The 57671-nt window shown below is 67.1% G+C and carries 25 protein-coding genes (1 of these 25 running past the window's edge); 9 read left to right on the forward strand and 16 right to left on the reverse strand.

Translation table 11 applies throughout. The features are described from left to right. Nucleotides 1-30719: LEPR-XLL domain-containing protein (locus C7C56_RS10605; RefSeq protein WP_181373114.1), on the reverse strand; the 30719-nt coding region annotated here is incomplete at its 3' end. Between C7C56_RS10605 and C7C56_RS28750 the strand changes: the two genes are divergently transcribed. Together C7C56_RS28750 and C7C56_RS10615 are read left to right on the forward strand one after the other, a co-directional pair. Continuing rightward, nucleotides 30606-30863, forward strand: coding sequence for a hypothetical protein (locus C7C56_RS28750; RefSeq protein ID WP_181373117.1), 258 nt, complete (start codon nucleotides 30606-30608; stop codon nucleotides 30861-30863). The genes C7C56_RS10605 and C7C56_RS28750 overlap by 114 nt on opposite strands. Before the next feature lie 262 nt (nucleotides 30864-31125). Then, on the forward strand, nucleotides 31126-31659 hold the full coding sequence (locus tag C7C56_RS10615; protein ID WP_146204411.1) for a hypothetical protein: 534 nt from the start codon (nucleotides 31126-31128) through the stop codon (nucleotides 31657-31659). A 6-nt stretch (nucleotides 31660-31665) separates the two neighbouring features. Here C7C56_RS10615 and C7C56_RS10620 read toward each other — a convergent pair whose 3' ends face one another. After that, a complete protein-coding gene (locus C7C56_RS10620) occupies nucleotides 31666-33186 on the reverse strand; it encodes a carbamoyltransferase C-terminal domain-containing protein (RefSeq protein WP_181373115.1) in 1521 nt (506 codons plus the stop codon). A gap of 132 nt (nucleotides 33187-33318) precedes the next feature. Between C7C56_RS10620 and C7C56_RS28755 the strand changes: the two genes are divergently transcribed. The 3 genes from C7C56_RS28755 to C7C56_RS10630 all read left to right on the forward strand — a co-directional run bounded on the left by C7C56_RS28755 (nucleotide 33319) and on the right by C7C56_RS10630 (nucleotide 39350). Next, nucleotides 33319-33615 carry a hypothetical protein gene (locus C7C56_RS28755; RefSeq protein WP_181373116.1) on the forward strand — a complete coding sequence of 99 codons (297 nt, stop codon included), beginning with the start codon at nucleotides 33319-33321 and terminating at the stop codon, nucleotides 33613-33615. Nucleotides 33616-33711: 96 nt separating this feature from the next. Beyond that, entirely contained in the window at nucleotides 33712-38886 is a 5175-nt protein-coding gene (locus tag C7C56_RS10625; RefSeq protein WP_106757391.1) for a response regulator, read from the forward strand. 209 nt (nucleotides 38887-39095) lie between these two features. Further along, nucleotides 39096-39350, forward strand: a complete 255-nt coding sequence (locus C7C56_RS10630) for an NHLP-related RiPP peptide (RefSeq protein WP_106757392.1) — start codon at nucleotides 39096-39098, stop codon at nucleotides 39348-39350. A 46-nt stretch (nucleotides 39351-39396) separates the two neighbouring features. On the opposite strand, the gene C7C56_RS10635 is transcribed toward C7C56_RS10630, so the two are convergent. The 3 genes from C7C56_RS10635 to guaB form a co-directional block, all read right to left on the reverse strand. Further along, nucleotides 39397-40593 carry a putative peptide maturation dehydrogenase gene (locus tag C7C56_RS10635; protein ID WP_106757393.1) on the reverse strand — a complete coding sequence of 399 codons (1197 nt, stop codon included), beginning with the start codon at nucleotides 40591-40593 and terminating at the stop codon, nucleotides 39397-39399. A gap of 191 nt (nucleotides 40594-40784) precedes the next feature. Then, complete coding sequence (gene guaA / locus C7C56_RS10640) at nucleotides 40785-42395, reverse strand: glutamine-hydrolyzing GMP synthase (RefSeq protein WP_106757394.1); 1611 nt, start codon at nucleotides 42393-42395, stop codon at nucleotides 40785-40787. A 116-nt stretch (nucleotides 42396-42511) separates the two neighbouring features. Beyond that, complete coding sequence (gene guaB, locus C7C56_RS10645; protein WP_106757395.1) at nucleotides 42512-43972, reverse strand: IMP dehydrogenase; 1461 nt, start codon at nucleotides 43970-43972, stop codon at nucleotides 42512-42514. 12 nt (nucleotides 43973-43984) lie between these two features. Here guaB and C7C56_RS10650 point away from each other — a divergent pair, with 12 nt between their 5' ends. After that, entirely contained in the window at nucleotides 43985-44677 is a 693-nt protein-coding gene (locus C7C56_RS10650) for a DUF4124 domain-containing protein (RefSeq protein ID WP_229458620.1), read from the forward strand. Here the strand turns inward: C7C56_RS10650 and C7C56_RS10655 are convergent. From C7C56_RS10655 to C7C56_RS10665, 3 genes are all read right to left on the reverse strand, one after another. Further along, the gene (locus tag C7C56_RS10655) at nucleotides 44658-45686 is read right to left on the reverse strand and encodes an acyltransferase family protein (protein WP_106757397.1); all 1029 of its coding nucleotides are present in this window, start codon (nucleotides 45684-45686) and stop codon (nucleotides 44658-44660) included. The two genes, C7C56_RS10650 and C7C56_RS10655, sit on opposite strands and share 20 nt — an antisense overlap. 78 nt (nucleotides 45687-45764) lie before the next feature. After that, nucleotides 45765-46055: an RnfH family protein gene (locus C7C56_RS10660; RefSeq protein WP_106757398.1), complete on the reverse strand. Its 291-nt coding sequence runs from the start codon at nucleotides 46053-46055 to the stop codon at nucleotides 45765-45767. Continuing rightward, nucleotides 46048-46479 carry a type II toxin-antitoxin system RatA family toxin gene (locus C7C56_RS10665; protein ID WP_106757399.1) on the reverse strand — a complete coding sequence of 144 codons (432 nt, stop codon included), beginning with the start codon at nucleotides 46477-46479 and terminating at the stop codon, nucleotides 46048-46050. The genes C7C56_RS10660 and C7C56_RS10665 overlap by 8 nt, the downstream gene beginning before the upstream one ends. Nucleotides 46480-46586: 107 nt before the next feature. On the opposite strand from C7C56_RS10665, the gene smpB reads away from it, so the two are divergent. Next, a complete protein-coding gene (smpB, locus tag C7C56_RS10670; RefSeq protein WP_106757400.1) occupies nucleotides 46587-47036 on the forward strand; it encodes an SsrA-binding protein SmpB in 450 nt (149 codons plus the stop codon). Between the two features lie 58 nt (nucleotides 47037-47094). Here smpB and C7C56_RS10675 read toward each other — a convergent pair whose 3' ends face one another. Together C7C56_RS10675 and C7C56_RS10680 are read right to left on the reverse strand one after the other, a co-directional pair. Next, nucleotides 47095-48297, reverse strand: a complete 1203-nt coding sequence (locus C7C56_RS10675; protein WP_106757401.1) for a multidrug effflux MFS transporter — start codon at nucleotides 48295-48297, stop codon at nucleotides 47095-47097. A gap of 142 nt (nucleotides 48298-48439) precedes the next feature. Beyond that, a complete protein-coding gene (locus C7C56_RS10680; protein WP_106757402.1) occupies nucleotides 48440-48940 on the reverse strand; it encodes an acyl-CoA thioesterase in 501 nt (166 codons plus the stop codon). Between the two features lie 215 nt (nucleotides 48941-49155). Between C7C56_RS10680 and C7C56_RS10685 the strand changes: the two genes are divergently transcribed. Beyond that, nucleotides 49156-50577, forward strand: a complete 1422-nt coding sequence (locus C7C56_RS10685; RefSeq protein ID WP_106757403.1) for a sensor histidine kinase — start codon at nucleotides 49156-49158, stop codon at nucleotides 50575-50577. 4 nt (nucleotides 50578-50581) lie between these two features. Here the strand turns inward: C7C56_RS10685 and lepB are convergent, their stop codons facing one another. The 5 genes from lepB to C7C56_RS10710 form a co-directional block, all read right to left on the reverse strand. Next, entirely contained in the window at nucleotides 50582-51253 is a 672-nt protein-coding gene (lepB, locus tag C7C56_RS10690) for a signal peptidase I (protein ID WP_106757404.1), read from the reverse strand. Between the two features lie 97 nt (nucleotides 51254-51350). Then, nucleotides 51351-53099 (reverse strand): phage tail sheath family protein, encoded by a 1749-nt coding sequence (locus C7C56_RS10695; protein WP_229458709.1) that lies wholly within the window; start codon nucleotides 53097-53099, stop codon nucleotides 51351-51353. Then, complete coding sequence (locus tag C7C56_RS10700; RefSeq protein WP_106757406.1) at nucleotides 53023-53391, reverse strand: hypothetical protein; 369 nt, start codon at nucleotides 53389-53391, stop codon at nucleotides 53023-53025. Before C7C56_RS10700 ends, C7C56_RS10695 begins: the two co-directional genes overlap by 77 nt. A 19-nt stretch (nucleotides 53392-53410) precedes the next feature. After that, the gene (locus C7C56_RS10705; RefSeq protein WP_106757407.1) at nucleotides 53411-54325 is read right to left on the reverse strand and encodes an SPFH domain-containing protein; all 915 of its coding nucleotides are present in this window, start codon (nucleotides 54323-54325) and stop codon (nucleotides 53411-53413) included. A gap of 30 nt (nucleotides 54326-54355) precedes the next feature. Then, nucleotides 54356-54778, reverse strand: a complete 423-nt coding sequence (locus C7C56_RS10710) for an NfeD family protein (RefSeq protein ID WP_106757408.1) — start codon at nucleotides 54776-54778, stop codon at nucleotides 54356-54358. Between the two features lie 865 nt (nucleotides 54779-55643). Between C7C56_RS10710 and C7C56_RS10720 the strand changes: the two genes are divergently transcribed. After that, nucleotides 55644-55988: a chemotaxis protein CheW gene (locus tag C7C56_RS10720; RefSeq protein WP_106757409.1), complete on the forward strand. Its 345-nt coding sequence runs from the start codon at nucleotides 55644-55646 to the stop codon at nucleotides 55986-55988. Nucleotides 55989-56034: 46 nt separating this feature from the next. On the opposite strand, the gene C7C56_RS10725 is transcribed toward C7C56_RS10720, so the two are convergent. Continuing rightward, a protein-coding gene (locus tag C7C56_RS10725; RefSeq protein WP_106757410.1) for a T6SS phospholipase effector Tle1-like catalytic domain-containing protein crosses the window boundary here: on the reverse strand, nucleotides 56035-57671 show its 3' portion. It continues 523 nt past the right edge of the window; only the last 1637 of its 2160 coding nucleotides appear in the window; the start codon falls outside the window, past its right edge; the stop codon is at nucleotides 56035-56037.

Consider the following 57671-nt stretch of genomic DNA (forward strand, 5'->3'; position numbering starts at 1 on the left):
TCGTTGACCGCGTCGAACTTGATGCCGCCGGTCACCAGCAGGGTCGCGGCCGCGCCGCCGAGGCCGTAGTCGACCACGGTGATGCTGCCGCCATAGACTTCGAGGTCGTCGCGCAGGGTCGGCACCTGCAAGCCGCTGGCCGCGCCGATGCGCACCGCGCCGGCGCCGGCGGCGGCATGGCCGTCCGGGCCCTGGTGGCCGATGACGATCTTGCTGAAGCCGTCGGCGAAGCGGGTGATGTCGGCGTTGTCGATATTGAGGGTGTCGAGCGTGACGCTGCCGGCCGGGGAGCCGATCTCGACCGCCATGCCGAGCGTGGCCGGGCGCAGCGTCATGACGCCGGTGCCGACCACCGACTCGCCACCGCCGAGGAAGGTGATCTCGTCGGCCTCGATGAAGATGTTGCCGCCGCCGACGTTGACGCCGGCGCCGAAGGTGACGCTGGTCGCGCCCAGGATCGTCAGGTTGCCGCCGCCCAGGTTGAGGTCGCTGCTGAACACCACCGCGCCCGAGGCGTGGATGATCAGGTCGCCGGCCAGCGTGACCGCGCCCTTGAACTTGACGTCGTTCGGGGTGTTGATGGTGCCGTTGACGTCGACGCCCTCGATGGTCAGGTTCGCCATCGCGCCGTTGGCCGCGGTGGTGTTGCCGATGTCGCCCGAGAACACGATATCGTCGGGTCCGCGCAGGGTGACGCTGTCGAGCACGCCGCCGGCGGCGCCGCGGAAGTACATGCCGCTGTCGTCGCCGAACGACATCGCGCCGCTGCCGTCGCTGCCGGCAGTGATGGTGACGGCCTTGGCGCCGCTGTTGATCTCGACCGCGTCGTGGATCACGATGTCGCCGGCGGCCGACACGGAGTCGGCGTAGGTCATGGTGTGGCCCGAGCCGTACACGATGAACGAGGCGTTGTCGGTCAGGGTCAGCGCGCTGTTGATGAAGATCTCGCCGCCGAGCACCGGATTGCGCAGCACCAGGGTGTCGCTCAGGGTGATCGGCGCGCTCGAACCGGCGCTGCCGATGTTGATCGTGTGGCTGCCGAGGTTGCTGCCGATGACGATCTGGCTGAAGCCGTCCTGCAGCTTGGCCAGTTCGGTGATGTTGATGTTCATGGCGCCGGCGAGGTCGCCGCCGCTGCCGCCGAACACGATCGCGCTGCCCGTCTCGAGCGGCACGAACGAGAGCACCGCGCCGGCGCTGCGCACGGTGCCGTCGATCTGCACGTCGCTGCCGCGGATGGTGATGTCCTTGCCGCTGGCGTCGATCGGGGCCGACACCACCTGGCTGCCGTTCATGCTGACGACGTCGGTGGTGCCGCCCTTGGAGCCGCTGTCGAGCACGTCCTTGGCGACATCGACCGTGCTAACCGCGAGGATCGAGACGGCCATGCGCGTGCTGCTCGAGGCCGTCAACTTGACGGCGTCGACCACGATCGCCAGCGGGCTGACCAGGAAGCCTGCGACCTGCTCGCCGATCTCGTCGCGGGCGGCGATGGTGATGTCGCCACCGCTCGTTTGCAGCATCGCGCCGTTGGCGTTGCGCAGCAAGGTGCCGTTGGCCAGGTGTCCGGGCTGGAGATGGGCCGGCACATTGGCCACCGTGATCGCGCCGTTGACCGCGTCGACCGCGAACAGGCCCTGGCGCATGGCCCAGTGGATATCGCTGTGGAAATCGCGTTCGGCGCCGGCGTCGGCGCCGTCGGCCTGCGTCAGCCAGCCGGCGACGCGGGTGTCGGCGCCAAGGGTGGCTTCCGCATGCGAATTGAGCAGGCCGCCCCTTGGCAGTTTGATCACGATGTCGCCGCCGCCGGCCACGTGCACGCCGGCCGCGAGCACGATGTCGCCGCCTTCGGCCGTCAGGGCCACGCTGATGCTGTCGGCCGCGCTGCCGCTGGTGGCGATGTCGGCATTGAGCGCGATGGCGCCCTTGGGGCCGCCCGCGTACAGGGTCACCTTGCCGGCGCCGGCCGTCAGGCCGCTGCCGGCCACCTCGATGGCGCCGTTGACGGTCGCGATCGAGACCGCGCCCGCGCCGCCCTGGATCACCCGGATCAGCACCAGCGCGTCGAGGTCCTCGACCGCGATCTCGCCGCTGCCGTTGTTGGTCAGGTCGAGCGAGGCGACCTCGGTGCGCAGCGCCTGGCCGGCGCCGATGCCGCCGTCGGCCAGGGTGGCGCTGGCGATGCCGCCGGTGGCATTGACAACCAGCCTGGCGCCGGCGGCGACGATGTCGGTGCCGCCGTCGGTGACGAACAGCTTGCCGCCAGCGCTGATGGTCAGGTCGCCGCTGTTGTTGGTGCGAAGCTTGCCCAGCGTGATGTCGCCGGACGCGCTAAGGTGGATCAGGCCGCCGCCCGCGTTGAGGTCGGATTCGGCCGTCATGGTGATGGCGCCGCCCAGCGCCGTCAGGCCCAGGGTGCCGCTGGCCGAGCCCAGGTCGGCCAGTTCGGTCAGCGTGATGGCGCCGGCCGCGGCCAGTGTCAGGTCGCCGCCGGCGGTGCGCAGCGCGGCGTTGACGGTGATCGCGCCGGCCGTGGTGCGCAGGCTGATGGTTTCGCCGACCAGCGCCGTGACGGCGCCGTCGAGCACCAGATTGCCGCCGGCGGTGACGCTGACCGTCTTGTTGCCGGTGCTTTCGAGGCGGCCGATTTGCACCGCGTCGCTTTCGTAGACGACGATTTCGTCCTTGGCCACGATGTCGAGCGTGTCGGCCTCGATCGTGGCGGCGGTGCTGCCCAGCGTGACCTTGCCGTTCTTGGCCGACAGCACCACGTTGGCCGCGTTGGCCATGCTGCCGATGGTGATGTCGCCGGTGAGCGAGGTGATCGTCACATTGCCGACCAGGCCGGTGATGTCGCCGATCGTGATGTTGCCGTACACGACCAGATTGATGTCGCCGCCGCCGTTGGCATCCATCGTGATGGTGCGCATGGTCAGGTCGAGCACCGCGCCCGCGTCGGTCTGCAGCACGGTCAGGTCGCTGCCCACCCCTTTGACCACGGCGTCGATGAACCTGGCCTGCGAGGTCAGGGTCAGGTCGTCGCCGGCCGTCACGTTGAGTTCGTACGCGGTGACCTTGCCGCCCAGCGTGATGCCGTCGGTCGCGCTCAGGTTGACGATGCCGCTGGTGGTGCCGACGTCGAGCGCCGAGACCACCACCAGCGCTTCGCTGGACACGAGCGTGATGACTTCGCCGGCCGCCGGTGTCGTGGGCAGGTTGACCACGGTCAGCGAGCCGGTCACGTTCATGCCGAAATTGCCCTGCTCGCGGGTGGCCATCACGACCACCGTGTCGCCCGTCACATTGAGCACCGCGCCGAGGTCGACGCCGCCGCCGCTGGCGTCGAAGCCATCGTTCTTGGCCTTGGCAGTAAGCACCAGTTGGCCGGCGTCGGCCGGGTCGAGCGCGACCGTGGCCGCGGCGGCGGGGTCGAGCGAGGCCATGTGCGCCAGCGCGCCCAGGATCGAGGCCCAGTCGGCGCCCACGGTGCCGTAGACGGGGATCACGTCGCCGGCCTTGACGCTGTAGGTGGCCAGGTCGAGGTCGAGCGAATAGGTCGCGGTGGCGACCGGCGCGACCGGATAAGTGGTCCCGGCCAGCGGCGCGTCGGCGAACCTGAGCACGGTTTTTTGGGTGGCGTCGGCGCCCTTGTTGGCGAGCGTCTGCTTGGCGGCCGGGTTGGCCAGCGGCGTCTCGAGCACGTAGGTGACGGTCGCGCTATCGACCGTGAAGCTGGTGTTGACGCTGTCGGCCGTCAGGGTCAGCTTGTGCTCCTGGGCGCTGACGGTGGCGCCGACGGCGGTGACCGCGCTGGCGTCGATCTTGGCCTTGAGGCCGGCGTAGATCGAGGTCCAGTCGGCGCTCACGCCGCCCTGGCCGGTCTCGACCTTGTAGTGGGTGCCGTTGACGGAGATGTCGAAGGTCTGGCCGTTGGCCAGCGCGACGTCGCCGAAGGTGACGACATTGACCTGGTGGCGCGACTGCCCGGCCGCCACCAGCGTCGAGCCGCTGTCGAGGACGGCGCTCTTGCGGTTGACCAGGGTGTAGTCGAGCGTGACCGCGGTGGAGCCGGCCGGGGTCAGCACGAGGGTGCCGTCGACCGCGTTGACGGCCACGCTCACCACGGCCGTGCGCGGCCCGCCCTCGGTCGCCGGCGGCAGCGAGGTTTCGGCCTCGATCGCGGTTTTCATCTCGGCCAGCAGCGCGGTCCAGGTCTTGAGCGTGACAACCTTGTCGGACCCGACCTTGTCGGTGGTGGCGAAGGTGAGCGCCTTGCCGTTGACCGAAACGATGATGCTCTCGCCGCTCGTGAGGGTGGCGCCGGCGAAGTCGATGGTGTGTTTCTGGGCGCCGGGGTTGCGCTCGGTGCCGTCGCTCTGGATCTTGTCCTGGGGGTTCACGCCGACCGCGTCGACCGAGAACGCCTTGTCGAAGGCATCGGCGACAATGGTGAGCCGCCCTTCGGCCAACTCGGCCGGCACAACACTGGCCGTGACCGCCTCGCCGGCCGCGATGCGGGTGGCGAGCGTGCCCAGTACGCTGCCCCAGGTGGCGTCGACGTTGACGCCGCTGTACACGGCGGCGAGATTGCCCGGGCTGAGCAGGTTGCCCAGCGCGGTGCCGATTTCGGCCGCGGTGGCGGTCGCGTCCGCGACCACGCGGTACTTGGTGGCGCCGACGGTGAGTGTGTAGGCGCCGCCGTTGAGCAAGGCCACGCTGCTCAGGTTGAGCATGCGGCCCGCCTCGGTGGTCGTGCCCACGGTGATGTTGTCGTCGCCGGTGTAGGGCGTGAAGCCCGACACCGCGACGGCGGCGAGGCCGGCGCCGGCGCTGATGGTGACCACGTTGGTGGCCGCGGTGGCCGCCAGGTCGGTCGCGAGGTCGATTTTTGCGGCCAGGCCGGTCGCGATCTTGGGCAGGTCGTCGCCGGTCACGGCCACATAGGTGTAGCGGACGCCGGCCACGTCGATGTGGTAGCTGCCGCCGACCACGACGGCGGTGCCGGTCAGGGTCACGGTGCGCGCGGCGGCCGCGTTGGCGCCGACGGCGCTGACGGCCGAGGCGGTGGCGCCCGCGATGGCGCTCTCGAGCTCGACGCTGACGACGCCGCTGCCGGCGCCGATGGCGAGGTTGACGTTGAAACCGGTCTGCACGGTGTACGCGTGGTCGTTGACGACCACCGTGTAGTCGGTGGCGGCGGCCGGCGGAGCGAGGGCGTTGAAGCGCACCTGCGAGCTTTGCTGGGCGGTGTTGCCGTGCGTGGTCGTGGCGACGGTGCCCGCGTTGGTCACGCCGTTCAACACCGTGCCCTGCTCGTGGCGCACCGCGGTGGTGGCGCCGAGCACGAAGGCGGTGTTGTCGGCGACCGCGGTCAGGGTCAGCGTGCGGTATTCGGCGTCGACCGCGACCTTGACCTTGCCGCCGGCCTCGAGTTTGAATTCGAGCGCCTCGAGCACCGAGGTCCAGTCGGCGGTGACGGTCTTGAGGTTGACCACCGCGCCGACATCGACGGTGTAGTCAACGTTGTCGAGCACGATCTTGTAGCTGACGCCGGCGCCGATGGCGGTGGCGGCGAAGGTGAGCCGCTCGACCTGGGCCACGCTGGTGCCGGGCGCGACGTACAGGGTCCTTTCGGCCGGGGTGGTGCCGCCGCCGAGGGCGGTCGCGTTTTCCTGGGTGACCTGAGAGTCGCCGACGGTGAAACTGCCGGGTCCGCCGAGGTAGCGCACTTCGAGCTCGTCGCCGACGCCGCGTTTTGCGGCGTCGAGCATCTCGACGGTGGTGCCGGCGGTCACGCCGAGCAGCGTCACGCGCAAGCCGTAGACATCGGCCTTGTCGTTGTCGAAGCCGGTCGAGCCGGCGAGCCATTCAAACATCTTGCCGCGCGCGTCGAGCAGCACGTTGCCCGACGTTTTCTCGGCGCCGGCCAGCACGTTGGCCTCGACGTAGTCGACGTACATGTTGCCGGCCGCGCGGACCGCGATGTCGTGCCCGGCGGCGAGGTTGCGCACATCGACGAGGTAGGCGTCGCCGCCGCTCTGGATGTCGATCGCGCCGTTGTGCGCGAGCGCCTTGTCGACCACCAGCGCGTCGGCCTCGTTGACCTTGATTTCGCCGGCGACGCTCGAGACGGCGCGCAGGTGGCTGACCAGGGTGTTGAGCTGGATCGCGTTGGTGGCCTTGACGTCGAGCGTGTGGGCGATGAAGACGGAGGCGCCGTCGGTGCTGATGGCGGTCGCGGTCAGGTCGAGTTCGCCGCTGGCGGTGTTGGCCGCGACGATGCCGCCGAGCACCGTGAGGGTGCCGTTGATGTCGAGCGAGACAGCGCCCGTGTAGTCGTAGCCGGTCAGGCCGCCGACGAAGCCGGTCAGCTCGAGGCTCGAGTCGAGGTCGACCATGACCTGGTTCCTGGCGCGCAGCTCGAAGTTGGCGGCGGGCAGGGCCAGGGTGCGGATGTTGATGATGCCGGTCGCGCGCGCCGGCGCGTTTTCGTCGATGGTGTCGTTGAGGTCGCCGTCGCGGTTGTGGTCGAAGCCGGCGACCGACTCCAAAATGCTGTCGGTGCGGTCGCCGTCGTGGTTGAAGTCGAACGACTGGTCGACCGTGCGCACGCCCTTGGCCACGATGGTCAGCTGCTCGATCTTGGCGCCGGCGCCGCTCGCGTCGTAGCGCGCGGCCTTGAGCGCGATGGTGCCCGAGACGTTGATGTCCTCGCCGGCGATCAGCTCGAGCCGGGTGTTGGCGCTTAGCGTGCCGGCGATGCTCAGCGTTTCACCGGTCTCGAGGATCAGGGTGTCGGCGCTGATCAGGGTCGGCAGCAGCTTGCTGTGGGTCGCGCCGAACACGAAGTAGTCGCCGGCGCGGTATTCGATCAGCTCGGGCGCGTCGCCGTCGGCGCCGATGAATTTGTACAGGTCGATCACGCGGGCCGCGTTGAAGGCGATTCCGCGGGTGAATGTGATGGTCTCGCCCGAGGCGCGCGCGCCGACCTGCACATTGCCGGTGCTGCTGGCCAGGCGCACGGTGTCGGCGCTGATCTTGGCGTCGACGCCCTGGCCGTCGATGACGCCGGCGCGCAAGGTGCCCTCGGCCGTGATGCTGACCAGGCTATGCCCGGTGGCGCTGGTGGCGGTGGTGGCGTTGACGATGATCAGGCCCGGCGTGAACTCGAGGGCGCCGTCGATGTCGCTCAGCTCGATGTCGCCGCCGTTGGTGCTGCGCGCGTCGAGCGTGTTGGCGGCGATCTCGAGGCCGGTGATGCCGCCCTTGGCGCTCAGGGTCAGCAGCGCGGCGACGAGGTCGGCCGCGGCGTCGCTGTGGGTTTCGGCGATCTTGCCGGTGCTCGAGCTCAGCGTGATGTTGCCGGCCGAGCTCACGGTCGAGCCGGCCAGCGCGGCCGGCAGGTCGGCCGCGTTCCCGAGGTGGATGCCGGCCGAGGCGTGGCGCACCAGGATGTCGCCGACGGCGGTGACGGCGATGTCGTTGCCGGCCTTGTTCGAGGCCAGGCGCACGTCGGCCAGGTCGGCGGCGCCGCCCGCAGTGAGGCTGAAGCCGCCATTGGCGACGGTGACCTTGTCGAGCACGATGTCGCGCGCGCCCTGCGCCAGGCTGACGCTGCCCTCGCCCGTGCTGTTGAGGTTGAGGCGGTTGACGTTGGTGACCAACTGCATGGCGCCGGCGCCGGTGAGCACGAGCTCGTCGGCGCTGATGAGGGCGCCGGCCAACTGGATTACCCTGCCCTGCACCGCCAGCGCGACGTCGCCGCGCCCGCCGGTCGAGACCAGCGCGCCGGCGGCCAGCGTCAGGTCGGAGGCGCTCAAGCCCAGGTCGGCGCCGGTCGCGCCGGCGTTGAATGTTGAGATATTGATATCATTTCGGTCGCTCGTACCCAAGGTCTTGAGCGACACGGCCGTGACGTCGCCCAGGGCGGTGACCGCGATCGCGCCGTCGAAGGCGGTGATGTCCTGCAAGGTGACGTCGCGCTGGCTGGTCAGGGCGATGTTGCCCGAACCGGAGGTCGCGAGCGTGACGCTGGCCGCGTTGGCGTTGAGGACGATGCTGTTCTCGGCGTGCGCCGTCAGCACCGCCGCCGTGATGGCTTTGCCGGGCACGGCCACGTCGAGCGTGTGCCAGCCGGCGAGGTTGGTGAGCGGGTCGATCGGGCGCGGCACCGGCTGGTGCGTGAGCGGATCGATCGGGCTGACCACCATGGCCACCGTTTGCGAGATCTGTTCGATCGAACCGGCGCCCGCGCTCAAGGCGACCGTGCCGCTGGCCGCGAGCAAGGCGCCGTCGAGCACGATGCTGCCGCCGAAGCCGCCGCTGCTGATGGTCAGGTTGCCCGCGCCCGCCACAAGGCTGGTGTCGGCGTCGGCGGTGACGCCACCGTCGCCGCTGGCGCCGTTGCCGGCCGCGATGGTGATGGCGCTCGCGCCGATCTTGCCACTGAGGGCGATGTTGCGTTCGGCCCCGAGCGAGACCAGCGCCAGGTCGACCCCGGCCGCGGCGGCGATTTCGCCACCGAGCGCGATGTCGAGCGCGGCGTCCAGCTTGACGGTGCTCGTGAGCGCGGCGCCGCTGCCGGTGGCGCGCAGGATGGCCGAGTCGTCGAGCGTGAGCGTGTCTTGGCTGTTGAGCTCGATGTTGCCGCCCATCAGCACGGCGCCGACCTGCTGCCCGGCCTTGACGTTGCCGACCAGCTCGAGCTGGGTGTTGGCGTCGATCCTGAGCAGCTCGGACGCGCCGAGCTTGCCGCTGATGTGGACCGCGGCGCCGGCGTCGATCGCGATGTTGCCCGCCTTGATCGTCTCGCCGGCGAAGTCGCCGTACGCGCGCAGCGTCACCTCGGTGGTGGTGGCGACCGTGGTCAGCACCGATTGCGACACGATGATCGGGACGGTCTGCCAGACGTTGACTTTTTCCATCGTCACCACCGGCACCAGCACGGTGCTGGTGCTGTAGACCGGCTGCAGGCCGTTGATGGCCGTCGCGTTGGTCTTGACGACGTAGGTGATGGTGTCGCGCTTGTCCGTGATGTTGTGCTGGTCCGAGGTCCAGGCGTATTTGTAGTCGGTGAACAGCTCGCTGACGTTGCCGGTGAGCGCGTTGCGCCCGCGCACCTCGATGCGCAGGTCGTCGCCGCCGCCGCCGTTGGTGGCGCTGCCGGACAGGTACTCGTTTTTGCCCTGGATCTGCTGGTACTGGGTTTTCCAGGTGTCGAAGTTGGTGCCGTTGAAATTGTTCGGGGCCCAATAGTCGTAGGCGTCGTGGCCGCTGCCGACGACGTTGAGGGTGCCGACCTGGCTCGAGCCGACCACGATTCCGCCTTTCCACAGATCGGTGAAGCCGAAGTGCGGGGTCTCGTCCTCGTCATCCCACGGTCCCCAGCTGCTGCCGTCGTCGTTGTCGACCCAATGGCCGACCAGCGTGGTCCAGTTGTTCCAGTAGCTGTATTGGAAGGCGTTGCCGACCGTGCGCGTCGCGGTCGAGTTCGCGACGAGCTCCATGGTCAGGGTGTCGCCCGAGAGCGCGGAGACGAATTGCGAGCTCGCGTACAGCACGTCGGTGTAGCGGCCGGTGAACTCGGAGAGCGCGTTCGACTGGCGCTGGCCGGCCTCGGTGCTGTCGCTGTGGGTGGCGTAGTACTGGGCGAAATTGGTGTTGCCCGCCACTTGGGCGCCCTGCTGCACGAACCACTCGGGGTCGCGGTCGAGCACGTTGTCGTTCTTGGCCGCGTCGCGGTCGGTGATGTTGAACACGCGGGTGCCGTTGCTGCCGTCGTAGCCGACGTTCCAGCGCGCGCGCCCGTCCTCGACGGCGTTGAACGGCTCGTTGTGGCCGGCCACGACCGGGAAGCCGTTGACCGGGTAGTAGTAGTTCGACTGGTCCTGGACGTAGCTCAGCGTGGCCTTGTCGGTGTAGCTGCCGACCACCTCCGAGCCCACCGTGGTGGTGCCGGGGGTGGCGCTGAGCAGGTCCTCCTGGGCGCCGGTCGGCGCGAGGATGTATTTGTCCTTCCAGTTGTCGAGCGCGATGTGGTAGATGACCAGGGGCTTGCCCTCCCAGGTCGGCACCCATTTCACGTCCGGCTGCGCGGCGCCGTCCTTGAACGAGATGGTCTTGGCCGTGTCCTTGTTGTAGCTGAACGCGAACAGCGGCATGTAGCCGGTCGCGTTGAGCACGGCCTGGCGCTGGGCGTCGGTGAGGCTGTCGAAATCGGCTTTGGCGTTGTAGAAGTCGAGCTGGGCGGCGGTGCCGACCTGGCTGATGCTCAAACCGGGCGAGTTCGCCGTCACGCCGGGCAAGGCGGCCGTGCCGGCGTTGCCGGTCACGCCCCAGAACGCGGTCTTGTTGATCAGGTTGCCGTTGCCGTCCCTGAGCGTGTTGTCGTTCGAGTAATCGATGCCCTCGATCAGGTATTCGCGGTATTTCTGGCCCTCGGGCGCGTTCGGGTTGTAGTAACCCGTCTGCGTGAGCGTGACGTCCATCGTGTGGTGCAAACTGCCGATCTGGACCAGCGCGTCGCTGGTGTGCTCGTTGATGGTGGTCGGGACGTAGGTGGTCTTCGGGACCTCGACGGTGTCGACCACGACCTCCTTGTAGCCGGTGACCACGTCGGTGAGCTGGGACCTGGTCTCGTAGCTCTGGACCGAGACCGTGCGGGTGCCCGAGACGGCCGTGTCGGCGTCGATCGTGACGTTGCCGCCGGCCTTGATCAGGACCGCCGCGTCGGCCAGCAGCACGCCCTGGCCGTGGATCGTGATGTCGCCGCCGAGCAGCTGGGAGCGGCCGATGGCCTGCTCCATGCGGGCCCGGCTCCAGCCCATGTCGACGCCGGCGTTGAGTTCGATGTTGCCGTCCGACTGCAGGAAGGCCGTCAGGTTCAGTTCGCTGCCGGCGTTGACCAGCAGGCGCCCGTTGGCGGCGCCGAGGTGGCTCACGGCGCCGTTGGCGTCGGTGCTCGTGATGCCGGCCTGGACGATGCCGTTGAGCACGATCTTCGGCGCGCTCAGGTGGACCAGGGCGTCGGCCCGGATCAGGGCCTCGTCGGCCTCGGCGCCCGGGGTGGCGTCCTTGCCCGAGACCAGCAACTGGGTGCGGGCCTGGATGAACACGTCCGAATTCTCGCCCGTGGCGTACACCACGGCGCCCGACAGCACGCTGATCTTGCCGCCGGCGAGCACCACATGGTCGCGCACGTTGATGTTGCGCTGGACCACGACGTCGCCGCCCGTCGAGCTGATCGAAAGCAGGCCGACCTTGGCCTGGCCGAGGTTGGCGAAGCCGGTCGCGTTGGGGTCGTTCTGGCCGACCACGCCCTGCACCATGACGCTGTCGGTGGCGCTGACGGTGATGGTGCCGCCGGCGGCCGTGTCGAGCGTGCCGCCCGAGACGTACTTGTTGTTGGCGTCGAGCACCAGGATGTCGACCAGCACGCCGAGGCGGCTGGCGTCGGTGCCGCCGGTGATGGCGAGGCTGTCGTCGGCCGTGACCAGGCCGTCGACCCAGACCTGGGCGCGCGAGAGCACGTCGATGTCGGCGCCCTTGTCGCTGGCGGCCACGGTGCCCTTGATCTGGACCGCGCCGTCGCCCTGCATGCCGATGCGCGCGTCGGCCCCGCCGTCGGCCTCGCTCCAGGCGCCGAAGCCGGTGGCGTCGGCCAGCAGCGCGCTGGCGCGCGTCATGCTGAAACTGAGGCCGAGCGCGTTCGCGCCGGCCTGCACCTGCAGCGCCCCGGTGCTGACCAGGTTGCCGCCGAAGCTCGCGTTGCCGAGCGTGGTTTCGGCGCTGGTGCGGATGTCGATCGCCGCGGACTTGCCGGTGCCGACGTACTTGTTGTTGGGCGCGTCGTAGAAGGCGCCCGCGAGCACGCTGCCGTCGAGCGCGGCGCTGGCGGCGCGCAGCACGATCTGGCTGGCGTCGCCGGTGGTGCGCAGGATGGCGTCCTGGCCGAGGCCGAGCTTGGCGCCGGCCTTGATGTTGAGCATGCCGCTGACGACCAGCGTGGCGCCGTTGCCGGCCACGCCGGTGCCGCCGATGGCGAGCGCGCCGCCGGCGGTGATGTCGAGGCGCTGGGCGGCGCCCGAGAGCAGCAGGTCGGTGCCGAAGATGTCGATGCGCCCGGCCGCGGCCAGCGCCATCGAGCCGGCCACGTCGACCGTGGCGTGCAGGCGCAGGTTGCCGGCCGCGTTCACGCTGACCTCGCGGTCGTAGGTCTGGGGCGTGGCGCCGCTGGTGCGGATGGTGCCGCTGACATCGACATTTTTGCCGCTCAGCACGAGCGACTCGGCGCTCGCGAGCGCGCCGTCGCGCCCGACCGTCAGGTCGCCGTGCAGCGAGACGATCTTGAGCAGGCCCAGTTGGGCGCTGTGGACCCCGGCGCCGCTGTCGATGACGACGTTGTTCATGCCGCTCAGGACGATGCGCCCGCGCAGGTCGACCGACTCGAAGCTGGCCGTGTTGAAGCTGCGGATGCTGGTGTCGCCGGCCAGCTCGGTGCGCCCGGCGTTGATCACGATGTCGCGCTGGGCCTTCAGGGCGCCGTGCAGTTCGATGCCGTCGACGGCGTTGATGATGATGTCGGCGTTGGCGCCGAGGGCGATCAGGTCGCCGCGCAGCACGGCCTTGCCGGCCGGGTTGAGCAGCATGCTGCCGCTGAGCGTTTCGAGCACGCTGCCGGGGTTCAGCGTCACGCCGGCGTTGCCGGCGGCCGAACTGCCCGCGTACATGTTGATGCCGCTGTGGGCGCGGATCCAGCCCGACACCACGATCTGGCCGGACGGGGCGTCGGCGCTGCCCAGGTTGACCACCGAGCCGTAGCCGCTGGCGTCGAGCGTGGCCATGCGCGCCGAGGACGTGGCGCCGGCCGATGGACTGGTGGCGGCGAGCTGCGTCAGGCCGAGCAGCTCGGCCTGGCCGCCGGCGACGGCGGCCACGCTGAAAGCGTGCATGCCGGTGAGCAGCAGGCGACTGCCGTCGAGACGGATTTTGAGTGTCGATTCGTCGACCACGACGGTCGCGCCGACGGCCGGCGCGCCGGCGACGCCGCCGCTGGCCGTGACGGTGAACACGGCCGCCTTGATCGCAGCCTGCAGGTCGGCGGCCAGGTCGACCGGTCCGGCGTTGTCCATCGTGGCGGCCTGGTCGAGCGAGACTACGCCGCCGATGGTGTGGGTGCCGAGGTTGATCGTGAGCGCGAACTTGACGCTCGCGTTGCCGCCCGCGTCGGGCACGGGCGCGAGGTCGCCGCGGGCGAACTGGGCGAAGCCGTCGGCCAGCAGCTGCTGGGTCCAGGCCGGGGTCATGACCTCGAGGTCGGCGGCCGAGGACAGGTTGATGACGCTGTTCTCCTGCAGCGTGGTCAGGCGCACATTGCCGAACATGACGATGCCCTCGGCGCTGCCGGTCGGGCTGGCGCTGCCGGCGCCGGCGCGCACGTCGATCAGCTGGCCGGCCACCAGTTCGCGCCCGAGGCGCACCTGGTTGTCGGCCGCGATGCGGATGCTCGAATTGCCGTCGAACATGCGCGTGGTGCTGCCGAGCATCTCGCCGCGCGTGTCGTAGTGGTTGACGATCTCGCCGCCGGCCACGACCAGGCCGAGGATCTCGGCGTCCTGGGCGGCGTCGATGATGATCGCGCCGTCCGGGTTGTTGGTGGCGATGCGCGCCCCGCCCGGCATCTTGACGCCGATGCCGTCGCCGATGCCGGCGCCGCCATGCAGCGAGATCAGGGCGCTGGCGCGCACCGTGCCGCCGATCTCGACCTGGGTGGCCGAGCCGACCACATCGGTCAGCGCGCCGAGGAACAGCTGGCCGCCCGCGTTCAGGTGGACGCTCGAGTTTTCGCCCGACCAGGCCACCGTGGCGCCGTCCTGCTTGCCGTTGGCGTCGAAATGCTGGACCGTGGTGCCGCCCGACAGGATGCTGCCGCCGACGCTGATGGCGCCGAGGCCGTCGACCCTCACCAGGCCGCCGCTGTTGTCGAGCGTGAGGCCGGCGGCGGTCATGCCGCCGACGGTGGTGACCAGCACCGAGTAGCCCTGGTCGTCCGCGCCGAGCACGCCGGTGCTCGATAGGGTGATCGATTTCGACGCCGACAGCGCCGTGTTGACCAGGATCTGCTGGCCCGCCTCGACCACGATGCGGCCGTCGGCGCGGTCCAGGTGCAGGCCGCCGGCGTCGAGCCGGCCGCCGGCCAGCAAGGTGCCGTGCAGCTCGACGTCCTGGCCGCCCTGAACGGTGATGGTGCTGCCGGCCGCGCCGGTGGCCAGGCGCGCGGTCGCCTGCACGTAGACGCTGGTGCCATCGGCGTTGGCGCCGCCGGCCAAAATGGTGCCGTCGCGCGCGACCCCGCCCTGCAGCGTGATGTCGCCGCCGACGTTGGCGGTGCCCTCCCAGTAGGTGTAGCGGTCGGACTGGATCACGAGGTCGGCGTTGGCCCCGGCCAGCGTGATGTTGCCGCGCACGATGGCGTCGCCGTGGCCGGCGACGACGAAGTCGGCGTCGTCCTGCAGCGTCGTGATCGAACCGGTCAGCAGGAAGCCGAAGCCGCGCTGGCCCAGGAGCGGATGCGGGTCGAGGATCTGGATCTCGTCGACGCTGCCGTTGCCGTCGCCGTCGTAGGCGTACACGACGTAGCTGCGCCCGGCGCTGTCGGTGACGAGCCAGCGGTCGTCGTCGGCGGCGCCGGTGCTGCCCCAATCCATGTCGGCGTTGCGGTAGTCGATGCCCTCGACGAAGCCGAGCTTGACGGTGTCGACGCCCTGGCCGGCCAGGTGGTAGACCGGGCTGCCGGCCGCGTATTCGGTGAAGCCGGTCTGCGCGAGCACGCGCGATTTCTGCTCGACGTTAAGTTTGTCGAACGTGGTGCCGGCGTCCGGGATCGCCACGTCGCTCCAATGGATGGCGCTGTTGTCGTAATCGCCGTTGGCGCCCTGCGTGAAGCTGAGCTTGTACTGCTCGCCCGGCGCGGCGTCCGCGTCGTGGTAGACCAGGCCGTTGAAGCGCTGGTAGCCGAGCTGATCGAGCACCCGGTTTTGCTGGGCCAGCGTGAGCAGGTCGAAACCGGCGTTCGCGGCCGGCGCGCCAGCCGCGCCCCAGGTGATCGCGGCGTTCTGGTAATCGCCGCCGGCGCCCTGCACCAGGGCGGCCAGCACTTGCTTGCCGGCCGCGGCGGCCGGGTTGAAATAGACCTGCTGTTCGACCTGCGCGTAGCCGAGCGAGGCGGCCACGATGGCGCGCTGCGCCACGCTGAGCTGCTCGAACGTGGCGCCGGCGTCGGGCGCGCGCACGCCGCCCCAGTCGATGGTGTCGATGTTGTAGTCGGCGGCCACGGCGGCGAAACCGGTGACCAGGCGCAGGTGCTCGGGCGCGGCCGGGTTGTACCAGGTGCCGCCGGCGACGCTGTCGTAGCCGAGCGAGGCCGCCACCACATGCTTTTGTTCGGGCGAGAGGTCTGCGAACGCGACGTTGGCGCCGGGCTGGCCCGCCGCGCCCCAATGGATGTTGGCGTTGCTGTAGTCGGTGACCTGGCCCTCGGTGAAGGTGGTCACGATCTTCTTGCCGGTGTCGGCGTTGTAGTTGAAGTAGTTCTTGGCGCCGCTTCCGTTCTCGATGTATTCGATGACGATCGCTTTTTGCACCGCGCTCAGCTCGCCGAAGGTGGCGTCGGCGCCGGGACGGGCGATGTCGTCGGTGCTGGTGGCCGGATCGCCGCCCCAGAGCGCGCCAGGCATCGCGTAGTAGTCGAACACATAGCCCATGGCGTTGGCGGCGACCAGCTTTTGCGCGCCCGTCAGCTGCGCGAAGCTGGCGCTGTCGAGCGGTTTGACGACGCCCGCGCCGACCCAGTCGACCAGCGCGTTGCTGTAGTCGGCGCTCTGGCCCTGCACGAAGCCTGTGACCAGGCGCGCGTCCGGCGCGGCGCCGGCGTTGTGGTAGACCGTGCCGGCGTTGTACGTGTAGCCGGCCTGCGAGGTCGCCTGGACGCCCTCGGTCAGGGTTTCGGTGAAGCGGCCGCTGGCGGCGTTGTAGAACGCGCCGTCGAGGTAGGTAGCGTAGCCCTCCTTGGCCGCGACGATGGCCTTGGCCTCGGGGCTCAGGTCGTTGAACGGGGTGTAGTTGGCCAGTCCGCTGGCGGCCGCGCCCGCGGCCAGCTCGAGCTTGTTGGCGGCGAACAGCGCGCGCAATTCGGGCGTGATGGTGCCGCCGCCGAGCGCGCCGAGGATCGCGCCGAACTGGGTGCTGTCGGCAAGCCGGCCCAGGGTGCTGCCCGGCAGGTTGTCGAAATACGGGGCGTAGTCGGACTCGGCGTCGGACGAGGACATGCTCAGTCCGGCGGCCGCGACGACCGTGCCGCCGAGCACCAACTCGCCGCCGGCGACCAGGTTCATCGTGGCGTCGGCGCCGGTCAGGACCGGCGGCGCGAAGGCCTGGCCCGGCAGCGTGCTGAAGGCGGCGCCGGCGATGATGGCGCCGCCGCCGTTGAGGCGCAGGTGGCCGCCCGCTTGCAGGGTGATCGCGCTGCGCGCGCCCTCGGCCGTGATGGTGCCGCCCTCGAGGATGGTCAGGCCGCCCTCGGCCAGGTTGGGGTTGACCACGGTGCCGGCGCGCACGCTGAGCACGGCGTCGGCGCCGCCGGCCTGGATCAGGCCGGCCAGGTGGACCGCCTGCGAGGCGGTCACCGTCAGCCGGCTGCCCGCGTTCAGGGTCACGATGCTGCTGCCCTTGTTGGTGGTCAGGCTGTCGATCGCGCCGACATAGCTGACCATCGCGGCGCTGCCGGTCAGGCTGCTGGCGGTGATCTCGATCGCGACCAGGTCGGCCCCGCTCAGGTAGCCCTGCAGGTTCATCTCCTCGGTCACGTTGAGCAGCAGCGCGCGCGCGCCGATGCCGGTGTCGCGCACGGTCGGCGCGCTGTTGGCGCCGATGTCGAGGAGGTCGGTGTTGAGCGTGAGCGTGCTTGACGACTGGACGTCGCCGATGACCACGATGCGCCCCGCGTTGAGGGTGGCGATGTCGTTGAATTTGGCCGAGAACGTGAAAATGCCGACGGATTTATCCTGCACGTCGCCGATGACCATGTCGACGCCGGCCCTCTGCTGGCCGATCGTGACGCTGGAAAACCCGGTTTTGAGGGCGGACAGGTCGCGCATGCCGAACTCGAACCTGCCGCTCGCGCCGAGGATCGAATAATCGGCGCCGTCGCTGGCCTGGCCGGCGCCGCCGAGGGCGTAGTCCTGCCCGGCCGAGGCCGCGCGCAGCACCAGCGCGCCGGCGCCGCTGACGCGATCCAAGCCAGAGAGGAAGTCGACGTCGTCGGCCACGAGCGTGATCGCGCCCGCGGCCGCGAGGCTGCCCGCGTCGAGCGAGAACAGCGCCTCGGCGCCGGCCAGCCTGACGTCGATCGAACCCTGCACCGCGACCAGGCCGCCGAGGGTGGCGCCGCGCCCGCCGTCGGAAACGCGCAGGCCGTCGACCTCGAGCACCACGATGTCGCGGTGGTCGGCGCCGGCGTTGCCGAGGTTGAGCACGCTCAACTCGGCCAGATGGGTTTTCAGGGGCCCGCTCAGGCCGGCCGCCTTGATGCTCAGCAGCGCGTCGGGCGCGATGAAGGTGGCGCCGGTCACGTCGACCAGGCCGCTCGCCTCGAGCACCATGTCGGTCGCGCCCCAGCTCGCGCCATTGGTGCTGGTGATCGTGGTCAGGGCGGCCGTGTCGGTGATCTCGATGCGGTCGAGCCCGTTGTTGAAGTCGAGCACGCGCGCGTCGATGCGCAGCTGGTGCTCGTTGCGCGCGATCGCGGTCGTCGAACTGATCGGCGCGAGGATCAGGCGGTCGTAGCCGCCGCCGGCGCTCACCTTGGTCACGCCCGCGCCCTCCAGGTAGATCAGGTTGCTGCCGTCGCCGGTGTCGATCGTGTCGCTGCCGCTCGAGTAAATGATGTCGCCGCCGCCGCCGGTGAACAGCACGTTGGCGCCGGCGCCAAGGTCGACGATGTCGTCGGCCGCGTTGCCGACGAAGCGGTCGTCGCCGGCCCCGCCGAAGTAATGGACGCCGTCGGTGATGCCGCCGATGAACTCGTCGTTGCCCTCGCCGCCCCTGATGATGCTGTTGGCGCCGCCGCCGATGATGGTGAAGCGGTCCTTGCCGGCGCCGCCGTCGAACAGCAGGTCGGCCGTGACGGCCGCGCCCACGTAGATCGCGTCGTTGCCGCCGCCGCCATTGGCGACGATTTTTTTGACGCCCGTGAAGGTCGAGGTCACGCCGAGCGAATTGACGCTCAGCTTGCCGGCGGCGTCCTGGTCGATCTGGTAGGTCTCGTTGGTGGTGCCGTCGTACAGGTCGCCGCCGCCGTAGCGGCCCGAGGTGTCGCCCATGCTCAGGTACAGGGTGTCGCCGACCTGGGTCGCGATCACGGGGTCGGCGCCCCAGCTCCAGAAGTAGTCGCCCGAGACGCTCATGCCGGCGATCGTGACGCTGGCGGCCAGGTGGGCGCTGGCGGCGGTCAGCTCGATCTCGCCCGAGAAGCCGGCCAAGGTCTCGTGGATGCTGAACAGGCCGAGGTCGATGTCGAGCACGAGCGAGCCGTAGACGCTCGCGGCAAAGCGCGTGTTGCTCAGCGTAAGCGAGAAGCCGGCGTTGAGCTCGAGCGGGCCCATCGGGATGTGGATGTCGGTGCTGCCGGTGATCTCGAAGTCGCCGTCGGATTCGATGAAGCCGCCGACGTCGACCTTGACGAAGCCGAAGAAGTCGAGCTCGGCGTTGAGCTCGAGCCGGAACACGTCGCCGATGAGGCTCATTTCGCCGTCGAAGCCGATGTCGAAGGCGAGGATGTGCAGGTTGCCGTCGAGCGCGAGCTTGAAGTCGGTACCCGCGGCGACCCCGGCGTAGACGCCGTCGTCGCTGGTGTTGATCTCGAGAACCGCGTTGGCCTTGATGCCGACGTCGCCCGTGCCCAGCTCGACCTTGGTGGCGAGCTTGAGCGCGAACACGGCGTCGCCGTCGGCCTCGGTGTCGAACACGATCGCGCCGGCCACGCCGATGCTGCCGAGGTCGCCCAGCTCGAGCGCGAGGTCGGCCGCGGCCGTGAAGCCGCCGTTGTCGATCGTCAGGTCGAGCGCGCCCTTGAGGCTGACCGCGCCGTCGGCCAGGCTGATGCCGGCCTCGCCGGCCAGGTGCAGCGACTGCGGCTTGAGCACGGCGTCGGTGAAGCCGCCGGCCGCGTTCACGGCGCGCACGGTTTGGTCGCTGTTGGTGGTGTTCAGTTGCAGCAGGAAACGGCCGGCGACCTCGAAGCCGGGGCCGTCGATGAGGACGGAGTTGGGGCCGGTGCCGGCCACCTCGAACGCGCCGTACAGGCCGCCGGCGACGATGCCGAGGGTGCCGGTGACGTTGAGCGGCTCGAGCACGGGCAGGTTCAGCGTCGCCTCGGCCGACAATTCCATGCCGCTTTGCGAGACGATCACGGCGAACTTGCCCTCGAGCGAGAGGGCGTCGTCGAGCAGGGCCAGCTCGCCCTCGCCGAACAGGGCCACGTACATGCCGGTCCAGGCCGGTTTGCCGGGCGGCGTGCTCGGGATCGTGTATTGGTTGTCCGGGAACACGACGACGTCGCGGAACTCCTCGGGCACGGTGTAGACGATCTCCTTGCCGGTGGTGTTGAGCATGAGCTCGAGGCTCGCGTCGAGCCGGGCGGCCGGGCCGAGGTCGATCCCGCGCGCCATCTGCAAGCGCATGGCGACGCCGTCGGCGTCGATCGAGAGCAGGCCGGTCGCGTGCGAACTGAGCGCCACGTCGCCCGTGCCGATCTCGGCCTCGACGTCGGCGAACACGGTCAGGCCTTCGGCGCTGGCCTTGATCTCGAAGGCGCCGTCCATCTTGACCAGGCCGAACAGGTCGGCCCTGGCCTTGCCGGCCACGCGCAGGTACTGGGTGCTGAAGTCGAGCACGGCCGGCTCGAACGGGTTGCCGGTCTCGATCGCGTAGCCGGCGTGCGCCACCCCGTCCGGGTCGGTCCAGCTGCTCTTGGAGAAATCGATGGTGGCCAGCGCGAAGCTGATCCCGGCGCTGTTGTACGAGACGGCGCCGGTGCCGGGGTCGCTGGTGTAGTCGCCGATCTGGGCGCGCAGGCCCGTGTTCAGTTCGAGCGAGAGTCCGACCGCCTCCATGGTGGCGCCGGACACGCCGGTGAGCCTGATGGCGTCGATATCGGCGTCGGCGGCGATGTACACGCCGACGGTGACGCCGGCGCTGCCGATGACGAGCTCCTTGGCCACCACCAGGCCCAGGTCGAGGTCCTCGATGGCGAGCCCGACCGCGGTTTCGTCGGGGGTGTCGGCCTCGTCGATGCGCCCATCGTTGTTGCTGTCGCGCCAGTAGGCGCCGCTGCCGATGAAGCCGTAGCCGTCGTTGATGCCGACCGCCAGCGTGGTCACGGTGGTGCTCACGCCGTTCGACAGCGTCACGCTCTCGGCGCCGCGCTTGGTGAAGGCCATCGAGGCCGACAGCTGGACGAAGCCGGCCAGGTTGATCTCGGCGTAGCCGACCTTGGCCTGCACGATCTCCTCGCTGAAGTCGAGGATCACGGCGTTATTGCCGCCGGCCGGCAGCGCGAAGCCGTTGGCGGCGAGCTTGCCGTCGCCGTCGCGGTCCTCGCCGGCGCCGAGCGCGCCGTCGCCGTCGAGGTCCTCGGGCGAGGCGGCGAAGCTGGTGGCGAAATTGACCGACGGCGGCCCGAACAGCTGCAGCACGGCGTTGCCGACCCCGCCGAGGCCGGGCACGTAGGAGGTGTTGATGTTGACCGAGATGTCCTCGGCCTTGACGCGCATCAGGGACGGATCGACGCCGACCAGCTCGGCGTTGGCGATGTGCGCCTTGGCGGCGATGAACTTGGGCACCAGCGAGGCCGCGCCCGGGATCAGGCCGGCCACGGTCGGAGTCAGCATGGCCAGGCCGAAGTCGACGTCGTCGACCACCAGCCCGACCGCGCCCTCGTTGATGCTGTCGAGCAGGCCGTCGCCGTCGGCGTCGACGCCGTAGCGGTACGGCCCGCCGACGCCGGCGAAACCGGTCAGGTTGGCGCCGCCCAGGGTCATCAGTTCGACCTGGACCGGCAGCGGGGCGCCGGGCACGTGGCCGGGGCCGCCGATCTCGGTGCCGAGCTCGTCGGCGAGCTGCTGCAGACCGCCGAGGTTGACGTCGACCACGGCGCGCTCGCCCTTGCGGAACGCGAGCGAGCCGCGCAGGTTGAGGAATTCGGAGACCGTGATCTCGGCCATGCCGATGTCGAGTCCGAGCAGGTCCTCGCCGGTGTGCTGCAGGTAGACCGGGGTGCCGCCCGTGTTGACCTCGAAGCCGGCCGGGCGGCCGGTGGCCGGGTCGGCCGCGAAGCTGCCCGCGAAGTCGGCCGTCGAGCGCATCAGGCCGCCGAACAGCTTGCCGCCCGAGTTGACCTCGATCGTGATGTCGGCCGCCTTGAGATCGAGCATGTCGCCGAAGCCGACCGTGCGCAGGGCGTCGGCGTGGGCGTACAGCGAGAAGAAATTCTGGGCCTCGAAGAAGTCCGGCAGCACCGCCTTGAACACCGACAGGCCGACGTCGAGCCCCTCCATCGCGAAGCCGAGCAGCTCGTCCTCGTTGGCGATGACCTTGTTGCCGCCGCCGGCCGGGTCGAGCACGTAGTCGGGGGTGCCGAAGCCGACGAAAGCGTACACGTTCGAGGCGCCGAACGAGAGCCCCTTGAAGCCGACGTTGTCGATGCGCGAATAGTCGTCCGAGACGTCGCCGACGAACTTGAGCATGTCGAGCACGGAGCCGTACGGGGCCGGCACCACGGCCTTGAGCAGGTCCTCGACCAGGCCGACCTCGGCCGGCAGGCCGGTGAACATGGTGCCGGTGAAGGCGTCGCCGATGTTGAGCCGGAAGTCGCCGTGCAGGTGCACGAAGTCGCCCAGGTTCAGGCTCAGATTGGGGAACTCGATGCTGCCGAACAGGGTCAGGCCGAAGTCGGGGTCGAAGCCGATCGACAGGTCGAAGTTCTTCACAAAATCGAGCGCGCCCGAGAGGAAGTCCAGGTTGGGCGAGAATTCGGGCAGCAGGTCGCCCAGGCCGGTCAGGCTGATGGTCGGAAAGCCGATGTTTGGCACCGGCGGCAGGTCGAATTCGAAGTCGAACGAGGCGTCGAAGTCGAACAGGTCGAACAGGCCCAGGTGGGCGTCGAGGGCGATGCCGATGGTGTTGCTGTCGTACGCGAGCCGCATGCCCTGCCCGGCGGTCCCGGTCGGCACGGTGTAGCCGCCGCCGGCCATCTCGGTCCAGTCCAGGAAGACGCTCGGGGCCGGCTTGCCGTCGATGCTGGCCGCGTTGATGTGGAAGGCGATGTCGGAGGCCGACAGCGTCAGGTAGGGCTCGGTGCCGACCAGGCCGGCCGAGGCGGCGGTCGCGGTGATGCTGTAGAACTCAAAGTCCTTGAGCGAGACGCCCGGCGCGAGCTCGGGCTTGACCATCGCCAGCACGAAGTCGAGGTCCTCGATCGCCAGGCCGATCGCGTCCTCGTTGAGCGGGTCGAGCTCGTCGATGGCGCCGTCGCCGTTGGTGTCGCTGTGGTACGGGCCGTTGATGCCGGCGAACGCGTGGACCTTGGTGCCGGCCACGATCAGGGCCGCGCCCTGGCCGACGACCTCGACGCCGAGCGCGTTGAAGCCGATGTTGTCGAGCGTGCGCTTCTGGAACGCGAAGCCGCCCTGCAAGGTCACGATGCCGGCCACGTTGACCGTCGCGTTGCCGACCGAGGCCTCGAGAACGTTGCTGTCGAAGTCGATCAATTGGCTCGTGCCGTTGCCGGTCGCGACCGCGTAGCCGGCGCTGGCGCCGCCACTGGTGAAGTCGCCGATCAGGCCCTTCTGGTTTGAGAGGTTGATGCCGATGTCGAGGTCGCTGACCTTGAACTCGATGAAGTCGTCGAAGCCGACGAAGCCGACCCCGGCCGCGTGCGCCTTGACGGCCGTGAATTTGGTGTTGGCCGGCACCAAAGGGTTGGCCAGGTCGAACACGGTGTTGAGGACCGCGATGCCGAAGTCGAGGTCGTCGATGACGAGGCCGATCGCGTCGGGCGCGCCGGTGTCGGCGGCGTCGATCACGCCGTCGCCGTTGCTGTCCTGGAAGTACGCGCCGACGCCGACGAAGGCGCGCACGTCGTTGCCGCCGAACTCGATGCTCTTGGCGCGCACATTGTCGAAGCCGACCCCGAGCGGGCCGTTGACCGAGATCGTGACGTCCTCGCCGCGGCGGAAGGCGAAGTCGCCCATCACCTGCAGGAATTCGGACACCTGCAGCACCGCGTCGTTCATGCTCGCGGCCATGAAGGCGCCCGGGCCGAAGTCGATCGTGACCGGCTCGCCGCCGGTCTTGATCTCGAGGCCGCCGGCGAAGCTGGCCGCGTAGTCGATCACGGGCCGCTTGCCGGGCACGCCCTGCCAGCCGGCGCTCCAGTTCAGTTCGACGCTGATGTCCTGGCCCGCGAGCGTGAAGTCCTGGCCGCCGCCGACCAGCGCGAACTGGCCCGCGCTCGCCTTGAGCGCGGTGAAACTCGGCAGCGCGAGCGCGGTCTTGACGGCTGTCATGATGTTGAGACCGACGTCGACGTCGGCCACGGCGATGCCGTAGATGTCGGCCTGGTCCTTGAGCAGGACATCCGAATCGAAGTCGGGCACGCCGTAGCCGATGAACAGGTCGACGCCGCTCATGCCGATCGCCAGGCTGTTGACCTCGACGTTGCTGGCGGTGGTGCCGTCAAGCGAGACGTCGGCGCCGGCCAGCTTGAGCTTGGCCAGGGTCGGCAGCGCCGACAGGTCGGTGCTGCGCAGGCCGGTGTCGACCGTGACGCTGTGGCGCTCGCCCTTCTCGAACGAGAAGGCGCCCTGCAGGTGGACGAACTGGTCGATCGCCAGCGTGGCCTTGGCCACCTGCACGCCGGCCGCGCCGTTGTCGAAGTCGATCATGACGGGCGCGTTGCCGGTCGCGATCGCCAGGCCGGCCTCGCCGTAGGTGCTCTTGAAGTCGACGTGGGCGCCGAAGGCCTGGCCGGCCCAGCGCCCGCCCTGGTTGGCGCGCACGCTGATGCCCTCGGCCGACATGGTCAAAAAGTCGATGCCCTCGAGCGACAATTGGTCGGCCGTGGCCGACAGCGCCCACAGGCGCGGCACGATCCGCTTGGCGTCCGTGTACATGACCAGGCCGAGGTCGAGGTTTTCCAACACCAGCCCGACCGCGCCCTCGGCCGTCTCGTCGCTGCCGGCCACGAAATACGGGCCGCTGCCGACAAACAGGTCGACGTCCGAGAAGCCGAGCGTGAACATGCCCATGTCGAGGTCGTCGATGCGCGAGAACTGGCCCGGCTTGACCTGGCCGGTCGCCACCAGCGGCGCCAGCTTGGCAGCGCCCTCGAGCGAGGTGTCGGAGAAGCCGGTGACGATGTCGACCTGCTGCATGCCCGACTTTTCGAGCGCGAAGCCGCCCTCGAGGTGGAAGAAGTCGTCGATCTTGATCAGCGCGTGCGCGACCGAAAAGCCCAGCAGCGAGCGCGTGAAGTCGAGCTGCACGACGTCGCCGCCGGTGTCGACGGCGAGGCCCTGCTCGCCGAAGCTCGAGACGAAGTCGACGGTCGGGGCGAGCGTGGTGCCGGCCCACTTGGCGCCCTGGTTGACGGCCAGGCTCAGGTCGTTGATCTGGAGCTGCATGAAGCCCCAGTCGGCGTCGAGCGGATTGGCCCAGTCGGCCTTCATGGCGAACATTTTCGGGATCACGCCGCCAGGGTCGACCGTGCGCGAGGCCTTGAGCGTGACGAAGCCGATGTCGATGCCGTCGAGCACGAACAGCGGGTCGTCGATGTCGCCCACGGTCACGCGCACGTTGGAGGCGCCGAAGCTGATCATGTCGACCGGCAGGTCGGTCAGGGTCGCGTTGTCGGCCGACAAAAAGCCGTCCGCCTTGAGCTTGAGCAGGGACGTGTTGAGGCCGGCGGCAGTGCCCACCAGCGCGCTCGGCAGGCCGGTCTGGATGTCGAGCGCGACCCCGGCCGCCTTCTTGAACACGAAGCTGCCCTCGACCTGGAACATGTCGCCCACGTTGAGCAGCGCGTTCTCGAGCGTGACGCCGAGCAGGCGGGTGCTGTAGTCGAACACGATCGGGTCGCCGCCGCCGGTCGGGATCGCCAGGCCGCCGTCGAAGCTGCCCGCGAAGTCGACGTAGGGATGGAGGAAGGCCTTGTTGGCCCAGGCCGAACCGCCGTTGACGTCGAGCGTGAGGCTGTCGATCTGGAACTTGAACAGGTCCATGTCGACGTCGAGCCGGGCGTCCCACTTGACCTGCAGCGCGAAGAAGTTCGGCACCACGAAGCCGGGGTCGGCCGCCTTGGTCGAGTTCATCAGCACCAGCGCGAGGTCGATGTTGTCGAGCGTGAAGCCGGTGCGCTCGGCGTTGAGGCTTTCGCCGTCGTCGAGCAGGCCGTTCGCGTTGGCGTCGATGAAATACGGGCCGGAGCCGGCGAAGATGTCGACGTCGGTCGCGCTCAGCATCAGGGTCGAGACCTGCAGGTTGTCGATGCGCGCATGGTCGGCCGACAGGCCGGCCACGCGCTCGAGGCCGGCCGTGAAGGCCGCCGGGGTGCCGACCGGATAGGTCGACGGCAGGCCGGTGACGACGTCGACCTCGGTGCTGCCGCTCTTTTCGAGGTACAGGCTGCCGCTGATGTAGACGTAGTCCGAGATCGCCAGCGTGGCGCGCCCGACCGCGACCGCCGTGAGGGCGCCGCGCGCGCCGTCGAAGTCGATCTGCATGGCCGAGTCCGGGCCCGTGGCCAGCGCCAGCGGCGCGGCCTTGAAGTCGATCACGCTGTCGCCGAGGCTGCGGAATTTGTTGATTTCGATGGTCAGGTCGCGCGCGGCCATGGTGAAGCCGTCGATCCCGACGAACTCGGCCGAGCCGGCCTGGGCCTTGAGCGCGGTCCAGCTGTGGGTCGGGCTGCCCTGCTCGCTGTAGAGCGCGAGCGCGATGTTGACGTCCTTCATGTGCAGGCCGAGCTCGTCGGCGCCGCCGAAGCCGGCGCCGGCGAACACCTCGGCGTCGGCGCTGCCGAAGGTGAGCTGGTTGGTCATCACCTTGCGCCCGTCGGCGAGCGTGACCTCGACCCCGGCCGTGCGGCGCAGCACCAGGTCGCCGCTGGCGTAGGCGAACTCGCCGACCTGCAGCTTGGCGTTGCCGATGGCGACCTCCTTGAGCGAGGCCACCATGGCGTCACCGAACACGTGGGCCATGCCGGCCGCCTCGATCGCCACGCCGCTGGCGTCGGCGGCGGTGCTGTTGAGGCGCAGCGCGACGCTGTCGGCGGTCAAGCTGATGTCGCCGCCGAGCTGGGCGCTCAAGGCGCCGACCGCCTCCATCACGGTGCCGGCGGCGCTCACATGCATGCCCAGCGAGGCGTCGGTCACGCCGACCACGAACTCGCCCGCGCCCATGGTGGCGCCGACGTGCTGCGCCACCACCAGCATGGCGCCGTCGGCGCTGTTGCGCTCGAACGCGAAGTCGCCCGTCAGCTCGAACGCGCCGCCGACCGTCACGTGCAGGCCGAGCACGCTGGCCTGCATGCCGACGGCCGCGCCGAGCGCCCCGAAGGTGTACTCGAAGCCGCCCGCGAAGGCGAGCGTGCGCCCGCTCAGGTCGACGCCGGTGTGGTTCATGCGCACGGTGGCCAGGTCGGCCGTGGCGGAGGCGAATTCGCCGCCCGTCAGGCTCAGCGCGCCGCTGCCCTCGAAGCCGAAGCCGTTCGGTCCGAACACCATGCCGAAGCTGCCGCCGGCCAGGCCGACCGCGACCCCGCCGCCGCCGAGCGCGGCGTTGACGTTGCTGCCGGCGATCAGGATTTCGCCGCCCTCGAGCGCGAAGCCGATGTCGGCGCTGATCGACAGGCCCTCGAAGGCGAGCTCGGCGTGGCCGGAGGCGGCCATGTATTGGCCGCGCGCGCCGTCGAAATCGAGCTCGAGCGCGGAATTGGGGCCGGTCGGCACCGCCAGCGGCGCGTTTGCAAAGTCGATCACGGCGTCGCCGGCGAGGCTGGCGCGGTTGATCTCGATGGCCAGGTCGCTCGAGGCAAGCGTGAGGCCGTCGACGCCGACGAAGGCGGCGGAGGCGGCGTCGGCCTTGAAGGCGGTCCAGCTGTGGGTCGGGCTGCCCTGCTCGGTAAACAGCGCCAGCGCGAGGTTGACGTCGTCGAGCCGCAGGCCGGTCTCGTCGGCGGTGCCGGCACCTGTGCCTGCGAACACGTCGACCTCGCTCGCGCCGAAGGTGAGCTGGTCGGCGGTGAGCTGGCGGCCGTCGGCCAGGGTCAGCGCCACGCCCGAGGTGCGGCGCACCACCAGGTTGCCGCTGGCGTGGGCGAAGCCGCCCACGGTCAGGCTCGCGCCCGTGACCGACACTTCGCGCAGCGAGGCCACCAGGCCGGCGCCGAACACGTACTGCAGGCCGGCCGCCTCGATCGCCAGCGCGCTGGCGTCGGCGGCGGTGTCGTTGTAGCGCACCGTGACGGCGGTCGCGCCGAGCGTGACGCCGCTGTCGCCGAGCGCCGTTGTGAGCGCCCCGCTGGCCTCGAGCACCGTGCCGGCGGCGCTGATGTGCAGGCCGAGCGAGGCTTGGTCGACCCCGACCATGAAGCTGCCCGAGGTCAGGCTGGCGCTGGCGTTTTGCGCGATCGCGCTCAGGCTGGCGTCGGCGCTGTTGCGCTCGAAGGCGAAGTCGCCGGCCAGCGCGAACGCCGAGCCGAGCGTCACCTGCAGGCCGATCACGCTGGCCGACATGCCGATATTGGCGCCCATGGCGCCGAAGGTGTAGTCGAAGCCGCCGGCGAACGCCAAAGTGCGCCCGCTCAGGTCGACCCCAAGGTGGTTCATGCGCACCGTGGCCGAATCGGCCGTGGCGGCGGCGAAGGCGCCGCCCGTCAGGCTCAGCGCGCCGCTGCCCTCGAACGCGAATCCATTGGGTCCGAACACCATGCCGAAGCTGCCGCCGGCCAGGCCGACGGCGACGCCGCCGGCGCCGAGCGCGGCGTTGACGTTTTCGCCGGCGATCAGAATTTCGCCGCCCTCGAGCGCGAAGCCGATGTCGGCGCTGATCGACAGGCCGTCGAAGGCTAGCTCGGCGTGGCCGGACACGGCCGCGTACTGGCCGCGCGCGCCGTCGAAATCGAGCTCGAGCACGGAACCCGGGCCGGTCGGCACCGCCAGCGGCGCGTTTGAAAAGTCGATCACGGCGTCGCCGGCGAGGCCCGCGCGGTTGATCTCGACGGCCAGGTCGCTTGACGAGAGCGTCAGGCCGTCGACGCCGACGAAGGCGGCCGAGGCGGCGTCGGCCTTGAAGGCGGTCCAGTTGTGGGCCGGGCTGCCCTGCTCGGAAAACAGCGCCAGCGCCAGGTTGACGTCGCCTAGCCGCAGGCCGGTCTCGTCGGCGGTGCCGGCGTCGATGCCGGCGAAGACATCGACCTCGCTCGCGCCAAAGCTGAGCTGGTCGGCCAGCACCTGGCGGCCGTCGGCCAGGGTCAGCGCCACGCCCGAGGTGCGGCGCACCACCAGATTGCCGCTGGCGTGGGCGAAACCGCCCACCGTCAGGCTAGCGCCCGTGACCGACACTTCGCGCAGCGAGGCGACCAGGCCGGCCCCGAACACGTAGCTCAGGCCGGCCGCGTTGATCGCCAGCGCGCTGGCGTCGTCGGCGGTGCTGTTGTAGCGCACCGCGACCGCGGTGGCGCCGAGCGTGACGCCGCTGTCGCCGAGCGCCGTTGTGAGCGCCCCGCTCGCCTCGAGCACGGTGCCGGCGCTGGTGATGCGCATGCCGAGCGAGGCCTGCTCGACGCCGACCATGAAGCCGCCCGCGCCGAGCGTGGCGCTGGCGTTTTGCGCGATCGCGTTCATGCTGCCGTCAGCGCCGTTGCGCTCGAAGGCGAAGTCGCCCGACAGCGCGAACATCGAGCCGACGGTGGCGCGCAGGCCGGTCACGCTGGCCTGCATGCCGACGCCCGCGCCCATGGCGCCGAAGGTGTAGCTGGCCGCGCCGGCGAACTGCAGGGTGCGCCCGCTCAGGTCGGTCCCAAGGTGGTTCGCGCGCACGGTGACGGCGTCGGCGCTGACGTCGGCGAAGGCGCCGCCCGCCAGGCTCAGGGCGCCGCCGGCCTCGAACGCGTAGCCGCCCGCGCCCAGCACCAGGCCGAAGCTGCCGCCGGCCACACCGACGCTGACGCCGCCGGCGCCGATGGCGGCGTTGACGTTGGTGCCGGCCAGCAGGACTTCGCCGCCGATGAGCGCGAGGCCGATGTCGGCTTCCATGGCCAAGCCCTCGAAGGCCAGTTCGGCGTGGCCCGACACGAGCAGGTATTCCACGTCGGCGCCGTCGGCGCCGAAAGTGAAGCCGCCCGCCGTGAGCGGGCTGGCCGACAGGTCGAGCACGGTGTCGTTGGCGGCGCCGCCCGGCCGCGTGCCGGTGCCGAAGCTCAGGTCGATGCTCAGGTTGGTCGCCGTCATGGTCAGGCCGGGCACGCCGACGATGCCGACGCTGCCGATGACGCCGTGCGCCATGGTCCAGCCGTAGCTGGCGCCCGCGGCGGGCTCGACGAAGGCGATCCCGATGCTGACGTCATGCAGTGCCAGCCCGGTGGCGCCGGGCGCGTCGCCCGGGCCGCCGATGCCGATGAAGCCCTCGCCGTCGTTGATGCCGATCAGCCAGACGTTGGTTTTGACGAGCTGGCCCGTGACCGGGTCGACCAGGTCCTGCTCGGCGTAGTCGACGGTCAACGCGCCGTCGAGGTAGAGCATGCCGTTCAGGTTCATTTCGCCATGGAAGGTCAGCGGCGGGATGGTCGTGAAATAGTCGTTGTTGAGGAAATAGCCGACGCCGTCGGCGACGTCGCCGCCGAGCGTCTCGACCATGCTGTCGGTGAGCGGATCGAGTGTGTGCGCGATCAGCTTGAGCGAGGTGGCGTCCTGCACCAGCTCGAAGAAGATGTTCTCGCCGGCCTGCACCAGCCCGGTCGCGGAGCTGAACTTGCCGCTGACGGAACCGAACTGCATGAACTCGAAGACCTGGCCGTCCTGCGGCTTGAAGCCCTCCCACAGCGTGACCTCGAGCTTGCCGTCGAGCGAAACCATGTTGGCGATGTTGAGCTGGTCGTAGCCGGTGCCTGGCGCGGTGCCGCCGAGCTCGATCTGCAGCGTCCCGCCCGCGGTCTGTGTGTACGAGTCGAGGTTCTGCATGCCGGGCGAATAGCCCGGGGCGACGATGCCGGTGTTGAGGATCGACAAGTTCAGGTTGCCGCTGCCCTTGAGCACGTCGTTGGCCGCGATCACCATCTGGCCGTCCATCGCGCCCTGGCTGCGCGCCAGCGCGGCGACGTCGAACAACTTCGGTTCGGCGCTCAGGTGGGTGGGCACCTGCGCGACCGAGGCCTCGAGCACCTGGTCGACCAGCGCGTAGCCGACGTTGGCGTGCTCGACCCGGCCCGTATGGGTGCCGGTGTAGGCGTCGAGCGCGACCTGGTCGTAGTGGTGCTCAAGCGGCAAAATCAAATGGGCGACACCCAGGATGGGGTCGGCGGAAAGGAGAACCCGCGGCTCGAGGGCCTCAACACGAAACGCGTCACGAAGTTTTGCGACGAGCTGTTTTTTGAAGAATGGTTTCATGTTTTTTTCCGCTTGATTTTGTATTATTCGATCCGCCCGGCGACAGGCGGGATTGCAGGGCTTGGCCATCATCCCAAAACGACGCGCGCAATTCTGCAACATAGAGCACCAGAACAACATGCTATAGGAAAAGTAGGTGCTTGAATTACAAGCAGGTATTAATATTCGAAAACAATTTACCCTCTGTCCGCCTTTCCGGGCGGCAGTGGGCAAATCAGGTCTAAATGGAAGGAAATGTTTCTACGGAGACATTGGCCACGGAAATTTTTATGACAAATAAACGACGCACGAATCGCTTGACTGTTTTCGCTAAATGGTGTTTACAGATGGGAAACGCGAGGCATCAAACTTGGACGCGCGCGAGGCGCGCGCGGCATGGCCAGGCGCGCTGCCGGCTGGAGAAAAAATGTTTGTGATCGATGATTATCTGGAGCGCTCGCTATTCGTGCCGATCAGGGACGCGCTTGAGGCGGCCACCTTTCCGTGGGAGGAAAGCCAGATCCTGTCGTCCAAGGCGGCCACGCACCTGCGCCCGGACGACAACTTGCAACATGTCCACGGCTTTTATCTTAAAAAACCCGGCGTGTTCCTGCGCTCGGAAAAACTCGATCTGATCAGGCCAATCATCGAACGCCTCAATCCAGTCTTGTTGATCAAGGCGAAGGCCAACCGGACCGCCAGGAAGGCGCGCCATATCGAATACGGTTTGCACGTGGACACGAGCCGGCGCGGCGCGACGACGGCGATTTTCTATTTGAACAGTAACAACGGCTATACACTTTTTGCCGACGGCACAAAGGTCGACAGCGTGGAAAACCGCATCGTGTTGTTCGATGCCGCCACGCCGCACACGGGCGCGTCCTGCACCGATGCCGACGCGCGGCTGGTGCTCAACATCAACATGGTGCTCGCCCCGCACGTGCGCGCGGGCGGCGCTTAGCGCCGATTAGCGCCGATGGACGGTGTCGCCGACGACCACCGCGTCGATCTGCGAATCGTGGAACAACGCGACGGCATGCTCGGGAAAGGCGGCGATCGGCTTGCCCGCCAGATTGAGGCTCGTGTTCAACAGGACGGGGCAGCCGGTGAGCGCGAAAAATTGCGTGAGCAAGCGCTCGAACGCCGGATTGGTTTCGTCGACGAGCTGAACACGGCAGGTGCCGTCGACATGGGTGATGGCGTCCAGTTCGCCGGCTTTTGGCCGGCACGCGTACAACATGAATGCATCGGCCTCGCCGGCGAAATGGCCGGCGAAATGGTCCTTCAACACGGCGGCGCCGAAGGGCCGGTAATGCTCCCTTTTTTTGACGCTGTTGATGCGTTGTTTGCCTTGCGCCAGCCTCGGATCCATCAAGATGGACCTGTTGCCGAGCGCCCTGGGCCCGATCTCGCCATTGCCCTGGTACCAGCCGACGATTTTCCCTTGCGCCAGCAATTGGGCGGCAAGCGCGATCGTTTCCGCCGAGGGTGCGGGGACGCCGGTGTCCGATTGCGCCCATGGAAACGCGGGCATGCTCAGCGCGGGCAGGCCGTGCTGGCGCCTGAGCCATTCGATCCCGCCCAGGCTGAGCCCCTCGTCGGAGCTATGGGGCGCGATGACCAGGTTCGGAAAGGCCCGTTTGAGCAAGGCGTTCCATACAACGTTCTGGGCCACCCCGCCGGAGTACGAAATATGGTCCTGGCCCCCGGCGAATTGCTTGAAGAAGTCGACCAGCATGACGCCCATTTTTGCATGCACCGTGGCGATCCAGTCCAGATGGCCCAGCTTGCCCAACAACGGGTCGTTCTTGTAGGCGTACCAGTGCTCGACCGACCAAAGGTCCTTGATCCGCCCGAAGTTGAACTTGTCGAGCCAATCGAAATAGCCCTGGTCGATCTTGCCGTAGCACTGCAAGCCCATGACCTTGCCGGCGATGTCGTTGTAGTGGCCATACTTGACGTCGAGCAGTTTTCCGGCTTCGCGGATCCCCCAGCCGATGGAGCCATTGCGGATGTTTCCGGCGGCGACCAGCTGTTCATTTTTGTAAACGCTCCATGGGCGGCCGTCGCCCAGGCCATCAATGACGACGCGCACCGCCGGCGCTTGCGCTTCGAGCATCCAGGTGCTCAAGGCATGCGAGTAATGGTGGCTCGCGAACCAGGCCTTTTCGACGCCAAGGTAGCGGCAGATGGCGGGCGGAAGGCGTTCCGCCTTGGACACGTCGCGTACCAGCCGCAACAACGCGTCCTGTTCGATCCTGAGCGTTGCCGGCAATGCCGCGGGGTCGAAGGAAAAAACGATGTCGTCGACCTCGGCCGGGTCGACGCCCCAGATGCTTTGGACCTCGCTTTTCCAGTCGGGCAAGGACTGGAAATGGAATCGCTTTTCCTGCCTGGTTCTTTCGAGCTTGATGTACCTGACTTCGCGGCCATCAAAAAACGTCATGTTGACGTCATGCTGGGGCATCGCTACCGACAATAACTTCATGAATTCTCCCGTCCCCCCGGATTTGGCTCGGCCTAGCGAGGTCCCGTCGCTTCGATTATAAGATAGAAGACAAGAACGAAGACAGGAACGAAGGCGGGAACGAAGAGCGGATCGAACACATCGGCGGCGGCCATGCCCGCGCTGATCGCGCCCCTTGAACGCGGGCTCTTCGCCGGCGCCTTGCGGGCCGACCATGCAGAGTGCGTAATCGGTCACGCTGCTTGCATTCATATTGAAGCGCGTGGCCGATATCCAACTTATAGACATTTATTCAATAAATGCGTATGCTTTGAGCGCAACGGCAGCCGGGACGGTCGAAACGGCATCATTGCCTTACCACTCGCGGCACTCTTGCTGTTCATATTTTTGCCGTGCTTGTTTCCTTTTATCGATTTCGTCCGTGATGGCAACCTGCGCCGCGAACGATGAGCGGAGTGCTCCTGATTTGAACGTTGACGTTAAACCAGCGATTACCCGCGACGCCATCGGGGCTGTTGCGGCCTCGCCTCTCTGTCCGAGACGTTAATGCGCGCAATCGCAGGCGGGCGTGCCGCCCCGGGCCGATGGCTTGCCCCTTTCATCACCGCCCTGTTGCTATCAATCGGCCATCGCGCCGCCGCCGACACGCCCGATCGCTGGAAAAACCTGGCCACGCCCCTGTTCGAGCACCTCGGCCAGGAGCAAGGCTTGCCGCACCCGCTGGCGATGGCGCTGGCGCAGGACGGCGATGGTTTCATCTGGATCGGCACCCAGCGCGGCCTGGCGCGCTGGGACGGCTACCGCATGCGCAACTTCCTGCACAAGACCAGCGATCGAAGCTCCCTGCCCGCCGATTTCATCCAGTCATTGCATGTCGACCAACAAGGTCGGCTATGGGTGGGCACGTCGAACGCCGGCGCGGCCATGTTCGACAAGGCCAACGAGCGTTTCGTGCGTTATCCCGCCGGCCCGAAGGGCCTCTCCAGCGCGGCGGTCAACGCCATCTCGAGCGATGGCCGCGGCGGCATCTGGTTCGGCACGGCCGCCGGCCTCGACTACCTTGACCCGGCGCGCGGCGCGGTCGTGCGCCACCGGCGCGCTGCGGCGGACCCGCGCCACAACCACATCCGCGCCTTGCGCATCGACCACCGCGGCGATCTCTGGATCGGTTCGAACGCCGGCCTGGCCCGGCGCGACGCCGTCGGCGGCAAGACCGAAGACCTCGCGCTGCACGCGCCCGCGGCCGGCCACGCCATTGACGACGCCGTGATCGCCATCGGCGGCGACGACCGCGGGCAAATCGCCTTCGGCACGCTCAAAAGCGGCATTGGCGTGGTTGACTCCGGCGCCAACCGGGCGCGCATCCTGGCCCTCGACACGGTCGAGGACGCCGACAGCACCATGGTGCTTGCGGTGGCCCAGATCGGACCGGGCCGCTGGTGGGCCACCACCTACGGCGGCGGCATCATTGAATTCGACCCCGACAGCGGGCGCGGGCGCCGCATCGTGCACCGGCCGGCGGTGGCGTCGAGCTTCGCGCACGACCGCGCGGCGGCGCTGCTGCGCGACCGCAGCGGCATGGTGTGGGTCTCGAATGAGCGCGGCGTCGACTTCCATAATTCGACCAACCGCATGGTCGACACCATTTTCGACGGCGAGGGTTTGCTTGAGGTGGCGGTGGCCTCGTTCATGCGCGACTCCAGCGGGCGCGTCTGGGTGGCGCTGGGCGACCATGGCATCGACCTGATCGGCCCGGACGGCGCGCGCAGCGCCGGCCTGCGCCCCGATCCGGCCAAGCCCGAGACGGCCTTGCCGAACCGTATGGTCATCGCCATGACGGAAGCCGAGCCGGGCGAGGCGTGGATCGGCACGCAACTGGGCCTCTACCACACCGAGGCCGGGGGTAGCCGCGTCAAGCGCGTGCCGCTGCCGCGGCCCAATCCGTTCCCCCGCATCGGCGCCTTGCTGCAGCGCGACGGGGCATTGTGGGTCGGCACCGACGAAGGCCTCGTCCACCTCGATCCCAGGACCGGCAAGTCGAAGTCCTACAGCCAGGGGCCCGCCGGCACCGGCCTGAGCCACAACCGCATCGTCGCCCTGCTGCCCGGCGCCAACGGGTCGATCTGGATCGGCACGCGCAACGGCTTGAACCTGCTCGATCCGGCCACCGGCAAGATCGAGCGAATGCTGGCCTCGCCGGACCGGCCGGCGGGCTTGTCGGAGTCGATGGTGAGCTCCCTGTCGATGGACCAGCGCGGCCGGCTGTGGGTCGGCACCAATGGTGGCGGCGTGTGCGTGCTGACCGGACGCGACGCCGGCGGCGCGCCGCTGTTCGAGCGCATCGGCACGGCCCAGGGCTTGCCCGGCGACGCGGTCTCCGCCCTTGGCCAGGAATACGCCGGCCATATCTTTGCCTCGTCGATCGACGGCATCGCCGCGATCGACACCAGGACCTTGCGGGCGCGCGCCTTCGGCCGCGCCGACGGCCTTGCCCTGCGCGCCTATTTCGGCGGCGCCGTGCTCAATCTGGGCAAGCAGGTGCTGTTCGGCTCCTCCGGGGGCTATGCCGTGGTGCACATGGACCAAATGGCCGAGTGGACTTTCCGCCCCCCCGTCGCCGTCACGTCGATCCGCCTCGACGGGCGCGTGGTCCCCGCCCCGCTGTTGCTGTCCGGGCGCGCGGAGGGACTGCGCATCCCTCCCGGCACCAAGAGTTTCGAAGTCGAAATCGCCGCGCTCGATTTTTCCGATTCCACGCGCAACCGCTACGCGTTCTGGCTCGAAGGCTACGACAAGGGCTGGGTGGAGGGCGATGCCAGCCGCCGCTTCGCCGCCTACGCCAACCTGGCGCCGGGCCGGTATCTCCTGCGACTGCGCGGCAGCAATCGCAACGGCCTCTGGAGCGGGCAGGCCTTGTCGATGCCGGTCTCGGTGCTGCCCGCCCCGCACCAGACCGCCTGGGCCTACCTCGGCTATGCGCTCGCCGCGCTCGCGCTCGGCTGGAGCCTGTTCCATTGGCGCGTGCGCCATCTCCAGCGCAGCCGGGCGAGGCTGCAAGCGCTCGTCTATTCGCGCACGCGGCACCTTGAGGAACTGGGCGCCATCGTCAAGGCGGTCAACGAACAGCTCGATTTCGACGCCATGCTCGCCACCGTCTTGCGCGAGTCGGCCATCATCGAAGGCGTCGAATCGGCCTTCGCCCTGGTGCGCGACGGCGCCAGCGACACGCTGTCCCTGCGCGCCCAGTGGGAGGCGCGCGGCGCGCCGCGCTATTGGCCGGACCTGTCGCTGGCCGACGCGCACGCGCGTTTCGTCACGGGCGGGCGCAGCGTGACGGACGACATCTTCCTGTGCGACGAAGGCTGCGCGCGCCTGGCGGTGCGCATCTGTTTCGACCAGCAGGTGCAGGGCTATCTGGTGTTCGAGCACGGCCAGCGCAACATCGCCTTCAAGGCCGATGACATCGAGCTGCTCAAGGCCCTCAAGGAGCCATTCGTGTCGGCCTTCCAGAAGGCGCACGCGATCGGCCTCATCAAACAGGCGCGCGCCAGCGCCGAAGCCGCCACGCGCGCCAAGAGCGATTTCCTGGCCAACATCAGCCACGAGATCCGCACGCCGATGAACGCGATCCTCGGCTTCGCCGGCCTGGGCGCCCACCTGGCGCTGCCGGTCCAGCCGCTCGAATACTTCCGCAAGATCGGCCGCGCGGGACAGAGCCTGCTCGGCATCATCAATGACGTGCTCGATTTTTCGAAGATCGAATCGGGCAAGTTCGAACTCGAAGCCGTGCCCTTCGACCTGCGCGACACGCTCGACCAGGTGGCCGATCTGTTTGCCTGGCAGGCCGCTGAAAAAGGCCTGGAACTGCTGGTCTGGGTCGCGCCCGAGGTCCCCGCCGGCATCGTCGGCGATCCGCTGCGGCTAAGCCAGGTCCTAGTCAACCTGGTTGGCAACGCCCTCAAATTCACCGCCCGCGGCGCCATCGAGCTGCGCGTCGAAGTCGCCCGGGGCAAGCCCGGCGGTGCGGCCGACGACCTGGCCAAGCGACACATCGACCTGCGCTTCACGGTCGCGGACTCGGGCGTGGGCGTGAGCCCGGAACAACAGGCGCGCCTGTTCCAGGCATTTTCCCAGGCCGACACCAGCACCACGCGCGTGTACGGCGGCACCGGCCTGGGCCTGGTCATTTCGCAGCAGCTGGTTGGCATGATGGGCGGCGTGATCGAGGTCGACAGCGCGCTCGGGGCCGGCAGCCGCTTCAGCTTCACCGTGGCCCTGGGCACGCCAGCCGCTCCAGCCGCTCCGCAGTGGGGCACCCCGGACGGCGCGCGCGGCAAGAAAATACTGATCGTCGACGACAGCGCGCCGGTGCGCGAGGTGCTTGAACTGCAACTGCGCAGCTTCGGCTTCGACGCCAGCGCCGTCGATTCGGGCGCCGCCGCGCTCGCCGCGCTAAGCGAACACCCCTACGACCTGGTGCTGATGGACTGGAACATGCCCGAGATGGACGGCGTTGAGGCGACCCGCCGCATCAAGAACGACGCCAGCCTCAAGGTCATGCCAATGATCATCATGGTCACCGCTTTCGCGCGCGAGCAAGTCAAGCTGGCCGCCGAGCAGGCCGGCATCGACGCCTTCCTGATCAAGCCGGTCAGCGCCGCGCAATTGCTCTACAGCGTGCTCGGCACGCTCGGCTTCGAGGCCCGCATGCCAGCCCTGCTGGCCACCTTGCCGCCGTCCGCCGCGGCCCTGCGCATCCGCGGCGCACGCGTGCTGGTGGTCGACGACAACGGCATCAACCAGCAGGTGGCCAGCGAAATCTTGCAGCGCGCCGGCGTGCGGGTGGCGCTCGCCGGCAGCGGCGTCGAGGCGGCAGCCATGGTCGACCATGCGGACTTCGACGCGGTGCTGATGGATATCCAGATGCCGGGAATGGACGGCTACCAGGCCACCGCCATCATCCGCGAAACGAAGCGCCACGCGCAGTTGCCGATCATCGCCATGACCGCGCACGCCGTGGCCGGCTATCGCGAGAGTTGCATCGCGATGGGCATGAACGACTACGTCAGCAAGCCGATCGACCCCGACACCTTGTACGCGGTGCTGGCCAATTGGGTCGATGTCGACCCAGGGCGCGTTGGCGCCGCCGCGCCTGTGGACGCGCTCGAAGCTGAACAGCTTCGCCACCGCGAAAGCGATCTCGTTGCGCAGGAGCGGGGCATGCCCTCGAAGGTAAAGACTTTCGCTGTCGCGAAAGCGGGCGCGTTACGCATTGGCGGGGCACGCCCCGCCAATGGCCTGCTTCATCCCCCCCAATTGCCCGCCGCAGCCCCGCCCCAAGCCGCCCCGGTCAGCTTGCCGGGCGTCGATATCGATGCCGCGCTCGTGCGCCTGGGGGGCAACGCCGCCCTGCTCACACGCCTGCTCGGCATGTTCGTGGAGGACTTCGCGGACAGCCCCCTGCGGATCGGCCAAGCCATCACCGGCGCCGACTTTGGGGGCGCCGCGCAACTGGTCCACAAGGTGCGTGGCGCGGCGGGCAACTTGTCGGCCAATGAACTCCACGAAGCCGCGGGCGAGCTCGAACACTTGCTCACGACGGGCGAACACGCTCAGCTTGAAACATCGCTGGCCACCTTCGTCGCACTGTTCGATGCCGCCCTCGACTCCGCGCGCGGACATCTGGCGCAAGCGGGCGGAGCGGTCCCCGCCTCCGCTTAAGGCACCCGCTTTAGGCACCCGCCTTTGCCTTGGCGCAAATGTTTTACCTTCCAAGGCCCGCCAAAACTGGCCGCATTCCTGCTCAAATGACAGCGGAATTGTTTCGTCATTGCAAATGTAGTTGATGAAATGGAATTCATGTCGTAGCATGGCCATGGTCACACCAAATCGGCTGGCCAATCAATCAACTGGAATAAGGGTAAAAAACCATGGCAATGAATTCCCCGGAAGATATCGACCGTTTGCTCAAGAAACTGGCCACCGACGACGCGTTTCGCGAACTCATGCAAAGTGATCCGGTCAAGGCCATGGACAGCATCGGCATCACCGTCGATCCGGCCGATGTTCCGGACGTGCGCACCCTGCCCTCGAAAGAAAGCATTGCCGCGGACCAGGACGCGCACCGGGAAAAGCTGGTGGGCAACAGCGAAATGGACGTCTTTAAACTGTCCGGTTTGGTGTAGCGGCGGCGCCGCGGCGGGCGTGCGCTCCCGCTGCGGCGTAAAGCGCCTACCGTCCAGCGCTTTTTGCGGCCGGCGGCGGGAGGCTTCCAGGGTCGGGATCACCATAGCGCAATTCAATGGTCGTGCGCGTCGCGGCCGCCGGGCCGCAACCACAGATTGCCACCACGGCGTCGCCCAGGTGGTCGAGCGCCAAGGCGCGCTCGATGGCGCGCTCGTTGATGGCGGCGGTAACGAAGGCCGGCATGCCCGCCTCGGCCGCAAGCAGGTAGAACGTTTGCGACAAGTGCCCCGCGTCGAGCGAAATGGCCTTGTACGCTTTGGGATGGTTGCGATACTTCCAAAAATTGCGCAACACCCTCGCCGCCATGACGACCAGCATGGGGGCATCGGCAAACCATTGTTGGTCCGCCACGAATTGCAAGGCCAGGACCCTGGCCTGCGCGCCGTCCATGGTGGTCATGGGTTCAAGGGTGTGCGCGACCGGATGGTAGTGGTAGAGGCCGGGCGCGACGCCGTCGACCCGCTGCACCAGCACGTACGCTTCGATGGGGTGGAGGCCGCCGGCGGACGGGCTCAGTTTTTTTAGCGCGTGGGCGCCGGGACCGACCTCGCGCAGCTCCTGGGCCCCGAAGGTGCGCTGCAGCAGGCGCGCGACAACGTCGAGCGCCAGCACGGCCCGGGGGTCGAAGTTGCGGCCCGTGTAGCGGGCGAACATGGTGGCGTCGAGCTGCCCGCCAAGGGGGGCCGGCAATGGGATGGCTTGGCCATCCGCGCCGTGCCCGACCGTGGACGGGGGCGGCGGCCCCGACAGCGCGACCAGTTCCTGGTAGGTGGAAAATTGCACGCCGGCGCCGGCCCGCATGTCGCTCCAGCGGCTGAAGGTGTGGGCAAGCAGGGACAAGGGGCTCCAGTGCTGCAGGCGCAACTTCTCGTCGCGCTCGCGCATGGCGGCCGCCTCCGGCGCGTCGCTGAGCACCAGGCCAAGCGCGAGCAACTGCGCGATCGTGGCTTGGCCGAATCGCTCCTCGCTGGCGGCGCGCTCGGTCCAGACCGATTGCCCAAGGCCGCCGACGGCCAGCAGCTGCGCGTCGCTGAGTTCGACCTCGGCGTCCAGGTGCGGCGCCATCGCGATCCAGCGCATGGTGGCGGCCAGCGTGCCGGCGCCGCGAAACAGCGCGGCCAAATCGATGCCGAGTTCTTCCCGGGGCTCAATATACAGGACCGCGCAGCGTCGAATTTTCATGGATGGAATATGGCGGAGGATGCGGGGATCGTAGCACACTGATTATTAGTCTGAGCAACATCGCGGACGCCGGTCGATAAACCATTTTGCCGCGGTGGGTGCACGCACGCTGGCCACTATAGAAAAAGCCCTGTGAAAACAGGGCTTGAACATGGCTCACAAAAATTCGAGAAACACTCGATAGGGGAAAATCACTCCCATTCGATCGTCGCCGGCGGCTTGCCCGAAATGTCATACACCACGCGGTTGATGCCGCGCACCTCGTTGATGATCCGGTTCGACACCTTGCCGAGCAGGCTGTGCGGCAGATGCGCCCACTGCGCCGTCATGAAGTCGAGCGTCTGCACCGCGCGCAGCGCCACCACGTACTCGTAGGTGCGCCCGTCGCCCATGACGCCGACCGACTTGACCGGCAGGAACACCGCGAACGCCTGGCTGGTCGCGTCGTACCAGTTCTTGGGCGCCTCGCCCGCGTCGATGCTCTCGAGCGCGGGCAGCTTGCACGGCGTGTTGCGCAGCTCCTCGATGAAGATCGCGTCGGCCCGGCGCAGCAGGTCGGCGAAGTCCTTCTTGACCTCGCCGAGGATGCGCACGCCAAGCCCCGGGCCCGGGAACGGGTGGCGGTACACCATGCCATGCGGCAGTCCGAGCGCGACGCCGAGCTTGCGCACCTCGTCCTTGAACAATTCGCGCAGCGGCTCGAGCAGCTTGAGGTTGAGCGTCTCGGGCAGGCCGCCCACGTTGTGGTGGCTCTTGATGGTCTGGCCCTTCTTGCCCTTGCCCGCGCTTTCGATCACGTCCGGGTAGATGGTGCCCTGCGCCAGCCAGCGCGCGTTGCTCAACTTGCCCGCCTCGACCTGGAACACCTCGACGAACTCGCGCCCGATGATCTTGCGCTTGGCCTCGGGGTCCGACACGCCGGCCAAATGGCCCAGGAACTGCGCCTCGGCGTCGATGCGCAGCACCTTGACGCCGAGGTTCTTGGCGAACATGTCCATGACCATCTTGCCCTCGTCCTGGCGCAGCAGGCCGTGGTCGACGAACACGCAGGTGAGCTGGTCGCCGATGGCGCGGTGGATCAGCGCCGCCGCCACGCTCGAATCGACCCCGCCCGACAGGCCCAGGATGACCTCGTCGGCGCCGACCTGCTCGCGGATCTTGGCGACCGCCTCGCTGATGTAGTCGGGCATGTTCCAGTCCGACTTGCAGCCGCAGATCTCGTGCACGAAGCGGCCGATGATGGCCTTGCCCTGCACCGTGTGGGTCACCTCGGGATGGAACTGCAGCGCGTAGAAACGGCGCTCCTCGTCGGCCATCGCGGCGATCGGGCAGCTCTCTGTGTTGCCCATCAGCTTGAAGCCGGGCGGCATCTCGAGCACCTTGTCGCCATGGCTCATCCAGACCTTGAGCATGCCGTGGCCCTCGTCGGTGACGAAGTCGTTGATGCCGTTTAGCAGCGCCGTGTGGCTGCGCGCGCGCACCTCGGCGTAGCCGAATTCGCGCAGCAGGCCGGATTCGACCTTGCCGCCAAGCTGGGCCGCCATCGTTTGCATGCCGTAGCAGATGCCCAGCACCGGCACGCCCAGTTCGAACACGGCCTGCGGCGCGCGCGGGGAGTCGCCCTCGAGCGTGGAGTTGTGGCTGCCCGACAGGATCACGCCGGCGGCGCCGTAGTTGCGCACGAACTCGTCGCTGACGTCGTGGGGGAACACTTCGGAGAACACGCCCGAGTCGCGCACGCGGCGCGCGATCAGCTGGGTGACTTGGGAACCGAAATCGAGGATGAGGATTTTAGAGTGCATGGAGGGCGCTTTAAGTGTGACGGAGGGTGTGGGCTATGGAATGCTGGACCGGCGCGCCGGCGTGCGGCTGGCGCGGCGCGCGGCGGATGACACCCGCCGCGCGCCTGGAACGACCGTTACTCGGAACGGTAGTTCGGTGCTTCTTTGGTGATCTGCACGTCGTGGACATGCGACTCGCGCATGCCGGCCGAGGTGATTTCGACAAACTCGGCCTTCTCGCGCAGTTCGTCGATCGAGCCGCAACCGCAATAGCCCATCGATTGGCGCACGCCGCCAACCAGTTGGTAGATGATCGCCAGCACGCTGCCCTTGTAGGCGACACGGCCTTCGATGCCCTCGGGCACGAACTTCTCCGCCTTCGCGCTGGCATCCTGGAAATAACGGTCGGCCGAGCCGTCCGCCATCGCGCCCAGGCTGCCCATGCCGCGGTAGGACTTGTAGCTGCGTCCCTGGTACAGGATGACCTCGCCCGGCGCCTCTTCGGTGCCGGCGAACATGCTGCCCATCATGACGGTCGAGGCGCCCGCCGCGAGCGCTTTTGAAATGTCGCCCGAGAAGCGGATGCCGCCGTCGGCGATGCACGGCACGCCGGTGCCGGCGAGCGCCTCGGCCACGTTCGAGATCGCGGTGATCTGGGGCACGCCGACGCCGGCGACGATGCGGGTGGTGCAGATCGAGCCCGGGCCGATGCCGACCTTGACCGCGTCGGCGCCGTATTCGACCAGCGCGAGCGCGGCCGCCGCGGTGGCGATGTTGCCGCCGATGACATCAACGTTGGGGAAGCGCGTCTTGATCCAGCGCACCCGGTCGAGGATGCCCTGCGAATGGCCGTGCGCGGTGTCGACCACGAGCACGTCGACGCCGGCCGCGACCAGCAACTCGATGCGCTCCTCATCGCGCTGGCTCACGCCGACGGCGGCGCCGACCAGCAGTTTGCCCTGCGCGTCCTTGGACGCGAACGGATGCTCGTGCGACTTCTGGATGTCCTTGACGGTGATCAGGCCGCGCAGCTCGAAGTCGTCGTTGACGACCAGCACGCGCTCGAGGCGGTGCTTGTTCATCAGGCGCTTCGCTTCGGCGGTGTCGGCGTCCTCTTTGACGAACACGAGTTTTTCGCGCGGGGTCATCTTGGCGCGCGCCTCGGCGTCGAGTTCCTCCTCAAAGCGCAAATCGCGGTTGGTGATGATGCCGACCACGGTCTTGCCCTCGACCACCGGAAAACCGCTGATGCCGTACTGTTCGGTCAGGGCGATCACGTCGCGGATCTTCATGGTCGGCGGTATCGTGATCGGGTCGCGCAGCACGCCGGCCTCGAAACGTTTTACACGCGCCACTTCGCGCGCCTGCTCCTTGGGCGTCAGATTCTTGTGGATGATGCCGATGCCGCCCTCCTGTGCCATGGCGATGGCAAGGCGCGCCTCGGTGACCGTGTCCATCGCTGCCGAGAGCAAGGGGATATTGAGGGCGATGTTGCGGGTCAGGCGTGTTTTGAGGGAGGTGTCGGCTGGCAGGATGTTTGAATAAGCCGGGACAAGCAGCACATCATCGAACGTGAGTGCTTTCTGAAGTAGACGCATAGCATTTTCCTATTGGCGCAAAAGCGAATTATACAGAAGTTCGGCCCGCCCGTCCCGGCGGACCAACTAATTGCCCTGAATCATCAATCGGACATTGACATGCAGAACGAATCATGGCGAAATCGACCCTACGCAGAACAAGGAAAAATGCACATGAAACCGTTGAACACCACCCTCCCCCGGCTTCTGGCCGCCGCCGCCCTGTTGGCCTGCGCCGGCCTTGCCCAGGCGCAGTACATGTGGATCGACGAGAAGGGTAACAAACAGTTGTCGGACCAGCCGCCGCCGGCCTCGATTCCCCTCAAGAACATCTTGAAGGCGCCGCGCGGGATGACGCAGTACAAATACGTGCCCGCGCCAGTGGCGGCGGACGCGCCGGCGTCGATGCAGGCCGATGGCGCCGATGCCGCCCCGGCCGCCCCGGCCGCCGCTGCGAAGGGCCCGCCGACGCTGGCCGAACGCAATGCCGACTTCCGCAAGCGCGCCGCCGAGAAGGCGCTGGCAGAGACCAAGGCCAAAGAGGAGGCAACGGCGCAAAAAGCCAAGAAGGACAATTGCGAGAACGCGCAAAACTACAAGCGCAGCCTCGATAGCGGCGAGCGCATCGGCGAAACCAACGCGAGCGGCGAACGTGGCTTCATGAGCGACGAGAAGCGCATCGTGGAACAGCAACGCGCCAAGGAAATTATCGACGCGTGCAAATAGGCGTGGCCGGGATGGGCGGCGCCAGCGAACAGGGCCGCTCCACCAGCACGAACAAGGCCGCCGCCCCCGATAGGCTGGCGAGCAACATCGCCGCGAGCAACAGCCATGGCAGCGCGCCATGCGGGGCCGCCGGCACCAGCGCGGCGACGCCGGCGAACATGGCCTTGAGCGCCAGTCCGTGCAGCAGGCAGAACGAATAACTCATATTGCCGAGCCAACGCAGGGGCGTCCACGAGAACGCCCGCGCCAGCGCGCCCGCCGGGCGTCCCAGGCATGCCAGACAGAGCACGAAGAAGGCGGCGCCCAGCAAGCCCGTCTTGACCGCCCCGGCGAGCGGCGACAGCGGCGCCTCGTGCAACAAGATCCCGCCTGCGAACATTGCCAGCCTGACCGGTCCGCCCCAGCGCAGGCACAGCAGCAAGCCGACGCCGCTCGCGCCGATGAAGAACCACACGCGCCAACGGGCGCTGCGCCGGCGCAGGCGCGCGACGGCAATCAGCGCGGGCATGGCGAGGTAGTACAGCACTTCGTAGCTCAGCGACCACGCCACCGCGATCATCGGTTCGATCGGAAACAGGCCCGGCAGAAGCAACAGTTTTTGCGCCAGGTAGAGCACGGCCGCCGGCGGCGCGGCCGGGATCTTGCTCTGCCCGGGCAGCAGCAGCGACAGCGCGAGGTAGAGCGCGAACACGGCCAGGAACGCGGGATAGATGCGCCCGGCCCGGCGCGACAGGAAGCGCAGGTAGGGCTGCGGGCGCCGCATCAGGCTGCCATAGATGAGGTAGCCGCTGAACACGAAGAACAGGCCGACGCCGCTGTTGCCGATCGTGTGGACGGCGTGCGCCAACGCGCGCGCCGCGCCGGCGGCGCCGAGCCAGGGGCCGGCCAGCGTGATGGAGTGGACGAGGAAAACGAGGAGCACGGCCAGGCCGCGCAAGCCCTCCATCGGGCGCTGGTTGGGCCCGGCGCCCGCGCGCGACAATTCGAACCGTTTCGCCAGCCACTCCACGCCCGCCCCTTGCGCCGTTGCAACCTTTGCAGGGTGATTCAGCGCGCGCCGTCTACCTTGACATGGCACACGGGGAGATCATTTGGCGCCGTGTTTTTCGGCCCGCTTGCGGCGCGACTCTTTCGGGTCGGCCAGCAGCGGCCGGTAGATTTCGATGCGGTCGTGTTCCTGCAGGGGGGTGTCGAGGGGCTTCTTTTTGCTGTAGATCCCGACCGGATTGACGCCGAGGTCGATTTCGGGGAACTCGGCGAGCAGGCCGCTCAGGGCGATCGCCTGTTCGATCGTCGTGCCGGCGGGCACGGCCAGCACGCGCAGCACGGCCCGCGCCGGCGAGGCGTAGCTGATGTGGATGTGCAGTTGCTCAGCCATACACGGTCTCGGCGCGTTTGCAGAAGGAATCGACCATGCTGTTGGCGATGACGCCAAAAACGGGCCCGATCAGTTGCTCGAGGATCAGGCTGGAGAACTCGTAGCGCAGGTCGAACTCGACCTTGCAGGCGTCCTCGCGCAGCGCCTTGAAGGTCCAGACCCCGTCCATGGTCTTGAACGGGCCGTCGACGAGCTTCATCTTCATCTGCGTCGGCGGCGTGTTAAGGTTGGCGGTGGTGAAACTCTGGCGGATGCCGTGGTACTGGATGTCGAGCCGCGCGACGAGCCGTTCGTGGCTGCGCTCGATCAACTCGACGCCGGCGCACCAGGGGAGGAATTTGGGATAGTCTTCGACTTTGGCCACCAGATCGAACATCTGGTGGGCGCTGTAGCCAAGAATTACTGTTTTGTGCACTACTGCCATTAATCAACCGTTTGCTAGTTTTGCTATGATGTCGAAGTTGTTTCATCAGCGCCGCGTCCGCCACCGCGACACAGTAGTTTAACCGACCCGCGCATTTTAGCTATTTCATGAGTATTGTTGACAATAAAAAAGCATTTCACGACTTCTTCATCGAGGACCGCTGGGAGGCCGGCATCGTGCTCGAGGGCTGGGAGGTCAAGGCCATCCGCGATTCGCGCGTGCAGATCAAGGAGGCCTACGTGCTCGTGCGCGGCGACGAGCTGTTCCTGTTCGGGGCCCACATCAGCGCGCTCTCGACAGCGTCCTCGTTTTCCCATCCGGAAGCATTGCGCACGCGCAAGTTGCTGCTGCACCGCGCCGAGCTCGACAAACTGATCGGCAAGGTCGAACGCTCGGGCTACACGCTGGTGCCGCTCAACCTGCATTTCAAGGGCGGACGCGTCAAGTGCGAGATCGGCCTGGCCAAGGGCAAAAAGCAGCACGACAAGCGCGCCACCGAGAAAGAGCGCGACGGCAAGCGCGAGGTCGCCGCCGCCATGAAGACGCACCGCCGCTAAGCCGGCGCCGCCGTCCGCAAGCTATACATAATCGTATAGCCCGCACCCCTCCCATGCATTATTGAATGGCTTCCGGGGCCCCTGCGACGCCCTGGGGCCCGCGCCCGCTCCACTGCCAGAACGCGAAGCTGAGCGCCAGCCCGGCGAGCACGCCCAGCGCGAGCTTGAGCGCGCTGCCGAACAGCATAGGCGCGAGCAGGCCCGACACCAGCGCGAACACCATCATCTGGATGAAAGAGACCATCGACGAGGCCAGGCCGCGGTGATCCGGGAACAAGGCGAGCGCCCTGACCTGGATCGCCGGCATCACCACGGCCAGGCCGAAAGTGTAGAGCGCCAGCGGCAACACCGCCCACGGGATCCGCGCCGCGAACCACAGGTTGTAGCCGACGTTGGCGAGCGCGCCCACGCCCATGACGCCAAAGCCGATCCACAGCATCCTGCCCTGCGCGATGCGGCCAGCCTGCTTGCCGGACCAGATCGAGCCGGCCACCATGCCGCTGATGAGCGGAATGAACAGCCAGCCGAAGGCGGTCTCGGGCAGGCGCAAGATCTCGAGCACGAAGTTGGCGGCCGCGCCGATGTACAGCGACAGGCCGCCAAAGGCGAGCCCGACCGCCAGCGACAGCAGCAAAAATTGCCGGTTGCCGAGCACCTTGAGGTAGTTGCGCGCGATCGGCCCCGGATGGAAGGCGTGGCGCTGCGCCGCCGGCAGGCTTTCCGGCAATGCCCGCCAGCACAGCGCGACCATCGCCGCCCCGAACAGGGCGAGGAAATAAAACACCGCGCGCCAGCCGAGGGCGACGAACAGCCAGCCGCCGAACACGGGCGCGATGGCCGGCGCCAGGCCGAACACGATCATGATGTGGGACATCATCCGTTGCGCCTGCGCGCCCGAGAACCGATCCTGCACGATGGCCTGGCCGATCACCGAGCCGGCGCCGGCGGCCAGCCCCTGCAGCGCGCGGCAGGCGAGCAGCGAGCCAAAGCTCGGCGCCATGGCCGCTCCCAGCGAGGCGAGCGTGAACACGGCGAGCGCGGCCAGCAGCACCGGGCGCCGGCCGAACGAGTCCGACAGGGTGCCGTAGAACAGCATCATGAAGGCGAAGGTGAACAGGAACACGCTGAGCGTCTGCTGCACCGCGAGCGGGCCGACCGCGAATTCGCGCCCGATGGTCGGCAGCGAGGGCAGATAGGTGTCGATCGCCAGGGCGCCCACCATGCCCACGCACGCGAGGATGACCGTCAACATTCTATACATGCCGCCCTGCCTTTAAAGTGATGCGCGTGCGCGCCACGGGCGGCGCGCAAGCGAGGGCGAGATTTTACATTCTTTTGAGCAACAGCACCGGAGGCCGGGCGAAACCGCATTGCCCGGCCCTGCCCGGCCCTGCCCGGCCCGGTCAGGCCGCCAGCGCGTTCCTCGGCACCTCAAAGCGGCGGATCTTGCTCAGCGCGCGCTCGGGCAAGGCGCTGATCTGCTTGGCATGGTTGGCGAACACGATCTGCTGGCGCCCGACCGAGACCAGCGTGCCGCCCGAGAAAAAGCGGAACTCGAGCCAGAACGAGCACTTGCGCACCGCGTACGCGTTGAGCTCGCAGCGGATCTCCTGGAACGGGAAGGTTTCGTGGACATAGTCCTGCTCGGCGCGCTTGGTGATGAACACGCCCTCGGCCTGCAGCATGTCGGGGGCGATGCATTCGAAGAACCAGCGCTCGCGGCACACGCCCTGCCATTCGAAATAGCGGGCGAAGTAGGTGTTGCCGTAGGCATTCGAGTCCTTGAGGTAGATCGTCATCTCGTGCGTGAAGGTGCGCGGCGCCGGCGCCAACTCCCCGGTCGGGATGGCGGCGGACAAGGGACGGGCAAGGGCGAGGTCGGACGGGGTGGCGTGGACGTGCATGATTTCTCCAATCAGTGGAATGACTCGCCCCGGAGGTCCGGGCCGAGGCCCGAAAATGAATCAGGCGAGCAATCATTAAGGCCACATTTATGGCCCATCCATGATCTAACGCAAACTTGCGTTTGATAAACCCGATTCGGGCATGGACTGGCGTGAAAACGCTTGCTAGGATGCTCAAAATAGCAACAATAATTCCGCCCCCGACCAAGGAACCCATGTACTCGCTATTGCCGGCAATCGTCTCACTGCTATTCCTCGGCTACGGCGTGTACGTGCTCGCCTCGCGCGGGCTCAACCGCAGCAGCGGCGCCTTCTTCCTGGTCTGCGCCACCACCTTCGCCTGGCAATTCACCTGGGCCATTTTGTTCCAGGTGCGCGAGGAGGCGCTCGCGGTGCTGCTGGCCAAGATCGGCTACCTGCTGATCCTGTTCCTGCCGACCACGCTCTACCATTTCGTGGTCGAGCTCACGCGCCGCGGCGCCGAGCTGCGCCACGTGAAATGGTCGTACGCGGTGGCCGCCATGCTGGCGCTGGCGATGGTGCCGGGCGATGCGGTCGTGGCTGGCGTCCAGCAGTTCCACTTCGGCTACTATCCGCGCGCCGGCCCGCTGCACCCGCTGCACCTGCTGCAGACGGCGCTGGTGGTGCTGCGCGCGCTGCAACTGCTGGCGCGCCAGCAGCGCCTGGCCGTCTCGACCGACCGGCTGCGCCTGCGCTACTGCCTCGCAAGCGTGCTGATCTACTCGCTGGCGGCGGTCGACTACCTGTGCAACTACGGCCTGGCAATGTACCCGCCCGGGGTGCTCCTGATCGCCGTCAGCCTCGGCATCATCGCGCAGGCGATGGCGCGCCACGAGCTGCTGGCCAACCCGATGATGCTCGCGGCCACCATCGCGCACGAGATGCGCACGCCGCTGGCGACCATCCGCAACCAGGCCCGGGTGCTGGCCAAGGGCTTGCCCGAGCTGATCGCTGGATACGAGCACGCGGTCGCGCAAGGCGTGATCGAAAGCGGCCTGCGCGCCGGCCACCTCGACTACCTGCGCGAGCTGGCGCGCGACATCGAGGCCGAGGTCTACCGCAGCAACTTCATCGTCGACATGGTGCTCGCCTCGGCCTGCGGCGGCACGCTGTGCACCGACGGCTTCGCGCGCCACGCGGTCGGGCGGTGCGTCGAGGAGGCGCTGCTGCGCTACCCGTTCGAGGGCGGCGCGCGCGCCAGGGTGCGGTTGCGCGCGGAGGGCGAGTTCGACTTCCACGGCTGCGACACCCTGCTCGTCTACGTGCTCTACAACCTGCTCAAGAACGCCCTGAGCGCGCTGGCGGCGGCCGGGCGCGGCGACATCGAGATCAGCTTCGAGCGCGGCGCCGAGCACAACCGCCTGCGCGTGACCGACACCGGCAACGGCATCGCGCGCGACGTGCTGCCGCTCGTGTTCGACCCCTACTACACCACGCGCCCGGGCGGCGGCGGCACCGGGATGGGCCTCGCTTTCTGCAAGCGCGTGCTCGGCGCCTTCGGCGGCAGCATCGCCTGCGACTCGGTCGAGGGCCAGTACACGACCATGGTGCTGGCCTTTCCGGCGCTGGCGCGGGGGCAGCGCCGGGAAGCCCGGCCCAAGGTCCAGTTCGCCTGAACCATCACCGCCCGAGCGACTTGCCGAAACGCTCGGCGCGCGGCATCCAGTTGCCGAGCATGTCGGCCGACACCAGCACCCGCTCGGCGCGCCCGATCAGCAGCGCGCGCGGCACCAGCCCGATGACGCGCGAATCGGCGCTGTTGTCGCGGTTGTCGCCCAGCATCATGAACTCGTCCCTGGGAATGGTGACCGGGCCGAAGTCGCGCCGCGCCGCGTAGTCGGGCATGAGCTGGATGCTGTGGTGGCCCTGCGCGAGGGTCTCGTCGAACCGCAGCGCGGCGGTCTCGAGCCTGGGCGCGACCGGCTCGGGCGAGCGCCCCAGCGGCAGGTAGGCCGAGGCCAGCCCGTTGATGCGCAGCCGGCCGGCGCGCATCTCGACGACGTCGCCGGGCAAGCCGATGACGCGCTTGATCAGGCGGGTGCCGCCCCGCGGCGAATGGAAGGTGACGATGTCGCCGCGGCGCGGCTCGCCCAGGTGGGCGATGACGACGCCGGTGAGCGGCACCTTGAGGTCGTACGCGATCCGGTTGACCAGCACCACGTCGCCTTCGACGATGGTGGGCCGCATCGAACCGGTCGGCACCGGGTTCCAGTCGGCGATCGCCGTGCGGAACACGCCGAACAACATGAGGAACAGCAAAAAGCCCTTGTTCGCGCGCGCCCAGTTTTTCATTTTTCGACTCTCAATCATCGGTGGTTGTGATGACTGATTTATACGCCCGCATTCTTTGGCAACGCTTAAACCAGCGCGCCCGCGACAAGCGTGGCGCTCAGGACCGGGTCTGCTGCTGTTGCCGGATTGAAATAACCAAAAATTCGGCCGGCCTGGCCACCGCCACCTGCACCGAAATGTTCATGTAGCCGTTGAGCAAATCGTCCTTCGTCATTGTCGAACCGAGCCCCACGCTTACGGTGAAGGCATCGGCCGCGGACGCGCCTTGCAAGCCCCCTTGCTTCCAAAGGTCTGTCAGGAAACTGCCGATCATGCTGCCGATGGCGCGCCAGGTGTTCTGGTTGTTCGGTTCGAACACATAACTTCGCGCGGCCAGTTTGACGGACTGTTCGATAAAAATCATGGTGCGGCGAACCGCGACGTAGCGCCAGTCCTGACTGTTGCCATCGAGCGTGCGCGCCCCCCAGATCAAGATGCCCAGGCCGTTAAAAAAGCGGATGGCATTGACCGACTTGCCGGACAGCGCATCAAGGTTCAAGTTCTCCTGCTCGCTGTCCGACAGGCGGATCGGCAAACTCGTGGCGCCGCCGATGCCGGTATTGGCCGGCGCGTTCCACACCCCGCTGCCACTGTCGTTGACGGAGTACACGCCGGCGATGGCGCCGCTGGGCGGCAGCACATTGGCCAGGTTCAGCACTTGGGTCACGATCTGCCGGTACAGCGGGCTGGCAACGAGCAGCGCCGCCTGCAACTGGCTGTTCGACATGGCCGGCACGCCCGGCGACTCGATCTTGGCGATGATGGCCGCGGCCGCCGGATTGGGCGCCGCGGGCGGATTCAACAACAGCGCCAGCTGCTTGGTGTCGCCACCGAACAGGTTGGTGAAGTCGATGTCGGCGCCCTGCATGACGCTGGTGCCGATGAACGGGTAATAGCTCACGCCATATTTGAGACCCGCGTTGCCGCAACTGTTGCGGAAATTCTGGATATCCGTCGTGTAGAGGACAGGATCCGGACTGGCACCGCCGATGATATCGAACAGGCACACCACGGTTCCCATTTCTTCGGCTTGCATCAAGGCGCTTTGCATCAGCGTGCCATTTTCCGCGGGCGTCAGCAGCGTAGCCTCGGGAAACACATACATCGTCGGCTCTTGTTCAGCGCTTAGCGAGGCCAAGCCACGTTTCAGGTCCTCCAGGCGAACGTTGGGATTGACCACGTTGGCGGCCGGGTCCGCCATCGGCTTGCCGCTTGCTGGGCCGTAGGGGCCGACCGAAACGATGTAGGCGGCGTCACCGCCGTTCTGGTAGAACAGGCGCACGCTGTTATATAAATGGTAGATGGTGTTTTGATCGGGCAAGATCGAATGGTACTGGCCGTCGATGGGCAGATATTCGCCAGCCGCCGGTTTCTCCTTTTGCGCGACCAGGTAATACTCAGGGCTGTATTGCCTGGCCGGGTCGGCCGGCGCCGCCGGATCGTCGAGCATGAAAAACGCCTGAAATTCCATCAGCGACGTGATCTTGGTCGGTTTGTCGAGGTAGGATTTGCCCCTGTACTCCGCCTTGGGGGTGTACCCGACAAACGCCGGCACCGCGGTGGCGACCGGGACGACGCAATTGGGGAAGCGATTGCCTTCAGTGATGCGAAACCCGGGGGGTGACTTGGTAGAAACCATCGATCCTCCTGACGTATTGGTTGGGACGATTGCGTTTGTCTCCGGGCGTGAACAAATAAGCCACTTAAGCCACTTCAGCCACTTAAGCCACTTAAGCCACTTCAGCCAGCATGCGGACCACCATCCCGAGCAGCAGCGCCCCGAAGGCGAGCGCGCACAGGCCGCCAAACCTGAGCAGCGCCATCAGCCGTTTGCCGGGCGCGCGGCTGCGCACCAGGTAGTAGGGAATGGCCAGGAACGCGCCGAACACCACCGCCATGCTAAGCCAGCGCGAGCGAACGTAGCCGCGCGCGTTGCCGTCGCTGCAGTACCAGCTGAAGAGCATGTAACTGAGCGCGAGCCACTGCAACATATTCATCAACGGCGCCTCGCGCAGGCCGGACTCCATGATGTGGGCGTCGACCATGCCCACGGCCACCAGCAGCAGCATGAAGCCCACCAGGGTCTGGCGCGCCGTCACGCCGGGCGTCGCGCGCGCGTCACTTTTGCGCCTTGACGATCTGCATCGCGCTGGCGATCAGGCCGCTCATCTCGCCCAGGTTGGCCGGCACGATGATCGAATTGTTGGTCTTGGCGAGCTGCGAGAACGCGTCGACGTACTTTTCGGCCACCTTGAGGTTGACCGCGTCCTGCCCGCCCGGCGCGTGGATCGCCGAGCCGATCTCGCGCAGCGCCTGCGCGCTCGCCTCGGCCAGCGCCACGATCGCCGTCGCCTGGCCCTGGGCGCGGTTGATCGAGGCCTGCTTCTCGCCCTCGGAGCGGGCGATGGCCGCCTCGCGCTCGCCGGTGGCGATGTTGATCTGCTCCTGCTTGCGCCCCTCCGAGGCGGCGATCAGGGCGCGCTTTTCGCGTTCGGCCGTGATCTGCGCCTGCATCGCGTGCAGGATCTCCTTGGGCGGCGTGAGGTCCTTGATCTCGTAGCGCAGCACCTTGACGCCCCAGTTCGCGGCCGACTCGTCGATCGCGTTGACGATCGTGGTGTTGATGTGGTCGCGCTCCTCGAAGGTCTTGTCGAGCTCCATCTTGCCGATCACCGAACGCAGCGTGGTCTGGGCCAGTTGCGTGATCGCGGTGATGTAGTTCGAGGTGCCGTACGAGGCGCGCATCGCGTCGGTGATCTGGAAGTACAGCACGCCGTCGACCTGCAGCTGGGTGTTGTCCTTGGTGATGCACACCTGCGGCGGGACGTCGAGCGGGATCTCCTTGAGCACATGCCTGTAGGCGATGCGGTCGATGAAGGGCACCACGATGTTCAGGCCCGGGGCCAGCGTCGAATGGTATTTGCCGAGCCGCTCGACGACATAGGCGTGCTGCTGCGGCACCACGTTGATTGTCTTGAACATGAACACCACCGCCACCACGAACAACACCATTGCTACGATTCCGAAATCCATGCTTTTTCCTTTTTATTTGATGAACAAAATTCAGGCCGGCGCGACCACCAGCCGGCTGCCGTGCACCTCGACGATGCGGAAGGTGCCGGCGCCGTCGGCGGCGCCCTTGGCCAGCTCCACGTCCCAAGGCGCGCCGCGGTACATCACGCGCGCCTGGCGGTCCTGCCAGGCCTCGACCACGAGCGTCTGGCCGATGTCGATGTTGAGGTTCGGGTCGCGCGCGCTCTCGCTGTTGACGGCCATCGGCGGGCGGCTGCGGCGCAGCAGTTCGGTGGCGACCACGCCGACCACGGCGGCCACCATGACCTGCACCGGCACCGACATGCCCAGCAGCGCGGCGATGGCGCCAAAGCCGAGCCCGATGGCGATCATGAGCAGGTAGAAGGTGCCCGAGAACAGCTCGAGCACGACCAGCACGCCGGCCACCACCAGCCACCTCATCCAATCATCCATTGCATTACCTCCTGTCCAGACTGCGTTTCAAAAGTCAAAAACCCCCGTCATCCACCAGGGCAACGAGGGTTTTCCGAGAATTCGGGCATCGATGGTTTATTTAATTTTTATCAAAACTATCATGTGCCCTAGTCTAACGCTTTTGGCGCGGGAGTCAACCTCAACCTTCAGAACCCCACGTACAAGCGCGCGCCCGTATTTCCATCGAAGTGCCGGTTACTGTGGGCCAATTTTTGGCAAGTGCCCACGCAAAAGTCGGAGCACGCCCCGCTGGCATTTCTAGCAAGATACCGTGCAATCACACTCGTCCCATGGCACGGCCCACGCATCGGGCAAGGAATCGCCGACTGCGAATTTCCCGCCTTCACGCTGGGCTCGGAAGAATACGGGATCGAGATCCTGACGGTGCAGGAGATCGGCGCTACCATGCGGTCACGCGCATCGTCAACGCGCCTCATCCGCGCGATGTGACCGCTGCGCGCGCTATTTTTTTGGCGCGGGTACGGCGGCCTAAGTCACACCCTCGGCATTAAGGGCGGCGATTGCACCGGGGCGCAGTCGAATGGAACGTAGCACCTGCTCAAAAATCTTCTTGCCTTCTTCGTACGGGGGCGGCACCTTCCCGCTCAAACTTGGTCTGCTGGGTTGGTTGTACGAGGGCTCGTTGGGTTGGGCGGGAAGCCTGAGTCTGTAGTCATCCGACGTCGCTGCCGTCATGCGCAAAACCACATGCGGCTGCTCTAAACTTCCGATTACGCCGAAGGTCTCCGCTTCGATTTCATAGTCTTGGTCCGCTGGTCGGCAGCTAGTTGGGGAGCAATTAGGGCCATACACATGCCCGTAACTGCGTCCAGGTGTTCCCAACATGTTCTCAGCGACCGGCCCATCAATCAACCTGCGCGGGATCATCATCCCCGTCATCGACATGCGCATCAAGTTAAAGCTCGGCACGCCGGTGTACGACCAGTTCACGGTGCTCATCATCCTCAACATCGGCGGGCGCGTGATGGGCATGTTGGTCGACTCGGTCTCGGACGTGACCACGCTGATGCCGGACCAGGTCACGGCCGCGCCCGAAATGGGCACCGCGTTCAACTCGGATTATCTGGTCGGACACGGGACCATCGACGAGCGCATGCTCATTTTGGTCGATATCGACAAGCTGATGTCGTCGGGTGAGATCGGGCTGATCGAGAATTTGGCGACCTGACCGAGGGTTTTTCGGTGCGCGGGGTGCTGCGCTGATTTGGCAACACTCAGCCGCTCGAACCACTCGTTTTTTCACCATCGACAGCGGCAACATTAATGGAGCCCTGATCTAATCCATTCTCGTTTGAAATTAATACGGTGTCCGATCCACCATAAATCTTACGAAACCGCAGATAGCCTCCGCGCGTTGAGACTCCAAAACTCTTCCAACTAGATTCAAATGGCTCTCGTCCAAAGGTTTGCATTCGCGGAATCTGTCCGGTGTTCTCATAATCGGATATCGCTCTCAACTCGTCCTGAGTTAGCGGAGGACTCAACTTACGGCGAATATGATCTCCGATTGGGCCAAGCAGTTTTAAATAGAGTATGTCTTTTACGGCTACGACACCCTTCCTATTTTCCTCGTTTCGCCGGGCAATCATGCTAATCAACTTTTGTTTCATACCGGCTTCGCTGTCTGGATTACCAATTGGTATCAGTTTGAACCAAGCACGCGAATCATGAACGTAATCGTCGAAGAAGCTCATAACGGCGGGGGTGGGCGATTCGCTTTCCCCCCACCATGTTGCAATCTCCTCCCATTCACGCTCGTGCTCATTGTTAAGTCCTGGGGCTTGAACTGCGGGCGTGAAATTCGCTCCTTTACCGGCGCGCCATTTTTCGAAATTGATGATCTCTTCTTCAAATTCGCGGTTGGCACTATCCAAGTCATTTTTATCAAAGTTGCTGGCGCGAATAAAACTGGCGCTCGATTGCATGGGGGATTTGCCTTTCGGATGACGCGCCAGTCGCCACTCAATTTGCAACCGCGCCTGTTCACGCATAATCTCAGTGATTGTTCCATTAGTTTTTTTGCATACAGCTAGGTAGGCATTGAGCGCCTTGATTGCCTCGAGCTTTATCTTGAAACGGCCTTGTGCAATCGGGCTCGCCAACTCAAGTTTTAATGGCACACCTGCCAAACGCGCCTCCCTATACATGTAAATTAAAGGGATGCGGGCGAGCATGTCCGAACCATCGGGCTCGATACCGCGCCCTTGCTCTAGCGGGGCGTAACCACCACCCAAGTCAGAATGTACTCCGGGGAAGACGACCTCCAACCAATTGGCTGAAGTTACTGATCCAGACGCAATGGAGTCAAGCGGAAAACTACGCCTTAACTCATGGGCTGCAACGAGGTGCACACATCGAACTTTCGACGGAACGCGTAGACTGTTTTCGGCATCGGCCCACGCGCCATGGCCATCGCACAGCCTGCCGATATCGCTATTTCCAAGACTGTTCCCCACGCCTACGGATGCTACGGTGTCGAACAAACCCAAAAAATCAAACACAACAGGATATCCACCAAGTGTAAATTCACCATGACGGTTGTGTAGTTCTGCATCGATATAGCATAGCGTCATGAACCAATTGGTGAATGCTCTCGCTTGGGTGGCGCCAAGCGAGAAGCCGAAAGTCGAAACATAAATACTGTCAACTATCCCCGGATCAATCTTCTTGGGGCGTCCTTCTCTTTCGCGCCGATGCGCGGCCACGTTTTGTTTCAAGATCTGCAAAAGTATCATGAATTCTTTTTTCGGGCCCCATATCTTCGAGTCCCTGTTGCTATTGTTCGGAAGCGGAGCGAGCATCTGGCTTCGGGACTCCGCCGTAAGCTCAATTCTTTTAATGAGAGAAATTA

Source organism: Massilia glaciei (genome assembly GCF_003011895.2).
GTDB lineage: Bacteria > Pseudomonadota > Gammaproteobacteria > Burkholderiales > Burkholderiaceae_D > Telluria_A > Telluria_A glaciei.

Coding starts and splice junctions, on each gene's coding strand:
- C7C56_RS28750 (WP_181373117.1), top strand. CDS start 30,606: ATGGGCGACACCCAGGATGGGGTCGGCGGAAAGGAGAACCCGCGGCTC.
- C7C56_RS10615 (WP_146204411.1), top strand. CDS start 31,126: ATGTTTGTGATCGATGATTATCTGGAGCGCTCGCTATTCGTGCCGATC.
- C7C56_RS10620 (WP_181373115.1), bottom strand. CDS start 33,186: ATGAAGTTATTGTCGGTAGCGATGCCCCAGCATGACGTCAACATGACG.
- C7C56_RS28755 (WP_181373116.1), top strand. CDS start 33,319: ATGCCCGCGCTGATCGCGCCCCTTGAACGCGGGCTCTTCGCCGGCGCC.
- C7C56_RS10625 (WP_106757391.1), top strand. CDS start 33,712: ATGCGCGCAATCGCAGGCGGGCGTGCCGCCCCGGGCCGATGGCTTGCC.
- C7C56_RS10630 (WP_106757392.1), top strand. CDS start 39,096: ATGGCAATGAATTCCCCGGAAGATATCGACCGTTTGCTCAAGAAACTG.
- C7C56_RS10635 (WP_106757393.1), bottom strand. CDS start 40,593: ATGAAAATTCGACGCTGCGCGGTCCTGTATATTGAGCCCCGGGAAGAA.
- guaA (WP_106757394.1), bottom strand. CDS start 42,395: ATGCACTCTAAAATCCTCATCCTCGATTTCGGTTCCCAAGTCACCCAG.
- guaB (WP_106757395.1), bottom strand. CDS start 43,972: ATGCGTCTACTTCAGAAAGCACTCACGTTCGATGATGTGCTGCTTGTC.
- C7C56_RS10660 (WP_106757398.1), bottom strand. CDS start 46,055: ATGGCTGAGCAACTGCACATCCACATCAGCTACGCCTCGCCGGCGCGG.
- C7C56_RS10665 (WP_106757399.1), bottom strand. CDS start 46,479: ATGGCAGTAGTGCACAAAACAGTAATTCTTGGCTACAGCGCCCACCAG.
- smpB (WP_106757400.1), top strand. CDS start 46,587: ATGAGTATTGTTGACAATAAAAAAGCATTTCACGACTTCTTCATCGAG.
- C7C56_RS10675 (WP_106757401.1), bottom strand. CDS start 48,297: ATGTATAGAATGTTGACGGTCATCCTCGCGTGCGTGGGCATGGTGGGC.
- C7C56_RS10680 (WP_106757402.1), bottom strand. CDS start 48,940: ATGCACGTCCACGCCACCCCGTCCGACCTCGCCCTTGCCCGTCCCTTG.
- C7C56_RS10685 (WP_106757403.1), top strand. CDS start 49,156: ATGTACTCGCTATTGCCGGCAATCGTCTCACTGCTATTCCTCGGCTAC.
- lepB (WP_106757404.1), bottom strand. CDS start 51,253: ATGAAAAACTGGGCGCGCGCGAACAAGGGCTTTTTGCTGTTCCTCATG.
- C7C56_RS10705 (WP_106757407.1), bottom strand. CDS start 54,325: ATGGATTTCGGAATCGTAGCAATGGTGTTGTTCGTGGTGGCGGTGGTG.
- C7C56_RS10710 (WP_106757408.1), bottom strand. CDS start 54,778: ATGGATGATTGGATGAGGTGGCTGGTGGTGGCCGGCGTGCTGGTCGTG.
- C7C56_RS10720 (WP_106757409.1), top strand. CDS start 55,644: ATGTTCTCAGCGACCGGCCCATCAATCAACCTGCGCGGGATCATCATC.